This window comes from Mycobacterium sp. ELW1, from assembly GCF_008329905.1.
Taxonomy (GTDB): Bacteria; Actinomycetota; Actinomycetes; order Mycobacteriales; family Mycobacteriaceae; genus Mycobacterium.
Genome location: NZ_CP032155.1, coordinates 171,919 through 229,090 on the forward strand (window position 1 = coordinate 171,919; position 57,172 = coordinate 229,090).

The 57,172-nt window shown below is 67.3% G+C and carries 53 protein-coding genes and 1 pseudogene (2 of these 54 running past the window's edge); 27 read left to right on the top strand and 27 right to left on the bottom strand.

The features are described 5' to 3' along the window. Positions 1-113: the final stretch of a multicopper oxidase family protein gene (locus D3H54_RS00830; RefSeq protein WP_149377436.1), read on the top strand. Its footprint begins 1,432 nt before the window's first position; 113 of the gene's 1,545 nt are visible here — the last part of the coding sequence; its start codon lies off the left edge, out of view; the stop codon is at positions 111-113. 46 nt (positions 114-159) lie between these two features. On the opposite strand, the gene upp is transcribed toward D3H54_RS00830, so the two are convergent. The 5 genes from upp to D3H54_RS00855 form a co-directional block, all read right to left on the bottom strand. After that, positions 160-789 carry a uracil phosphoribosyltransferase gene (upp, locus tag D3H54_RS00835; protein WP_149377437.1) on the bottom strand — a complete coding sequence of 210 codons (630 nt, stop codon included), beginning with the start codon at positions 787-789 and terminating at the stop codon, positions 160-162. After that, positions 789-2,006 (bottom strand): URC4/urg3 family protein, encoded by a 1,218-nt coding sequence (locus D3H54_RS00840; RefSeq protein ID WP_149377438.1) that lies wholly within the window; start codon positions 2,004-2,006, stop codon positions 789-791. The genes upp and D3H54_RS00840 overlap by 1 nt, the downstream gene beginning before the upstream one ends. Then, entirely contained in the window at positions 2,006-3,280 is a 1,275-nt protein-coding gene (locus D3H54_RS00845; RefSeq protein WP_149377439.1) for a GTP cyclohydrolase II, read from the bottom strand. The genes D3H54_RS00840 and D3H54_RS00845 overlap by 1 nt, the downstream gene beginning before the upstream one ends. 85 nt (positions 3,281-3,365) lie before the next feature. Beyond that, a complete protein-coding gene (locus tag D3H54_RS00850; protein WP_149377440.1) occupies positions 3,366-4,013 on the bottom strand; it encodes a TIGR03085 family metal-binding protein in 648 nt (215 codons plus the stop codon). A gap of 39 nt (positions 4,014-4,052) precedes the next feature. Then, positions 4,053-5,096, bottom strand: coding sequence for a zinc-binding dehydrogenase (locus D3H54_RS00855; RefSeq protein WP_149383270.1), 1,044 nt, complete (start codon positions 5,094-5,096; stop codon positions 4,053-4,055). A 66-nt stretch (positions 5,097-5,162) separates the two neighbouring features. On the opposite strand from D3H54_RS00855, the gene D3H54_RS00860 reads away from it, so the two are divergent. Further along, entirely contained in the window at positions 5,163-5,618 is a 456-nt protein-coding gene (locus tag D3H54_RS00860) for a PPOX class F420-dependent oxidoreductase (RefSeq protein WP_149377441.1), read from the top strand. On the opposite strand, the gene D3H54_RS00865 is transcribed toward D3H54_RS00860, so the two are convergent. The 3 genes and pseudogenes from D3H54_RS00865 to D3H54_RS00875 all read right to left on the bottom strand — a co-directional run. After that, positions 5,566-6,489 (bottom strand): ferredoxin family protein, encoded by a 924-nt coding sequence (locus tag D3H54_RS00865; RefSeq protein WP_149377442.1) that lies wholly within the window; start codon positions 6,487-6,489, stop codon positions 5,566-5,568. The genes D3H54_RS00860 and D3H54_RS00865 overlap by 53 nt on opposite strands. Further along, a complete protein-coding gene (locus tag D3H54_RS00870) occupies positions 6,486-7,691 on the bottom strand; it encodes a cupin domain-containing protein (protein ID WP_149377443.1) in 1,206 nt (401 codons plus the stop codon). Before D3H54_RS00870 ends, D3H54_RS00865 begins: the two co-directional genes overlap by 4 nt. Positions 7,692-7,703: 12 nt before the next feature. Then, positions 7,704-7,886, bottom strand: a pseudogene (locus D3H54_RS00875) (BatC protein); the annotation flags it as partial. Positions 7,887-8,049: 163 nt separating this feature from the next. Here D3H54_RS00875 and D3H54_RS00880 point away from each other — a divergent pair. After that, on the top strand, positions 8,050-8,505 hold the full coding sequence (locus D3H54_RS00880) for a hypothetical protein (protein ID WP_432246565.1): 456 nt from the start codon (positions 8,050-8,052) through the stop codon (positions 8,503-8,505). A gap of 53 nt (positions 8,506-8,558) precedes the next feature. Further along, positions 8,559-9,737, top strand: a complete 1,179-nt coding sequence (locus tag D3H54_RS00885) for a zinc-dependent alcohol dehydrogenase (RefSeq protein ID WP_149377445.1) — start codon at positions 8,559-8,561, stop codon at positions 9,735-9,737. On the opposite strand, the gene D3H54_RS00890 is transcribed toward D3H54_RS00885, so the two are convergent. Continuing rightward, positions 9,734-10,354, bottom strand: a complete 621-nt coding sequence (locus D3H54_RS00890) for a TetR/AcrR family transcriptional regulator (protein ID WP_149377446.1) — start codon at positions 10,352-10,354, stop codon at positions 9,734-9,736. The two genes, D3H54_RS00885 and D3H54_RS00890, sit on opposite strands and share 4 nt — an antisense overlap. Positions 10,355-10,466: 112 nt before the next feature. Between D3H54_RS00890 and D3H54_RS00895 the strand changes: the two genes are divergently transcribed. Beyond that, positions 10,467-11,795, top strand: coding sequence for a cytochrome P450 (locus D3H54_RS00895; RefSeq protein ID WP_149377447.1), 1,329 nt, complete (start codon positions 10,467-10,469; stop codon positions 11,793-11,795). 74 nt (positions 11,796-11,869) lie between these two features. On the opposite strand, the gene msrA is transcribed toward D3H54_RS00895, so the two are convergent. Beyond that, a complete protein-coding gene (gene msrA / locus D3H54_RS00900; protein WP_149377448.1) occupies positions 11,870-12,379 on the bottom strand; it encodes a peptide-methionine (S)-S-oxide reductase MsrA in 510 nt (169 codons plus the stop codon). Beyond that, on the bottom strand, positions 12,376-12,837 hold the full coding sequence (gene msrB, locus D3H54_RS00905) for a peptide-methionine (R)-S-oxide reductase MsrB (protein ID WP_149377449.1): 462 nt from the start codon (positions 12,835-12,837) through the stop codon (positions 12,376-12,378). Before msrB ends, msrA begins: the two co-directional genes overlap by 4 nt. Positions 12,838-12,954: 117 nt before the next feature. On the opposite strand from msrB, the gene D3H54_RS00910 reads away from it, so the two are divergent. From D3H54_RS00910 to D3H54_RS00940, 7 genes are all read left to right on the top strand, one after another. Further along, on the top strand, positions 12,955-13,455 hold the full coding sequence (locus D3H54_RS00910) for a nuclear transport factor 2 family protein (RefSeq protein WP_149377450.1): 501 nt from the start codon (positions 12,955-12,957) through the stop codon (positions 13,453-13,455). Next, a complete protein-coding gene (locus D3H54_RS00915) occupies positions 13,452-14,471 on the top strand; it encodes an NAD-dependent epimerase/dehydratase family protein (RefSeq protein ID WP_149377451.1) in 1,020 nt (339 codons plus the stop codon). Before D3H54_RS00910 ends, D3H54_RS00915 begins: the two co-directional genes overlap by 4 nt. Positions 14,472-14,513: 42 nt before the next feature. Then, entirely contained in the window at positions 14,514-14,873 is a 360-nt protein-coding gene (locus tag D3H54_RS00920) for a cupredoxin domain-containing protein (protein WP_149377452.1), read from the top strand. A 20-nt stretch (positions 14,874-14,893) separates the two neighbouring features. Further along, complete coding sequence (locus tag D3H54_RS00925) at positions 14,894-16,264, top strand: NAD(P)/FAD-dependent oxidoreductase (protein ID WP_149377453.1); 1,371 nt, start codon at positions 14,894-14,896, stop codon at positions 16,262-16,264. Positions 16,265-16,341: 77 nt separating this feature from the next. Then, positions 16,342-16,719: a DUF427 domain-containing protein gene (locus tag D3H54_RS00930; RefSeq protein ID WP_149377454.1), complete on the top strand. Its 378-nt coding sequence runs from the start codon at positions 16,342-16,344 to the stop codon at positions 16,717-16,719. Positions 16,720-16,723: 4 nt separating this feature from the next. Then, positions 16,724-17,647, top strand: coding sequence for a DNA-3-methyladenine glycosylase family protein (locus D3H54_RS00935; protein ID WP_286199068.1), 924 nt, complete (start codon positions 16,724-16,726; stop codon positions 17,645-17,647). Between the two features lie 86 nt (positions 17,648-17,733). Next, the gene (locus tag D3H54_RS00940) at positions 17,734-18,285 is read left to right on the top strand and encodes a Dps family protein (protein ID WP_149377455.1); all 552 of its coding nucleotides are present in this window, start codon (positions 17,734-17,736) and stop codon (positions 18,283-18,285) included. Here the strand turns inward: D3H54_RS00940 and aqpZ are convergent. Then, entirely contained in the window at positions 18,282-19,046 is a 765-nt protein-coding gene (gene aqpZ / locus D3H54_RS00945) for an aquaporin Z (RefSeq protein ID WP_149377456.1), read from the bottom strand. The two genes, D3H54_RS00940 and aqpZ, sit on opposite strands and share 4 nt — an antisense overlap. 114 nt (positions 19,047-19,160) lie before the next feature. Then, entirely contained in the window at positions 19,161-20,603 is a 1,443-nt protein-coding gene (locus tag D3H54_RS00950; RefSeq protein ID WP_149377457.1) for a chloride channel protein, read from the bottom strand. A gap of 178 nt (positions 20,604-20,781) precedes the next feature. On the opposite strand from D3H54_RS00950, the gene D3H54_RS00955 reads away from it, so the two are divergent. From D3H54_RS00955 to D3H54_RS00965, 3 genes are read left to right on the top strand one after another with little or no spacing between them, the layout of a single operon-like run. After that, positions 20,782-21,657, top strand: coding sequence for a sulfite exporter TauE/SafE family protein (locus D3H54_RS00955; RefSeq protein ID WP_149377458.1), 876 nt, complete (start codon positions 20,782-20,784; stop codon positions 21,655-21,657). Positions 21,658-21,680: 23 nt separating this feature from the next. Then, positions 21,681-23,060, top strand: coding sequence for an MBL fold metallo-hydrolase (locus D3H54_RS00960; protein ID WP_149377459.1), 1,380 nt, complete (start codon positions 21,681-21,683; stop codon positions 23,058-23,060). Between the two features lie 48 nt (positions 23,061-23,108). Next, entirely contained in the window at positions 23,109-24,311 is a 1,203-nt protein-coding gene (locus D3H54_RS00965) for an NAD(P)/FAD-dependent oxidoreductase (protein WP_149377460.1), read from the top strand. Between the two features lie 11 nt (positions 24,312-24,322). Here D3H54_RS00965 and D3H54_RS00970 read toward each other — a convergent pair whose 3' ends face one another. Genes D3H54_RS00970 through D3H54_RS00985 form a run of 4 tightly spaced genes read right to left on the bottom strand, consistent with a single transcriptional unit; the run spans position 24,323 to position 28,382 of the window. Then, positions 24,323-24,580 (bottom strand): HPr family phosphocarrier protein, encoded by a 258-nt coding sequence (locus D3H54_RS00970; RefSeq protein ID WP_149377461.1) that lies wholly within the window; start codon positions 24,578-24,580, stop codon positions 24,323-24,325. A 37-nt stretch (positions 24,581-24,617) separates the two neighbouring features. Beyond that, positions 24,618-26,612 carry a PTS fructose transporter subunit IIABC gene (locus tag D3H54_RS00975; protein ID WP_149377462.1) on the bottom strand — a complete coding sequence of 665 codons (1,995 nt, stop codon included), beginning with the start codon at positions 26,610-26,612 and terminating at the stop codon, positions 24,618-24,620. Between the two features lie 16 nt (positions 26,613-26,628). Next, positions 26,629-27,606 (bottom strand): 1-phosphofructokinase, encoded by a 978-nt coding sequence (gene pfkB / locus D3H54_RS00980; RefSeq protein ID WP_149377463.1) that lies wholly within the window; start codon positions 27,604-27,606, stop codon positions 26,629-26,631. After that, complete coding sequence (locus tag D3H54_RS00985) at positions 27,603-28,382, bottom strand: DeoR/GlpR family DNA-binding transcription regulator (RefSeq protein WP_149377464.1); 780 nt, start codon at positions 28,380-28,382, stop codon at positions 27,603-27,605. Before D3H54_RS00985 ends, pfkB begins: the two co-directional genes overlap by 4 nt. 103 nt (positions 28,383-28,485) lie before the next feature. Here D3H54_RS00985 and ptsP point away from each other — a divergent pair, with 103 nt between their 5' ends. Both ptsP and D3H54_RS00995 read left to right on the top strand, forming a co-directional pair. After that, the gene (ptsP, locus tag D3H54_RS00990) at positions 28,486-30,183 is read left to right on the top strand and encodes a phosphoenolpyruvate--protein phosphotransferase (RefSeq protein ID WP_149377465.1); all 1,698 of its coding nucleotides are present in this window, start codon (positions 28,486-28,488) and stop codon (positions 30,181-30,183) included. A gap of 35 nt (positions 30,184-30,218) precedes the next feature. Further along, positions 30,219-31,190 carry a pirin family protein gene (locus D3H54_RS00995; protein ID WP_149377466.1) on the top strand — a complete coding sequence of 324 codons (972 nt, stop codon included), beginning with the start codon at positions 30,219-30,221 and terminating at the stop codon, positions 31,188-31,190. A 6-nt stretch (positions 31,191-31,196) separates the two neighbouring features. On the opposite strand, the gene D3H54_RS01000 is transcribed toward D3H54_RS00995, so the two are convergent. Continuing rightward, positions 31,197-33,350: an FUSC family protein gene (locus D3H54_RS01000; RefSeq protein WP_149377467.1), complete on the bottom strand. Its 2,154-nt coding sequence runs from the start codon at positions 33,348-33,350 to the stop codon at positions 31,197-31,199. A 21-nt stretch (positions 33,351-33,371) separates the two neighbouring features. After that, on the bottom strand, positions 33,372-33,932 hold the full coding sequence (locus tag D3H54_RS01005; RefSeq protein WP_149377468.1) for a TetR/AcrR family transcriptional regulator: 561 nt from the start codon (positions 33,930-33,932) through the stop codon (positions 33,372-33,374). 136 nt (positions 33,933-34,068) lie between these two features. Here D3H54_RS01005 and D3H54_RS01010 point away from each other — a divergent pair, with 136 nt between their 5' ends. From D3H54_RS01010 to D3H54_RS01030, 5 genes are all read left to right on the top strand, one after another. Next, positions 34,069-35,469 carry an aldehyde dehydrogenase family protein gene (locus D3H54_RS01010; protein WP_149377469.1) on the top strand — a complete coding sequence of 467 codons (1,401 nt, stop codon included), beginning with the start codon at positions 34,069-34,071 and terminating at the stop codon, positions 35,467-35,469. A gap of 309 nt (positions 35,470-35,778) precedes the next feature. Next, positions 35,779-36,414: a TetR/AcrR family transcriptional regulator gene (locus D3H54_RS01015; RefSeq protein WP_149377470.1), complete on the top strand. Its 636-nt coding sequence runs from the start codon at positions 35,779-35,781 to the stop codon at positions 36,412-36,414. A 151-nt stretch (positions 36,415-36,565) separates the two neighbouring features. Then, positions 36,566-37,501, top strand: coding sequence for an SAM-dependent methyltransferase (locus D3H54_RS01020; protein WP_149377471.1), 936 nt, complete (start codon positions 36,566-36,568; stop codon positions 37,499-37,501). A 79-nt stretch (positions 37,502-37,580) separates the two neighbouring features. Further along, positions 37,581-38,444 carry an SDR family oxidoreductase gene (locus D3H54_RS01025; protein ID WP_149377472.1) on the top strand — a complete coding sequence of 288 codons (864 nt, stop codon included), beginning with the start codon at positions 37,581-37,583 and terminating at the stop codon, positions 38,442-38,444. A 37-nt stretch (positions 38,445-38,481) separates the two neighbouring features. Continuing rightward, positions 38,482-39,177 (top strand): haloacid dehalogenase type II, encoded by a 696-nt coding sequence (locus D3H54_RS01030; protein ID WP_149377473.1) that lies wholly within the window; start codon positions 38,482-38,484, stop codon positions 39,175-39,177. 1 nt (position 39,178) lies between these two features. Here the strand turns inward: D3H54_RS01030 and pntB are convergent, their stop codons facing one another. Continuing rightward, positions 39,179-40,600, bottom strand: coding sequence for a Re/Si-specific NAD(P)(+) transhydrogenase subunit beta (pntB, locus tag D3H54_RS01035; RefSeq protein WP_149377474.1), 1,422 nt, complete (start codon positions 40,598-40,600; stop codon positions 39,179-39,181). A 1-nt stretch (position 40,601) separates the two neighbouring features. Further along, positions 40,602-42,134, bottom strand: coding sequence for a Re/Si-specific NAD(P)(+) transhydrogenase subunit alpha (locus D3H54_RS01040; RefSeq protein ID WP_149377475.1), 1,533 nt, complete (start codon positions 42,132-42,134; stop codon positions 40,602-40,604). A gap of 290 nt (positions 42,135-42,424) precedes the next feature. On the opposite strand from D3H54_RS01040, the gene D3H54_RS01045 reads away from it, so the two are divergent. Beyond that, entirely contained in the window at positions 42,425-42,910 is a 486-nt protein-coding gene (locus D3H54_RS01045; RefSeq protein ID WP_149377476.1) for a DUF456 domain-containing protein, read from the top strand. Here the strand turns inward: D3H54_RS01045 and D3H54_RS01050 are convergent. The 3 genes from D3H54_RS01050 to D3H54_RS31055 form a co-directional block, all read right to left on the bottom strand. Beyond that, a complete protein-coding gene (locus D3H54_RS01050; RefSeq protein WP_149377477.1) occupies positions 42,899-43,693 on the bottom strand; it encodes a tyrosine-protein phosphatase in 795 nt (264 codons plus the stop codon). The two genes, D3H54_RS01045 and D3H54_RS01050, sit on opposite strands and share 12 nt — an antisense overlap. Further along, positions 43,690-44,907 carry an acyl-CoA dehydrogenase family protein gene (locus D3H54_RS01055; RefSeq protein WP_168215014.1) on the bottom strand — a complete coding sequence of 406 codons (1,218 nt, stop codon included), beginning with the start codon at positions 44,905-44,907 and terminating at the stop codon, positions 43,690-43,692. Before D3H54_RS01055 ends, D3H54_RS01050 begins: the two co-directional genes overlap by 4 nt. Before the next feature lie 200 nt (positions 44,908-45,107). After that, positions 45,108-45,275 (bottom strand): hypothetical protein, encoded by a 168-nt coding sequence (locus tag D3H54_RS31055; RefSeq protein ID WP_168214740.1) that lies wholly within the window; start codon positions 45,273-45,275, stop codon positions 45,108-45,110. Positions 45,276-45,423: 148 nt separating this feature from the next. Here D3H54_RS31055 and D3H54_RS01060 point away from each other — a divergent pair, with 148 nt between their 5' ends. The 3 genes from D3H54_RS01060 to D3H54_RS01070 are packed head-to-tail and all read left to right on the top strand — an operon-like array spanning position 45,424 to position 47,631. Then, positions 45,424-46,068: a response regulator gene (locus D3H54_RS01060; protein WP_149377479.1), complete on the top strand. Its 645-nt coding sequence runs from the start codon at positions 45,424-45,426 to the stop codon at positions 46,066-46,068. Then, entirely contained in the window at positions 46,061-47,266 is a 1,206-nt protein-coding gene (locus D3H54_RS01065) for a sensor histidine kinase (RefSeq protein WP_149377480.1), read from the top strand. The genes D3H54_RS01060 and D3H54_RS01065 overlap by 8 nt, the downstream gene beginning before the upstream one ends. Positions 47,267-47,325: 59 nt before the next feature. After that, positions 47,326-47,631 (top strand): hypothetical protein, encoded by a 306-nt coding sequence (locus tag D3H54_RS01070; RefSeq protein ID WP_149377481.1) that lies wholly within the window; start codon positions 47,326-47,328, stop codon positions 47,629-47,631. Here D3H54_RS01070 and D3H54_RS01075 read toward each other — a convergent pair. After that, on the bottom strand, positions 47,601-50,387 hold the full coding sequence (locus D3H54_RS01075) for a helix-turn-helix transcriptional regulator (protein WP_149377482.1): 2,787 nt from the start codon (positions 50,385-50,387) through the stop codon (positions 47,601-47,603). The two genes, D3H54_RS01070 and D3H54_RS01075, sit on opposite strands and share 31 nt — an antisense overlap. 266 nt (positions 50,388-50,653) lie before the next feature. Here D3H54_RS01075 and D3H54_RS01080 point away from each other — a divergent pair, with 266 nt between their 5' ends. Beyond that, positions 50,654-55,876 carry a cadherin-like domain-containing protein gene (locus tag D3H54_RS01080; protein WP_149377483.1) on the top strand — a complete coding sequence of 1,741 codons (5,223 nt, stop codon included), beginning with the start codon at positions 50,654-50,656 and terminating at the stop codon, positions 55,874-55,876. A 215-nt stretch (positions 55,877-56,091) separates the two neighbouring features. Here D3H54_RS01080 and D3H54_RS01085 read toward each other — a convergent pair whose 3' ends face one another. Further along, positions 56,092-56,649 (bottom strand): hypothetical protein, encoded by a 558-nt coding sequence (locus D3H54_RS01085; RefSeq protein WP_149377484.1) that lies wholly within the window; start codon positions 56,647-56,649, stop codon positions 56,092-56,094. Continuing rightward, positions 56,646-57,172 carry the 3' portion of a DUF6286 domain-containing protein gene (locus D3H54_RS01090; protein ID WP_149377485.1) on the bottom strand. 79 nt of this gene lie beyond the right edge of the window, so only the last 527 of its 606 coding nucleotides appear in the window; its start codon lies off the right edge, out of view; the stop codon is at positions 56,646-56,648. Before D3H54_RS01090 ends, D3H54_RS01085 begins: the two co-directional genes overlap by 4 nt.

Here is a 57,172-nt window from a genome sequence, read left to right on the forward strand (position 1 = left end):
AGACGGTGGTGGTGAGGATGGTCGCGGACAACCCTGGCGTCTGGATGCTGCACTGTCACAACGCTTACCACATGGAAGCCGGCATGATGACCACCCTGAACTATGCCGGCTAGCGGGCGAGGAACGGCGATCTTGATCGGAGACGCGCTGCCGCGGAAGCTATTTCGTGCCGAACAGCCGATCCCCGGCATCGCCCAGACCCGGCACGATGTAGCCCTGCTCGTCGAGTCCCCTGTCGACCGCCGCGGTGTAGATCGGCACCTCCGGATGGGCGTCGTGCACGACGGCGATCCCTTCGGGGCAGGTGAGCAGACAGACGAACTTGATGGACCGGGGCCGGAACTCCTTGAGGCGGTCCACCGCCGCCACCGCCGAGTTGCCGGTGGCCAGCATCGGGTCGACCACGACCACCTCACGCTCGTGCAGGTCGCTGGGCATCTTGAAGTAATACTCCACGGCGACACGGGTTTTCGGATCGCGGTACAACCCGATGTGTCCGATCCGGGCGCCCGGCACGACGGTCAGCATTCCATCCAGAATGCCGGTGCCGGCCCGCATGATGGCGACGAACACCAGTTTCTTGCCATCGATGACGGTGCCGGTGGTGGTCTCCAGCGGGGTTTCCACCGCGATCTCCTGGGTCGGGGTGTCGCGCAGCACCTCGTAGGCCAGCAGCGTGGCCATCTCGTTGGCCAGCCTGCGGAACGTGTTGGTGGACGTGACCTTGCGCCGCATCAGTGTCAGCTTGTGCTGCACCAGCGGGTGGTCGATGACGTGGACGTCGCGCATCAGAACACTGTGCCATCGCTGATGATGGACAGCGGCGGGAGGCCACCGCGCAGCCGCTGGGCCAGCTCCCTGCCCGCCGCCCACGTACCGCCTTCCAACACTCGGGCCAGCGGCATCTGGTCGGCGTCGGCACCGAGTCGCCGCCGTACCAGGGGAGCCAGCTCGTCGAGCAGCGCCACGGTCAAGGCCCGCCACTCGACCACCAATTCGTCTGAGACGCTGACACTTCGGGTGGCGTCCGTACTATCGCGAAGCTGGAGCACGCCGGTGTCGAGCAGCAGGCCACCGTTGCGGTATTCGGGCAGTCCGGTCAGCTCGTCAAGATCGGTCACCGTCACCCCGGCCCAGTCGAACGGCTCGAGCAACGAGTATGTGAGCCACTGCGAGAGTTTGTGAAACGGCATCCAGCCCGCCGTCAGACCCGGACCCTGGAGCGCGGAATGCCGCCAGCAGTCCCCGAGCGGCTGGTCACCGATCATGCTGCTGCCCGGCCAGATCGGCGCCAAGGAGTTCAGGACCGTGGACAGCAGGTCGGCCGCCGGTACCGATCTCCCGCCCACGGCGCCGAGTAATCCGCCGGGGCGGCCCTCGGCGCCGAATACCTCCGGGTCCGCGGCGGTGACCGCACCCAGGCGATGCAGGATCGCCACCCGGCCGCCGAGCCCGACGAGCGGATTCGTGCCGTCGACCTGAAACGCCTCGGCCAGCCGCTGCTCGGTGAGCCCGGCCAGCCCGGCGGCGTCGACCCGCAGCGGGTCGCGCGGGTCGGAGGAGAACAGTCCCGCGGTGAAAGCGTGAAAGCTCGCCACCCCCAGGCCTTCTGAGCGGCTCAGCCGCAGTCCGGTCCCCGGTTCGACATACGACCAGGACGGGCCGGCGCCGGCGTCGAGCAGCACGCTGACCACGGTGAGGTCGACCAGCGCCGTGGCGTCGGCGCCGCTGAGTAGCTCGGCCCGGCGATCAACACCGCCGGCCCCGAAATGGCGCCACCGGCTGTGGAACGGCACCTGCAGATCCGGATAGTTCCGCCGGGTGACCTCGGCGACCAGTTCGGCGGCCGCGTCCAGTGCATCGTCGTGCACGCTGAACCACCGCGAGTCACCGGCGCGGGCCCGTTCGGTCAACAATTCGGCCCGCTCACGGACGGCGCGAGTGCTGCGCAGTGCCGCGGCCGCCCCCGCCGGGCTATCGACGTCGGCCTCGATGGCGGCGGCCATCAGTGCTCCAGCCCGCGGCCCTTGGCCTTCTTCAATTCGGCGGCATCGGGGACCGGGCCGGGTGTGAAGTAGCCTGCGGCCATCTTGGCGTCGATCTCGACTCGGGCGTCGGCCGGAATCAGCTCGTCGGGGATGTTGACCCGCTCGCCGACCTCGATCCCCGAGCCGACGATGGCGTCGTACTTCATGTTGCTCATCGAGACCAGGCGGTGGATCCTCTGGATGCCCAGCCAGTGCAGCACGTCGGGCATCAACTCCTGGAACCGCATATCCTGCACTCCCGCAACGCATTCGGTGCGGGCGAAGTATGCCTCGGCGGTGTCGCCGCCCTCCTGGCGCTTGCGGGCGTTGTAGACCAGGAACTTGGTGACCTCGCCGAGTGCACGACCTTCCTTGCGGGAGTAGGCGACCAGCCCGACCCCGCCGCGCTGGGCGCCGAGGATGCACTCCTCGATCGCATGCGTCAGATATGGCCGACAAGTGCAGATGTCGGAGCCGAATACGTCGGATCCGTTGCATTCGTCGTGAACCCGGGCCGTCAATTCCACCGAGGGGTCGGCGAGATCGTGGGGGTTGCCGAAGATGTAGAGAGTCTGCCCGCCGATGGGGGGAAGGAAGACCTCGAGATCGCTGCGCGTCACCAGTTCGGGATACATGCCGCCGGTCTCTTCGAACAGGACCCGGCGAAGATGAGCCTCGCTGCACCCGAAACGATCGGCGACGCCGGGCAGATACCAGACCGGCTCGATCGCAGCCTTGGTCACCAGCGCCGCACCGCCGGGCAGCAGGAACCGGCCGTCCGGGACCAGCCGCCCTTTGTCGATGGCGTCGGCGATCTCCGGAAGTATCACGTGAGCTTTGGTCACCGCGATGGTCGGGCGGATGTCGTGGCCCGCGGCCAGTTCGGCGGCGAAAGCGTCGGCCACCATCGCACCCCACGGGTCAAGGCTGACAATCGCTTCCGGACGGCTCCACTGCGGATACGGGCCGATGCTGTCGGTGGGTGCGGTGTTGGTCAGATCCGCCCGATGCTCTCGCGAGAGCGCACCGGCCGCGACTGCCAGCGCGCGATACACGCTGTAGGAACCGCTATGCGTACCAACGACATTACGGTGACTGCGGGTGCTGGTGGTGCCGATCAGCGGACCGCGCTCGCCGGGGGTGGCCGCGCCCCAGCTGATCGGCGGGGCGTCGTCGGCGCCGCGATGCGATGTCAGCCGGATATGCCCGGGCTGGCCCTTCGGCGCGGCCGGTGACGGCGCTTCGGCGGACATGTGCGCTCCTTCCGCAAGACGCCAGCCTAGCCACCATCGTCACTTTCTGCCGAACGTCACGCTCGCGCCCAGAGGCGGACGCCGATCACATCCCGAAACGCGTGTTCTGCACTGCCGCGACGGCCTCCGGTGGCCCCAGGACGTCGACGCGCGCCGCGGTCTGACGGCCGAACAGGTACAGCAGTAGCTCACCGGGTGCGCCGCTGAGCTCGGCGACGGGATCACCTGGGCGGGCCCGACACCGTTGCGTGCCCCACACGATGTCCACCCCGATGCCCCGCACCCGGCGGCTCAGATAGTGGCTGCCGCGCTCGACATTTCGCCAGAGCGCCACTTGCAGGTCGGCCGGCAGGTCCTCCCGGGAACCCAGGCCGTTCGCGCGCCGGACGTCCTCGTGATGGACGAAGAACTCGTTGAGGCTCGGGAAGTCGCGCACCCAGCCCAGCCGAAAGAAGCCGAAGGGTGGACCGGACCGCAGCCGGTCCACAATCCAGCCGAACTCCCGGTGTTCGACGATTGCCGCGGTACGCCGCTCGGCCAACCGCGCGGGAGGGCCGGGAAGAACCAGGCCGGGCGCGGCAAGCGGATCGCGCTCGCGCAGCAGCAGATGGGCGGCAAGGCGTTTGGTGGTGAACCCGTCGAGCAGGGTGGGCGCGTCCGGGCCGAGGTGGTCGAAGAGGTTGCACAGCGTCGCCCGCTCCCGAGCGTCGAACGGCGGATCAGTGCTCGGCATGAACCCTCGCACGCTCGGCGATACGATCTGCCCCGTCGTTCACGGTTGGACGAGCACGCGGATCGGATTGCCTTCGCCAGTATCGAGAATGCGGATCCCGTCGGCGATGTCCTCGAGCGGGATGATCTGACTGATCGAGCGCGACAGATCCAACCGGCCACGGGACACCAGCTGAGCCAGCGTCTCGATGTCCTTGTTGTGGTAGCCGAGATGTCCGAGCACCTGACGTCGGGTCAGACCGAACATCGACGTCGGCCCCACGGTCGGGGATTCGGCGCTCATGCCCACCCCCACCAGCCGGCCACCGCCGGTCAGCGAGTTCAACGCCTGCTCGAAAGTGACCTTCAATCCGACGGCGTCGAAAGCGACATCGAGTCCGCGCCCGCCGGTGACCTCGGCGAGCTTGTCGGCGAAATCCTGGTCGCGCGAGTCGAATGCGTAATCGGCGCCGAGCTCCAGCGCGCGGTCGCGGACCGCGGGGTTGAGGTCGACCGCGATGATCGGAACCGCTCCGACCAGCCGCGCCAGTTGCACGATGTGGGTGCCGACGCCACCGACGCCCCAGACCCCGACCGATTCCCCGATGACCACCTTGCCGGTGTTGACCACGGCGCCGAACGGGGTGGATACCGCGTCGGCCAGGATCGCGGCCTGCTCCAGTGGCACGTTGTCCGGTACGCGGGTCAGCCCCGCGGCCTGCGCGACGGTGTATTCCGCCCAGGCGCCGTCGTAGGCGAAGGCCATCAGTTGCAACCGCAGGCAGGTGGCCATGTCTCCGCGCCGGCAGTTGACGCACTGCCCGCAGGGCCGGCCCGCGGCGACGACCACCCGGTCACCCTCGGACCAGCCGGTCACGCCGGGACCGAGTTTCGCGATGGTTCCGGACGCCTCGTGGCCCTGGGTCACCACCGGACGCTGGGCGGGGAAAGTGCCGTTGATCAGGCTGAGGTCGGAGTGGCAGATGCCGCAGAACGCCACCTTGACCAGGACCTCACCCTCGCCTGGCTCGGGGATCGGGACATCTTCCAGCACAACCGTTTTGGTGTCTGCGTAGAAGCGTTCCGCCCGCATGGTGCCCATGATGTCCTCCTGAGGTCGAAAGACAAACGTACGCCCGGTGCCGCCCGGATCAGGCCTAGAGTGGGGAATATGTCGCCCAAGATCGCCACCGCCGACTCCGTGGACCTCGATCAGCTGCTGGAGTTCGTCCGACCCCGCCATCGCATGGTGCTGACCACGTTCCGCGCGGACGGCTCTCTGCAGAGTTCCCCGGTGACCGGCGGCGTCGACGAGCAGGGCCGACTGGTGATCGCCAGCTATCCGCGTCGCGCCAAGTCGGTGAACATCCGCCGCACCAGGCGAGCGAGCGTGGTGGTGCTCTCCGACGAGTTCAACGACGCCTATGTGCAGATCGACGGGCCCGCCGAGGTGATCGATCTGCCCGACGCCGTCGAACCGCTGGTCGACTACTTCCGCGCCGTCGCCGGTGAGCACTCGGACTGGGACGAGTACCGGGAGGCGATGGTCAAACAGGGCAAGTGCCTGATCCGGGTCACCCCGCAGCGCTGGGGTCCCGTGGCGACGGGCGGCTTCCCTCCGTCGTAAGCGAGGCCAGGGTGTAGATCCGCACCCGCCCCGGCGCGGTGGCGCTGCATTGCGACAGCAGTGGCTCCGAGAGCTCCTCGTTGAGCACCACCTCGACCGGGTCGGGATCGGCGCCGAGCACCACCCGGATGGTGCCGTCACCCGACTCGACCTCCAACGGGGGGAAGGCGGCTATGCGATCGTCGCCGAAGGCCTCGCGGGCGAAATGTTGTGCGGCCTGGACGGCGTGGGGAAGCGATGTGCGCCCGCGCAGAAATCGGTTGTCCAGCCGGCCGTCCAAATACCGGCTGACCAGCTCGGCCGCGTCGGTTTGGTCCACCCGCCCGTAGCACAACCCCACCGGCAGCACGAGCATCGTCGCCGCGAATCTGTCACCACCCAGATGTGAGCATTCCCAGGCGAATTCGGGGTACGCGGTCGAGATCGCCGCGGCAGCCGACCGGCCGCGCACGGCGCAGCACATGTCGTGGCGGCCATGGGCGCAGACCGCGACGAGCGGGTCGGTCGAGGCGGTGCCGTCAGAGCCGTCCAACGCAACGTCGAGGTAGTCACGCGGGTCGGTGACCTCGCCGCCGTACAACGCTTCGCTGCCAACGGCGCACTGCGCGACGAACCAGCGCCATCGTGGCGTGGTCTCCCGGCGGCCGTGCTTGCGGATCGCCGCGATCCGCATGCCGGCTGATTCGGCGCGCCGGACGACGGCCAGCCCCAGCTTCGGGTCGATACACGACGGTGAGCCCAGGAACGCCGAATGTCCCCAGCCGCCGGCCAATTCGAGCAGCAGCCACGACGTACCGGCCGAGGCCGTCCCGTACATCGGGTCGTTGCGGGCCAGCGACTGGTCGCTGCAGCCCTGCCCGGCTCTGCTCATGGCGCAGGGGCGGGGACGACGACTGCTTCCTTGAGCAGGCGCCGGATCAGAACCGCACCGTCAGCGGGGTCGAGCCCCGGCAGCGCGGCGGACCGCACCACCTCGCCGCGGTGCAGCGCGCGCAGCGCCTCGGCGCAGGACGCGGGGAACGTGATGGTCCGGTCGGGAAGCCGAAGAACAACCCGGCCGTCGGAACTGTCCAGGCCGGCCACCAGGCCACGGCGCCACCACACCTCGACGTCGGCGTCGGCGGCTGCGCGCAGGGTGGCCAACGGACGGACCGCGACGGGTCGGGTCAGCCCGCCGTACCGGTCGGACAGCCGCGCGGCGGCGCCGGTGCTGAGGCTTGCCGCGTTGTCGCGCAACGCCGCCACCATCTCGGCCATCACCTTGGTGACCGTGGCGGCCGTCTCGTCCTGATCGGCTGCGATACCCATGGGCAGGGATCGGCGGAAGGCCTCGACACGGGACAGCTCGTCGAGCACGGCGCGCGCCACGTCGAGCCCGGTGGTGGCCGAGACACCGATGGTGAGGTGAATCGACGTGGTGTCGAGCGCCTGAGCCGCATGGAGCCAGCCTCGGGGCAGGTACAGCGCGTCGCCGGCGTTCAGCACGGCGTCGATCACCGGCTCGCCGCACACTCGTTCGTCGATCGCCGCCCGATGCTGGGTCCACGGCTGGTCGGGTAGGGGATGGTGGTGGACCGGTTCGTGCACCACCCAGCGCTTCTGCCCGGATACCTGTAGTACGAAGACGTCGTGGACGTCGTAGTGCGGGTCGAAGCCGCGGTTGCCCGGGGGTGTGATGTAGGCATTGGCCTGCACGGGATGGCCGAGATCGTCGACGGCGTCGCGAACGAAGTCGATCACCGGCGGCCATAGCCGGTGTAAACCCTGTAGGACAACCGTTGCGCCCCTGGCCAATTCGGCGAGGACCTTCGCCGAGTCGACCTGGTCGGCAATCTCCGCGCCGAATCCGGCCGGGCCGAGATAGCAGTCTTTGGCGAGGATCTCGCCGTCGCGGGCCAGCCTGATGAATGGTGCCCGGACACCGCGCTCGGCTATCAGCTCGTCGACCGCCCCGGGAGACAGCAGATCGCTGAAGTCCCGGGGCAGGTCGGCGGCCGAGCTGAGGAGCGGCTTACGGCCCCAGTACTGGTCGGCGAACGTCTGCGCGTCGACCGCACTGCAGCGGCTCAGCATGGAACCGGGTCAGGCGGTGCCGTCGGCGCCGCCGTCGTGGCCTTCGGGGTTCGAACCACCGTCGGCGGGTCCTTCACCGCCGCCGTCAGCCGTGCCGTCGGCACCGCCATCGTGGCCTTCGGGATTGGAGCCGCCGTCAGCGGTGCCCTCGCCGCCGGGGGTGGAAGTCGTGATGTCGTCGTCGTTGAGCGCCATGAAAGATCCTTTCGCGAACCGCAAGAGAACGGCACAGTGTGCAGGGATAGGTGCGAACGGAGTTACCGCGCCGACAGCGACTGAAACCGTCGGAAGCGAGATGGATGTGTCCGGGTGGCCCCGCCAGCGCGACGGCGTCAGCTGCGGGCCCAGTGTGGCGGTGATGGCCGGGGCACTCATCGATGCCGAGTACGGCTCCCCGCTGCGGGCCGAGCACCCGCAGCGGTGGTTCGACGCCGAGCAGGCCCGGGTGCACCGCACGGTCAACATCGTGTGGCCACACGCGCTGGGCGCCACCCCGGCCGGTGTGGCACGGGCGATGACCGAGCACAGCCTCGCTCGCGGTGTGCGGTACCGCTGGCGCCCGGCCCGCTGCGACGACCGGCTGGCCGACGTGTGCGATGCGGTGGCCGCGGGTTGGCCGGTGGCGATGCTGATCGGTGCGGTGCTGCCGCGGCACTGGGTGCTGCTGGTCGAGATCGAGGGCGCCGCGCTGCGTTGTTACGAACCGTCCGCCGGTGCACTGCTGGACATCGATATCGATGACATCCGTCGCAGTCGGCTGGCACGGATGGGATTTCCGCGACCGTTCGCGTTCGTCACTCCGCGCTGTGTTTGAGGCCGTGCCGAACGGGCATGCCGCCAGTTGACCCCAAGTGTGAGGAGCACCCCATGCGCGCAGTGACCTGGCACGGCCGGCGCAACGTCTCGGTGGACACCGTCCCCGATCCGCAGATCAAGGAACCGACCGACGCGATCATCCGCGTCACGAGTACCAATATCTGCGGGTCGGACCTGCATCTCTACGAAGTACTCGGTGCCTTCATGTCGCCGGGCGACATCCTCGGACACGAGGCCATGGGTGTGGTCGAAGAGGTTGGCGACCAGGTTTCCGAGCTCAAAGTCGGTGACCGCGTGGTGATTCCGTTCAACATCTCCTGCGGCCACTGCTTCATGTGCGGTGAGGGTCTGCAGAGCCAGTGTGAGACAACGCAAAACCGCGACCAGGGGACCGGCGCGGCCTTGTTCGGTTACTCCAAGCTCTACGGCGAAGTCGCCGGCGGGCAGGCCGAGTATCTGCGCGTGCCGCAAGCCAATTACACCCACATCAAGGTCCCGGTCGGCGGGTCCGATGATCGCTACGTGTACCTGTCCGACGTGCTGCCCACCGCGTGGCAAGGCTTGGAGTACGCGGACGTGCCGGACGGCGGCACCCTGGTGGTGCTCGGACTGGGGCCGATCGGGTCGATGGCATGCCGGATGGCCACACACCGCAACCGGTACCGGGTGATCGGCATCGACCTGGTGGCCGACCGGCTTGAGCGGGCCCGCCCCTACTGCGACGAAGTCATCGACCTCCGGGAGGGCGATGTGGTGGAGCGCGTTCAGTCTCTGACCGACGGCCGGGGCGCCGATTCCGTCATCGATGCCGTCGGCATGGAGGCACACGGGTCTCCCGTCGCCGAATTCGCCCAGACCGCAGCGGGATTCCTGCCATCGCCGTTGGGACGAGCTGTCATGCGCAACGCCGGAGTGGATCGGCTGGCTGCACTGCACACCGCGATCGCGGTGGTCCGCCGTGGCGGGACGATCTCCCTGTCGGGTGTCTACGGCGGGTCCGCGGATCCGATCAACATGATGGTGATGTTCGACAAGCAGATTCAGCTCCGCATGGGGCAGGCCAACGTCAAGCGTTGGATCCCCGACATCATGCCGCTACTGACCGACGACGACCCGCTCGGCGTGGACACGTTCGCCACCCATCGGCTTCCGCTTGCGGACGCCCCGAAGGCCTACGAAACGTTCCAGAAGAAGGCCGACGGCATGTTCAAAGTGGTTCTGAAACCTTAGGATTGGGCCGGTTTCGGCCCCAACAGTGCCAGCGAGACCGCCAGCGCGGGTTCGATGATGTCGGTGGCGGGGTCGCCGTCCTCCATGGTTTGCGCGGTGAGCTCTCGCAGGCCACCCACCAGGATGACCGCCATCGCATGCGAGATCGGCGGTAAGCCGGCGGTACGGAAGCCGTCGTTGTTGGACAGCTCGACGATCATCGTGGCGAGTCGGGCGAACCCCCGGCGCAGGGTGGGCCGGGCGTACTCGCCCAAGGCGGGCAGTTCGCGGATCCAGCTCAAGGTGATCGCGCGCCGCTCGTCGATGTGCTGGACGTAGGTGACGACAGCCTGGCGGATCTGCTCATGCCAGGGCGCGTGCGGATCGACGGCCGCGCTGATGGTCTCGACGAGTTCGTCGTTGTTGGTGGTGAGCAGCTCGGCGAAACAGTCTTCCTTGGTGGCGAACTCGCTGTAGAAGGTGCGCTTGGAGGTGCGGGCGTAGCGGACGATGTCGGCGACCGTGGTGTCGCGGTAGCCGCGTTCTTCGATGGATGCGGCGAGCCCGTCGAGCAGTCGGCGCCGAAAGTCGTCGTTGCGGCCGACGGCAGGAGCTTCGGGAACGACTGTCGTGGTCATCCGAGCTCCTTTCCGCGCGGCTGCCCTTGTCAGGGCTGGTACCGAAGGGTACCGTACCCCACAAGCCAGTGGTACAACGCAGTACCACGCTATGTCTGGGAGGGCTTCACCGATGAGCCAAGCGCCAACCGTCGCCGCGCCGGTCCGTGCCGAAGCGAAGTTGCCGCCGTCGCCGGGAGTGCCGAATGCACTGGTCAGCCTCGCGTTCATGGCGGCCCGCCGGCCCACGACCAACTGGCTGACCCGGCGCTACGGCCGCTGTGTCACGGTGCGGATCCCGGTCTTCGGCAACACTGTCGTCGTCTCGGATCCCGCACTGACCAAGCAGATCTTCACCACCAGTCCCGACATTCTCTACAACATCCAGCCGAACCTGAGCCGGCTGCTGGGACCGGGATCGGTATTCGCTCTCGACGGGGTCGAGCACCGCGCGCGCCGCAAGCTGCTCACCCCGCCGTTTCACGGCAAGAGCATCCGGGCCTACGAGCAGATCGTGGTCGAGGAGACCCTGCGCGAGACCGAATCCTGGCCGCAGGGAACCGAATTCGCAACGCTCGAGCCGATGATGCGCATCACCCTCAACATCATCTTGCGCGCGATCTTCGGCGCCGACGGTGTCGAGCTGCAGCGCCTGCGTGAGCTCATCCCGAAGTGGGTGACCCTGGGATCGCGGCTGGCCGTGCTGCCCTCGCCGAAACGCGAACTTCCGTGGACGCCATGGGGGCGGCTCGTTCAATATCGCCGGGAGTACGAGGGCTTGGTCGACACGCTGATCAGCCGGGCGCAGAGCGATCCCAATCTCGAAGACCGCACCGACGTGTTGTCGCTGTTCCTGCGGAGCTCCTATGACGACGGCTCGGCGATGACGCGCGGGGAGATCGGCGACGAACTGCTGACTCTGCTCGCCGCCGGTCACGAGACCACCGCATCCACGCTGGCGTGGGCGTTCGAGCGGATCTCGCGGCATCCCGAAGTGCTGACCCGCCTGGTCGAAGAGGCCGGCACCGAGGACAACGCCTACCGTCAGGCCACGATCCTCGAGGTCCAGCGCAACCGGACGGTGATCGACTTCTCCGGCCGTCATGTTCAGGTGCCGGGCTACGAACTCGGTGAATGGACTGTGCCGCAGGGTTATTCAGTGATTGTCAGCCTGAACCAGCTGCACGAGAACCCGGAGATGTTCCCCGACCCGGAGCGCTTCGACCCGCTGCGCTTTCTCGACACCAAGCCCAACACCTTCGCCTGGGTTCCGTTCGGCGGGGGCACCCGGCGCTGCATCGGCGCGGCATTCGCCAACATGGAGATGGACGTCGTCCTCCGTACGGTGTTGCGGCACGTCACGATTGCGACCACCACGGCGCCGGGGGAGAAGTGGCACTCCCGGGGCGTGGCGTTCACCCCGAAAAAGGGCGGACGGGTCGTGGTGCACCGCCGGGGCTAGAACCGCGACGAGTGTGCGTCCTCATCCGCGAACAGCGGTGTGTCGCGTACGAATCCGCACACTCGGCGCGATCCCTAGACCTGAGCCCGCTTCGGTAGCTTCCACCCCGCCCGCGGGAAGTGGCAGGTGTAGCCGTTCGGGTAGTGCAGCAGGTAGTCCTGATGCTCGGGCTCGGCATCCCAGAAGTCGCCGGCCGGCGTCACCTCGGTGACCACCTTGCCCGGCCACAGCCCGGAGGCGTCGACGTCGGCGATGGTGTCCAACGCGACCTGCTTCTGCTCGTCGTCGAGGTAGAAGATCGCCGACCGGTAGCTGGTGCCGACGTCATTGCCCTGCCGGTTCTTGGTGCTCGGATCGTGGATCTGGAAGAAGAACTCCAGCAGCGCCCGGAAATCGGTCTGCGCCGGGTCGTACTCGATCTCGATCGCCTCGGCGTGGCCGGGATGGTTGCGGTAGGTCGGGTGATCGTTCTGGCCGCCGGTGTATCCCACCCGGGTGGAGACCACGCCGGGCTGCTTGCGGATCAGATCCTGCATGCCCCAGAAGCAGCCGCCGGCCAGGATCGCCCTCTTGGTGTCAGTCACGCGTCCTCCTTGGAAGTCTCGAACAAATGCTTGTACTCGCCGTAGCCCTGCGCCTCGAGATCGTCGAGTCCGATGAATCTCAGCGAAGCGGAGTTGATGCAGTAGCGCAACCCTCCCTGCGCACGGGGGCCGTCTTTGAAGACGTGCCCCAGATGGCTGTCGCCACCCGCCGAGCGGACCTCGGTGCGAACCATCAGGTGGCTGAAGTCCCGCTTGGTGACGACGTTGGATGCGTCGATCGGTTTGGTGAAACTGGGCCAGCCGGATCCACTTTCGAACTTGTCGAGCGAGGCGAACAGCGGTTCCCCCGAGACGACGTCGACGTAGATGCCCGGCTCGTGGTTGTCCCAGTACTCGCCGGTGAAGGGCCGCTCGGTGCCGTTCTCCTGGGTTACCCGGTATTGCTCCGGGGACAGCGCGGAAACTGCGGCGGGATTGCGGTGATAGTCATGCGACATGCCTGTTTAACGATGGAAGGGTCTTCAGAGATTCCCCCGTCACGGTTCCGTCAGAAATGCCTCCTGCCTGCGGTCAAAACCTCGACAAAGGCAGGTAGAACGTGTTCTAGTTTGTGGGTGCCGCACTTCTCCCGTCAGGAATTGACCGACGCATTCGCCGTCTTCGAGAACACCGTCGCCGAGGCCGCCAGAACCCAGGATTGGGACGCCTGGGTGAGTCACTACACCCCCGACGTCGACTACATCGAGCACGCGATGGGCACGATGAAGGGCCGCGACGAGGTGCGGGCCTGGATCACCAAGACGATGGGCAGCTTCCCCGGCAGCTATATGACCGAGTTCCCGTCGCTGTGGGCGGTGTTCGACGAGGAGACCGGCCGGGTCATCTGCGAGCTGGACAACCCGATGCGCGACCCCGGTGACGGCACGATCATCAGCGCCACCAACATCTCGATCGTCACCTACGCCGGCGACGGCCTGTGGTCGCGCCAGGAGGACATCTACAACCCGCTGAAGTTCCTGCAGGCCAGCATGAGGTGGTGCAAGAAGGCCGAGAAGCTCGGCACCCTCGACGAGGAGGCGGCCGCCTGGATGCGCGCCAATGGAGGCGGCAAGTGAGCGCCCCGAAACTCGTCATCGGAGCCAACGGTTTCCTCGGCTCACACGTCACCCGGCAGTTGGTCGCCGACGGGCACCAGGTCCGAGTCATGGTGCGGCCGAACGCTTCCACCATCTCCATCGACGACCTCGACGTGCAACGCTTCATCGGCGACATCTGGGACAACGACGTGCTGCGCGAGGCGATGGCCGGCGTCGACGACGTCTACTACTGCGTGGTGGACGCCCGCGGTTGGCTCAGTGACCCGGCACCGCTGTTTCACACCAACGTCGAGGGCACCCGCAACGTCCTGGAGGTGGCCAGAACCGCTGGCCTGCACCGCTTCATCTTCACCAGCAGCTACGTCACCGTCGGACGCCGTCGCGGCCGGACGGTCAGTGAAGCCGACATCATCACCGACCGCGGACTCACCCCCTATGTCCGGTCCCGGGTGCAGGCCGAAGAACTGGTGCTGCGCTACGCCCGCGAGCACGGCCTGCCCGCCATCGCGATGTGCGTGTCCACGACCTACGGCGGCGGCGACTGGGGGCGAACCCCGCACGGCGCCATCATCGCCGGGGCCGCCTTCGGCAAGCTGCCGTTCGTGATGGGCGGTATCGAACTCGAAGCCGTCGGCGTCGACGACGCCGCCCGCGCGATGATCCTGGCCGCCGAGCGTGGCCGGGTCGGCGAGCGTTACCTGATCTCGGAAAAAATGATCAGCAACGCCGAAGTGGCCCGCATCGCCGCGCTGGAGGCGAACATGCCGCCGCCGGCGAAGACGATCCCGCTGCCGGTCGCCTACGCGTTGGCCGCGCTGGGCACCGCCAAAGCCCGGCTGCAGAAGACCGACGAAAAGCTGTCGCTGGGCTCGCTGCGGCTGATGCGCGCCGAGGGACCGCTGGACTGCAGCAAAGCCGTCCAGGAACTGGGCTGGCAGCCCCGGCCGGTCGAGGAGTCGATCCGGGAGGCCGCGCGCTTCTGGGTTGGGCTGCGCGAGGCGAAACGGCAGGCCAAGGCGGCCCGCTCGGAGTGAGCAGGCACTGAACCCGCCCGCGGGCGAATACGTGTCCCGCGTATGACGCCACGCATCTTGACCCTGTCCGTCGCCATCGCATTCGCTGCTGTTCTTCTGGTGGCGGCATGCTCGGCGGGAACCACAGCCGCACCGTCGTCCGCACCTCCCGCGGCCGGCTCGACGATCAGCATCGCCGACATGAAATTCAGTTCGCCCGGGCCGGTTTCGCCCGGCGCCACCGTCACCGTCGCGAATGCGGACGGGGTCGAGCACACCGTCACCGCCGACTCCGGCGCCGCGTTCAACGTCGAGGTCGGCGAGAAGGGCACGGCTACGTTCACCGCGCCGAGCAAGCCGGGAACGTACCCCTACCACTGCACCTACCACCCGGCTATGCACGGACAGCTCGTCGTCCAGTAGTTCGGTCTAGCCTGTCGTGCGTGGCCACAATTAACGGCGCCGTCTCGCACTGGTTCACCGAGCTTCCCGCCCCGCGTCCCGCCCTGCCGGGTGACCGCGACGCCGACGTCTGCATCGTCGGCGCGGGCTACACCGGCTTGTGGACGGCCTACTACCTGAAGAAAGCCGATCCCTCGCTGCGGATCGTGGTGCTGGAAGCACGGTTCGCCGGATTCGGCGCATCCGGACGCAACGGCGGCTGGCTGTCCGGCCTGGCGCCGGGCCACCGCGGGCTGCTGGCCAAGAAGTACGGCCGCGCCAACGTCGTCGCCTGGCAGCAGACCCTCAACGCTGCCGTCGACGAGGTGATCGCGGTGGCCGCGCAGGAAGGGATCGACGCCGACATCGTCAAGGGCGGCAACCTCGAAGTGGCCCGCAACCCCTCGCAAGCCCGCCGGCTGCGTGCCGAAGCCGATGAGGATCGCGAGTGGGGCACCGACGGCATCGAACTGCTGACCGCCGCCGAAGCAGCCGAGCGGATCCGGGTGGACGGCCTGGTGCTCGGGATGTTCAATCCGCACTGTGCGCGCATCCAGCCCGCCAAGCTGGCCCGCGGCCTCGCCGACGTCGTGGAGCGCCTCGGCGTCACCATCTACGAACAGACCCCGGTCACCACGATCAGCCCCGGCCGGGCGGAAACCCCGCGGGGCGTGGTGCGCGCGCCGATCGTGCTGCGGGCCACCGAGGGCTTCACCGCCCGGATGCATGGGTTGCGGCGGCGCTGGCTGCCGATGAACAGCGCGATGATCGCGACAGAGCCGATGTCCGACGACGTCTGGGCGTCCATCGGTTGGGCGGGCCGCGAAACGCTGGGCGATCTGGCCCACGGGTTCTTCTACGCCCAGCGGACCGCCGACAATCGCATCGCGATCGGCGGCCGGGCGGTGCCCTATCGCTATGCCTCGCGCATCGACAACGACGGCGCGGTCGGCGCCGACACCATCACCTACCTGACCGGGGTGCTCAACGCCGCGTTGCCGCAGACCCGCGGGGTGCCGATCGCCCACGGCTGGTGTGGCGTGCTGGGCGTCCCCCGAGACTGGTCGGCCGGTGTCAGCCTCGATCCGGTCACCGGACTCGGCGAGGCGGGCGGTTACGTCGGCCACGGTGTGACGGCGACCAACCTGGCCGGCCGGACGCTGACCGACCTGGTGCTCAAACGGTCCACCCCGTTGACCGCGCTGCCCTGGGTCGGTCACCACTCGGCCACCTGGGAACCCGAGCCGCTGCGCTGGCTCGGTGTACGCGGCATGTACACCGCCTACAAGCTGGCCGACCGGCACGAATCGGGCGGGCGGGCGACGACCTCGCCGATCGCCGTGATCGCGGACGCGATCGCCCGGCGTCCCTGACCCTGCGCGATCTACCGTGGGAATCGTGAGTGCACAGCGGTGTTGCACCACCTACGCAGAATTCGGAGGAGACACCGATGAGCACACGTGAGATCAAGCAGCCGACCGCCGATCACCCGATCACGATCACCCCGACCTCCGGACGGGTTCAGGTCCGGATCAACGGCGAACTCGTCGCCGACACCCGCGCCGCGCTCGGCTTGGCCGAATCCACCTATCCCGTGGTTCAGTACATCCCGCTGGGCGACGTCGACCCGGCGGTACTGGCCTGCACCGACACCCACAGCTACTGCCCGTACAAGGGCGAGGCCAGCTACTACAGCGTCACCGCAGGCGACGTGACGGTCGAAGACGTGATCTGGACCTACGAGAAGCCCTACCCGGCGGTCGCCGCGATCGCGGGACACGTCGCGTTCTATCCGAACATGGCCGACATCAGCGTCGCACCGGACTGACCAGGTGCCCCCGGACGCGGTGCGGGAGCGCATCCTGACCTTTCCCGGGCCTGCCAGCCCGGGGCTGACGCTGGCGCCGCAACGCCGCGGGCCGGGCGATCCGTGCTACCAGCTCGACGCCGAGCGCGCGATCTGGCGCACCAGCCTTCAACCCAGCGGGCCGGTGACAGCCCGGATCTACCGCACTGCTCCCGACACCGTGGGGTGCCAGGCGTGGGGCGACGGCGCCGATGAGTTCGTCGAGGCGCTGCCCGCACTGCTGGGCGTCGACGACGACGCCGGCAGCTACCGCCCGCAGCACCCGGTCATCCAGGCCGCGCTCACGCGGGTGCCGCATCTGCGGATCGGGCGCACCGCACGGGTGCTCGAGGCGCTGATCCCCGCGGTGATCGAGCAACGCGTGCCGGGTGCTGACGCGTTTCGGGCCTGGCGGCTGCTGGTCACCAAGTTCGGCACCCCGGCGCCCGGTCCTGCTCCCGCGCGGATGCGGGTGCCGCCGCCGGCCGACGTCTGGCGGCGCATCCCGTCGTGGGAGTTCCACCGTGCCAACGTCGATCCCGGTCGGGCCCGCACGATCATCGGGTGCGCGCAGCGCGCGGACGCGTTGGAACGCCTGTCGGGCCGGTCCGCGACCGAGGCCCGCGACGCGCTGACCACACTGCCGGGCGTCGGCGTCTGGACGGCGGCCGAAACGGCGCAGCGCGCCTTCGGCGACACCGACGCGCTGTCGATCGGGGACTACCACGTCTCGAAGATGATCGGTTGGACGCTGATCGGCACCCCCGTCGACGACGCCGGCATGGTGGAGCTGCTGGAGCCGGAGCGTCCGCATCGGTACCGCGCGGTGCGCCTTCTGGAGGCCAGCGGGCTGGTGTACAAGCCCCGTTTCGGTGCGCGGCTGCCGGTGCAGCAGATCAGCAATTTGTGACGCTGCTCTTACATCTGGTTACCGGTGCAACAACCCGGGTATCAGGCGGTCGAGAAGCAACAGCGTGAAACGCAAAGGAGCGATCAATGGGTGCCAAGTTCACCGTCCCCGGATTGACCGAAGCGAAGGCCCGTAAGGTCACCGATCTCCTGCAGAAGCAGTTGAGCACGTACAACGACCTGCACCTCACTTTGAAGCATGTGCACTGGAATGTGGTCGGCCCCAACTTCATCGGCGTGCACGAGATGATCGACCCGCAGGTCGACCTGGTGCGCGGATACGCCGACGAGGTCGCCGAGCGAATCGCCACCCTCGGCGCGTCGCCGCAGGGCACGCCGGGTGCGATCCTCAAGGACCGCACGTGGGACGACTACAGCGTCGGCCGCGACACCGTGCAGGCCCACCTCGCCGCAGTCGACCTGGTCTATGACGGCGTCATCGAGGACCTGCGCAACAACATCGAGGCGACCGAGGACCTCGACCCGGTGACCCAGGACATCCTCATCGGGCATGCCGCCGAGCTGGAGAAGTTCCAGTGGTTCGTGCGTGCCCACCTCGAAAATGCCGGTGGGACTCTGGCTCACGAGGGCAAGTCGACGGAGAAGGGCGCAGCCAAGGCGGCGAAGTCGAAGAGCTAAGCCTTCGACTCCAGCGCACCGTCGCGGACCGGACGGTCCGCGAGCTCCTCGGCGCGGCCGAACAGCAGCGGGTAGAGAGCACCCGCCACGGCCGCGCCGGCGAGCGGTGCCAGCCAGAACACCCACAGCTGGGCAGGTGCGCCGTCGCCGTTGAAGAACGCGACACCCATCGAACGGGCCGGGTTCACCGACGTATTCGAGATCGGGATCGAGATCAGGTGGATCAGCGTCAGCATCAAGCCGATTGCCAAGCCCGCGAAGCCCTTTGGTGCTCGGTCGTCGGTGGCGCCCAGGATCACCAGCAAGAACAGGAAGGTCAGAAGCGCCTCGGCGATCACCACCGCCGCCAGTGAGTAATGGAACGGTGAATGCTCACCGAAACCGTTGGCGGCCATGTGACCGGTCGGGGCGAACCCGTCTCTGCCTTTGGCTATCGAGTAGATCGCCGCACCGGCAGCCAGGCCGCCGACGACCTGCACCACCCAGTACGCCGGTAGCGCCTTCCATTCGACGCGCCGCGCGATGGCCGCACCGAAGGTGACCGCCGGGTTGAAGTGGCCACCCGAGATCGTGCCGAACGCATAGACGCCGGCGAGCACCGTGAGTCCGAAAGCCAATGCGACGCCGAGGAATCCGATACCGACGGAACTGTCCTCAGCAGGGTTGGCAGCGAATACCGCCGCGCCGCAACCTCCAAAAACAAGCAGGAATGTGCCGATGAATTCTGCGGCCAGTCGGTGCGCCATCGTTGGAGCTCTCACTGGGTAACCCTTCTCGTCGGTCGGGTCGATCTCCGCTGATGATCGCAGCACGGCACCCATGAAAGCACCGAACTTTGCTGAATCGTGTTGAGACGGTGACCTGGAGGCGGGTGCTCACTTCCGGGGGTCGTCGGCATCGTCGTCGACCGCGAGGATCTCCGGGGCGGGAACGGTGACCCGCTCTGCCGCCGCGGTTTCGCGGTTGAGCCGCTGCGCCTGGTAGATCGACACCGGGGTACGGCTGATGATCAGGTACGCCACACCGACGGCGATCATCGCACCCGGGATCACCGCAAAGGACCCGGTCATCTCGGCGACCATGATCATCACCGCGAGCGGTGCGTGCGCGACGCTGCCGAAGCAGGCCATCATCCCAGCGATCACGAACACGGCCGGGCCACCCGGGACCGCCGGCGCGCCGGCCAGGTCCGCCAGTCGCCACAACGCCGCACCGGTGAACCCGCCGATCACGATGCCGGGCCCGAAAATGCCGCCGGACCCGCCACTTCCTATTGACAGCGAGGTTGCGACGATCTTCGCGATCGGCAGGACGAGGATGATCCACAACGGGATCGTCAGCAGTCCCTCGCGCGTGGTGGCCAGCTGCACCCACCCGTAACCGCTGGACAGAATCTGCGGGATCGCCAGGGCCAGCAGACCCACGAGCAGGCCGCCGACCGCGGGTTTGATGATCTTGTTGCCGGGCAGCCGACGGGTCAGCGCGACCGAACCGTAGAAGATCCGCGCGTAGGCGTATCCGACTGCTGCCGAGACGATTCCGATCAAGGCGAACCACCCCAGCTGTGCCGGGTCGAATTGGTAGTCGCGGGCGACGAAGCCGAACATCGGGTCGAAGCCCAGGATCGAGCCGTAGATGGCGTAGGCCGTGCCCGAGGTGACGAAACCAGGCACCAGTGCCTTGTAGTCGAAGTCTTCGCGGTAGACGATCGAGGCGGCCAGCACCGCGCCGCCGAGGGGGGCGCCGAAGATCGCGCCGATGCCCGATCCGATTCCCAGGGAGACGGCGACGCGGCCGTCGGCGTCGGACAGGTCGAAGGTCCGGGTCAGCAGCGACCCGAACCCCGCCGATATCTGGGCAGTGGGACCTTCACGGCCCGCTGAGCCACCCGATCCGATGGTCAGCGCACTGGAGACCAGCTTCACCAACACTGCGCGGACGCGGATCGAGCGGGGATCGGTGTGGACGGCCTCGATCGCGCTGTCGGTGCCGTGCCCCTCGGCCTCCGGGGCCAGTTTGGCCACCAACGTCGCCGAGACCAGTGCGCCGCCGAACACGATGAGCGGGATCGCCCAGGGGCGGACGAAGCCGGCCGACCCGCTGCCGCCACCGTCGGCGTACGCCTGCGGCGGGTGATAGCCGCCGAGGTACCCGAGCAAGAAGCGCCCTGTGTAGTCCAGCGCGAGATAGAAGACGACCGCGCCGAGGCCGGCGATGATGCCGATCGCGATCCCGAGGATCAACCATTTGCGCAGATAACCGGAGTCGCGGAGGAACTCACCCAGCCGTCCGCCCGCCTTGCTGCGCGCCTCGGCCATCACCGGATGCTAGCAGCGCGGCAGGTGTGCCGATACCCGTCCGCACCCCGTCGCAGGGACCAAAGTCCTCAGTTCGGCTCTCCGTCGGGGCCGCACGTTGCACATACCCCCATAGGTATCTACAGTGGAACGTACAGATACCCCATGGGGTATCAGGAAGAACGTAGGGAGGACCTGCATGATCGCGCTGACAATCGGATTGGCCGTGCTCGTCGGAGTCTCCCTGGGCCTGCTCGGAGGCGGTGGTTCGATCCTCACGGTGCCGCTGCTGGCCTACGTGGCCGGCATGGACGCCAAACACGCCATCGCGACGTCGCTGTTGGTGGTCGGCGTGACCAGTGCCGTGGGAGCCGTCTCACACGCACGCGCCGGGCGGGTGCAGTGGCGGACCGCCCTGCTGTTCGGCACGACGTCCATGGTGGGTGCCTACAGCGGCGGCCAGCTGACCCGATTCATCCCCGGCGACGCGCTGCTCGTGGCGTTCGCGGTGATCATGGTGGTCACCGCGATCGCGATGCTGCGCGGTCGCCGAACGCCGACCGCTGCTGCGCACACCGGCGTAGCGCTGCTCGCCAAGACCGCTGCCCTGGGCCTCGCGCTGGGACTGGTCACCGGAACTGTCGGTGCCGGTGGCGGATTCCTGGTGGTCCCGGCGCTCGTGCTGCTGGGCGGGCTGACGATGCCTGCCGCCGTCGGGACGTCGCTGGCGGTCATCGCGATGAATTCGTTCGCGGGCCTGGCGGGCTATCTGTCGGTGGTGCAGATCGACTGGACCCTGGCGCTCATGGTGACCGCGGCAGCCGTGGCCGGCGCACTGGTCGGATCGAGGTTCGCCGCCAAGGTCAACCCCGAGGTGCTCCGCAAAGCCTTCGGGTGGTTCGTCCTGATCATGGCGTCGGTCATCCTCGGCGAGCAACTCGATCCGATCGTCGGCTACGTCGGCGTCGCGTTGACCGGCCTCGTACCCGCATTCATGTTCGCGTGCAACCACATTGCCGCATGCCCCCTGCACGGACTGCTGGCCCGGCCCACCGCCGCGGCCGGGACAACCTGATCATCCCGGTGAAAGGAACCGAAATGAAATTCATCCAGTACTACCTGGACTGCCTGTCACACGCGTCCTACCTGATCGGTGACGAATCCAGCGGCCGTGCCGTCGTCGTCGATCCGCAACGCGACGTGTCCGAATATCTCTCGGACGCAGACGAACTCGGCATGCGAATAGAACTCGTCATCGAGACCCACTTCCACGCCGACTTCCTGTCCGGTCACCTGGAACTGGCCAAGGCCACCGGCGCCAAGATCGTCTACTCCTCGGTCGCCGAAGCGGAATTCGACTTCATGGGCGTCGCCGACGGCGAGCGGTACTCCCTGGGCGAAGTGCAGTTGGAGTTTCGGCACACCCCGGGGCACACCCCCGAGTCGTTGAGCATCGTGCTCTACGAGCATTCCGGTGACACCGAGCCGTACGGAGTGCTGACCGGCGACACCTTGTTCATCGGCGATGTCGGTCGTCCCGACCTGCTGGCGTCCATCGGCTTCAGCCGCGAGGAACTGGCCGACAAGCTGTACGACTCGCTGCACGACAAGTTGATGACGCTGCCCGATGCCACCCGGGTCTACCCGGCCCACGGCGCGGGATCGGCCTGCGGCAAGAACCTTTCGACCGATCTCTGGTCGACCATGGGGGAGCAGCGGATGACCAACTACGCGCTGCGGGCGCCCGACAAGGCGACCTTCATGGACCTCGTCACCGCGAATCAACCGCCCGCACCGGGGTACTTCGTCTACGACGCCATCCTCAACCGCAAGGACCGCGGCCTGCTGGACGAGACGAAGCCGCCGCGCTCGATGACCTACGCCGAGGTGCGTGCGGCGGTGGCGGGCGGAGCGGCTCTGGTCGACGGACGTGCGCCCGAGGAGTTCGCGTTGGGCCACCTCCGCGGCGCCGTCAACATCGGTCTGGGCGGCCGCTACGCGGAATTCGCCGGCTCAGTGGTCAAACCAGACACCGACATCGTGCTGATGACCGAGCCGGGTCAGGAGCTGGAGGGCAAAAACCGGTTGGCCCGAATCGGCTTCGACCGTGTCATCGGCTACCTCGCCGAGCCGTACGAGGTGATGTTCACCCATCGCGACGATGTCGAGGTCGCCTCCCGGCTGACCGCCAGTGGCCTCCGTGAACGGCTGGCCGAGGTGCCGGAGCTGCAACTGGTCGACGTTCGCAATCCGGGCGAAGCGGCGACCGGCATGGTGAGTGGCGCGGTCAACATCCCGGTGGGCCAGCTGCCCGACCGGGTGGGCGAGCTCGATCCGCACAAGCCCACCGTCGTGTACTGCGCCGGCGGCTATCGGTCCTCGGTCGCGGCCAGCCTGCTCCGCAATCGCGGATTCGACGACGTCAGCGATCTGCTCGGCGGCTACGCCGCGTGGGACGACGTCGTTCAGAAAGCCTGACGTCCAGAACGCCTGACGTCCAGAACGCCTGAAGCGAAAGGGAATTCAATGGCCATCACGGCTAAGCATCAGATCGTCATCGTCGGTGGCGGTACCGCGGGCATCACCGTCGCTGCGCGGCTGCGCCGAGCGGGCTACACCGACGTCGCGGTGATCGAACCCTCCGAGGACCACTACTACCAGCCCCTGTGGACTCTGGTGGGAGGCGGGCGTGCCGACGTCGCGTCGACCGTGCGCCCCGAGTACTCGGTGATGCCCAAGGGCGTCACCTGGATCCGCAACGCCGTCAGCGCGTTCGATCCCGCGGCCAACACCGTGACGTGCGCCGACGGCGACACCTACGAGTACGACGCACTTGTGGTGTCGCCGGGCATCCAACTCGACTGGAACCGCACCGACGGACTCGAGGAGGCGGTCGGCCGGAACGGGGTGTCGTCGAATTATCGGTTCGATCTGGCGGCGCGCACGTGGGAGTTCATTCAGAACACCCGGTCGGGTTCGGCGGTCTTCATGATGCCGTCGGGTCCGATCAAATGCGGTGGCGCACCGCAGAAGATCGCGTATCTGGCCAGTGACTACTGGCGCGAGCAAGGCGTCCTGGACAAGATCGACGTCCATCTGGTGCTGCCGACACCGCGGGCATTCGGCATTCCGGAGATCGCCGACAATCTGGACAAGGTGATCGCCAAGTACGGAATTCAGCTGCACACCTTGTCGGAGGTCACCGCGGTGGACGGCGAGGCCAAGAAGGTGACGGTCACCGCGGTCGGCGAAGGCGGGACAGACACCACGCTCGCGTTCGACATGTTGCATGCGGTGCCGAAGCAGTCGGCGCCGGACTGGGTCAAAACCAGTCCGCTGTCCACCGGTGACAGCAACGGCTACGTCGAGGTCGACAAGTTCACCCTGCAGCACAATCGTTTTCCGAACGTGTTCAGCCTCGGGGACGTGGCGGCGACACCCAACTCCAAGACGGGTGCGGCGGTCCGCAAGCAGGCTCCGGTCGTGGTGGCGAACATTGCCGCCTACCTCGAGGGCCGACCCTTGCCGGCGCACTACGACGGATACTCGTCGTGCCCGATCGTCACCTCATCCCACGACATGCTGCTCGCGGAATTCGACTACGACATGAGTCTCACGCCGTCGTTCCCGCTCCTCGACCCCACCAAGCCGCACCGGCCGTACTGGTATGTCAAGAAGTACGGACTGCCATGGCTCTACTGGAACCTGATGCTGAAAGGCCTTGTCTGACAGCGGCCGGATCAGGCGTCGAGGTCTTGCTGCACCAGCTCGGCGATGGCCTTACAGGCGGCTTCGTCCTCGGAGGCGACGGTCACCTGCGCGCCGTTGCCTGCGCCCAGGGTCATGATCATCAGTGCGGAACCGGCGTCCACCGGCTCGCCGCCGTCCACCGACAAGGTCACCGGAACTCCGGCGTTGACAGCCGCCTCCGAGATGATCGCGGCGGGGCGGGCGTGCAATCCGATCGCCGAGCCGACGATGACGGTCTTGGTGTGCATGAGACTCCTTCGTGTTTCGTTTCTCGAACTTCGTTGACTAGGCGGTCGCCGGAACGGCGGCCGTCTTACGGATGAACTGCTTGGCGGCGACGACGGCGAACCCGCCGACGGCGGTGCCCGCGGCCAGCGCCACCAGGAACCAGACCAGGTTGCCGATGGCGAAGAACACGAAGATACCTCCGTGCGGTGCCTTCAGCGTCACGTCGAAAGCCATGATCAGCGCACCGGTGACGGCACCGCCGGCCATCATCGACGGGATGACCCGCAGGGGATCGGCGGCGGCGAACGGGATGGCGCCCTCGGAGATGAACGATGCACCCAACAGCCAAGCAGCACGGCCATTTTCGCGCTCCGGCTCACTGAACAGGCCGGGCCGGATGGTGGTGGCCAGCGCCATCGCCAGCGGCGGCACCATGCCGGCGGCCATCACCGCGGCCATGATGCGCAGCGACGCCGGATCGGCGACGTTGAGCCCGGCGGTGGCGAAGGCGTACGCCGCCTTGTTGACCGGGCCGCCGAGGTCGAAGCACATCATCAGGCCGAGGATCACGCCGAGCAGAATCACCGAGGCTCCGGTGAGGCCGTTGAGCCAGTTGGTCAGGCCCGAGGTGATCGCGGCCAACGGGCGGCCCAGCAGCAGGAACATCAGCAGGCCGACCACCAACGACGCGCCCAACGGGATGATCACCACCGGCATCAGTCCGCGTGCCCACTGCGGCACGTTCACCTTGCTGATCCACAGTGCCGCGAAGCCGGCGATCAGGCCGCCGACGATACCGCCGATGAAGCCGCCGCCCACGAACACCGCGACCGCGCCTGCGGTGAATCCCGGTGCGATACCCGGCCGGTCGGCGATGGCGAACGAGATGTAGCCGGCCAGTGCGGGAACCAGGAAGCTGAACGCCAGCCCGCCGAGGGTGAACAACACCGCACCGAGGTACTGGGTGAAGCCACCGCTGGGCAGGTTGGTCAGCGAGTTGGTGGTGGCGATCAGATTGCCCAGCGATTTGGTGGCCCCGTCGGGGGTGTTGGCGATGTCGTAACCGGCGAACAGGAAGCCCAGCGCGATCAGGAGACCGCCCGCGGCGACGAACGGGATCATGTAGCTGACGCCGGTCAGCAGGATCTGCCGGATCCGGGTGCCCCAGCCGACTCCGCCGGCGGGTGCATCCCCGGCCGCGGCGGCTGCGCTGCCCTCGACGCGTGCGGCCTTCGGATTATCGGCGGCGGCAACAGCTTCCGCGATCATGGTGTCGGGCTCGTTGATGGCCCGTTTGACACCGGACGCGATCACCGGCTTGCCGGCGAAGCGTTGCCGATCCTTGACGCCGACGTCGGTGGCGAAGATGACGGCGTCAGCGTCGCTGATGGTCTGGGCACTCACCGGGGTGCTGCCCGAGGAACCCTGGGTCTCCACCGTCAGGTTCACCCCCGCGCGTTCGGCGGCCAGCTTGAGCGCATCGGCGGCCATGTAGGTGTGGGCGATTCCGGTCGGGCATGCGGTGATGGCGATGATCGACTTGGCTTGCGCGGCAGGTGCTGTGGCGGCCGGCGCGGCAGCAGGCTTGGCGCTGTCGGGGTTGACCACGCCGTCGACCAGGCCCACGACGTCCTCGGCCGACTTCGCGTCGCGCAGCGACTGCACGAAGTCGGGTCGCACCAGCGCACGTGCCAGGCTGGACAGCAGCTTCATGTGCTCGGCGCCGGCACCGTCTGGCGCGGCGATCAGGAACACCAGGTCCGCGGGACCGTCGGGTGCGCCGAAGTCGACTTTCGGTGCCAGCCTGGCGAATCCGATCGACGGTGAGGTCACCGCGGTGGACCGGCAGTGCGGGATCGCGATACCGCCGGGGAGACCGGTGGCCGACTGCGCCTCGCGCGCCATGGCGGCGGCCTGAAGTGCCGCGCCGTCATTGACGCGGCCACTCTCGGCGAGCCGGGTCGCAAGCCGACCGATCACCGACTCCTTGTCCGAGCCGGCATCGACGTCGAGCAACACCAATTCGGTGCTGATGATCGTGGAGTTCGTCATGGTGGCCTTTCGGTGTCTAGGGACGCGCGGGGTAGGGCGAGATCGAGGTGACGGCCACCTCGTCGAGGTAGATCTGGGCCGGCGACGGCAGTGCCGAACCGGGAAGTGCCGCAGCGGCGCTGCCGTAGGCGACGGCCATCTGAAGCCGCTGGGGTGCCTCGGCACCACCGACGTCGGCGCGCACGTAACCCGCGAGGGAGGAGTCGCCGGCGCCGACGGTGCTCCTGGGTGTGATCGGGGGCGGGGTCGCCAGCCAGCTGCCGGTGTCGTTCACCAGCAGTGCACCCGCGGCGCCCAGCGTGGCGAGCACGGTCTTGGCGCCGCGGTCGATCAACTGCTGGGCAGCGGCCACGACGGGGTCTGGATCACCCTGCGCCAGAGCATCTTCCAGGGCCTGGGCATCGACACCGGTCAGGCTGGCCAGCTCTTCGGAGTTCGGTTTGATCACGTCGGGGGCGGCGGTGCCGAATGCGGCGGCCAGCGCGGCCAGCGGCGCGTCGGAGGTGTCCACCGCCACTTTGCAGTCGTAGGGCTGCAATTGGGCCACCACGTCGGCGTACCAGTCGTCGGGGACACCGGGCGGCAGCGACCCCGACAGCACCACCCACCGTGCCCCGGCGGCGTGATCGAGAATCGCCTGGGTCAGCGCCGCGAGCGTGATCTCGTCGATCACCGCGCCGGGCTCGTTGATTTTGGTTGTGGTGCCATCTGATTCGGTGATCGCGAGGTTGGTGCGGACCGCACCGTCGATCGGCACCGCGTAGAACGGCACACCGCCCGACAGCAGCGCCGTGACGAGGGGGTCGTGCCGTGCGGCGGGCAGCACGGCGAGGGTGTCCAGCCCGGCCAGTGTCAGTGCCCGCGCGACGTTGACGCCCTTACCGCCGGGTTCGGTCGTCACCGACTGCACCCGGTGCACGGCACCGCGGACCAGGGGCGTCGACAGCGTCACGGTCCGGTCGATGCTCGGGTTGGGCGTGACGGTGACGATCATGATTCCCCTCCTGCCAGGACGACTTCGACGCCCCGCTCGGTCAGTGCGGCCCGGTCGGCGGCGGTGATCTCCGGATCGGTGATCAGCGCGTCGACGTTGTCGATCGAGGCGAAGCTGACGAATTCCTCCCGGCCGATCTTGGACGAATCGGCGAGCACCACGACGTAGTTGGCGCAGCGCACCATCGCCCGTTTGACCGCGGCCTCCTCGCTGTCGGGGGTGGACAGGCCGTGACGCACGGTGACGCCGTTGGCGCCGATGAACGCGATGTCCACCCGCAGCGTGTCGAGGGCGCGCAGGACCGGTTCGCCGACGGCGGCCTGGGTGAGGCCCCGGACCCGCCCGCCCAGCAGCTGCAGGGTGACCGACGGCATGCCGGCCAGTCGCGCGGCGATCGGCACGGAGTTGGTCACCACCAGCAGGTCCCGGTCGGCCGGCAGCATCGCCGCGACCCGGGCGGTGGTGGTGCCCGCGTCGAGCAGCACGGTGGCGCCCGACAGCGGGAGGAAATCGGCGGCGGCCCTGGCGATGGCTTCTTTGTGGTCGGCGCGGGTGGTCTCCCGTTCGTCGACCCCGGGCTCGACCACATGCAGTGCCCGTACCGGGACCGCGCCGCCGTGCACGCGTCGCAGCACCCCGGCCCGGTCGAGCGCGGCCAGATCCCGCCGGACGGTCTCGGTGGTGACGTCGTAGGCCTGTGCGAGTTCGGCCACCGACACGCGGCCCTGGGACAGGACTCGGTCCGCGATCGCCTGCTGACGTTCCTCCGGGTACACGATTCTCCGTTTGTGTGGGTTAAGCGCGGTATTGAATGTTGATATATGTTGTTTTACTCCCGATCGTGTTGACTTGTCAATGGATTGTTGTAACGTAGTTCACATGACCGTCTCCTCCACGCCTACCTCACTCGGTGCCGGACAGGTGCTGCGCGGCGTTCCGGTTGTCCCCGGTGTTCGCTATGCACCGGTCATCCGGCCCGGCCGCGCGCCCTCGGTCGAGGACCTCGACGCCGGCGAACAGATCGCTGACGAACAGCGAGATTCCGAGGCCGCTCGGTTCACTGCTGCCGCGTCCGCCGTCGCCGACCGGTTGCGCGCACGCGCCGCCCTCGCGACAGGGGCTGCCTCCGAGGTGCTGGCCGCCACCGCGATGCTGGCCCAGGACCGGGCCTGGCTGGGTGCGGCGGAAAAACGCATCAAGGAGGGCACGCCCGCGGTGCGCGCCACCGCCGAGGCCGTGGCACAGTTCGTCGACCTGTTCACCAAGATGGGCGGGCTGATGGCCGAACGCGTCACCGACCTGCGCGACATCCGGGACCGGGTGATCGCCGAACTGAGCGGCCTGCCCGAACCCGGCGTGCCGGTGCCGGACCACCCCGCCATCCTCTGCGCGGAAGACCTGGCCCCGGCCGATACCGCGGGACTGGATCCCGCGCTCGTCGTCGGCCTGGCCACCACGCTGGGCGGGCCGACCAGCCACACCGCGATCATCGCCCGCCAGCTCGGCATCCCGTGCGTGGTCGCCGTGCACGGCCTCGATGATCTGGCTGCGGGCACCGATGTCCTGATCGACGGGACCCGCGGCACCGTCGCGGTATCCCCGGACCCGGCCGAGGCGGCCGCCGCCGTCGAGGCCGCCGACGCCGCGAACGCCGCGATGGCCGGCTGGAGCGGTCCCGGTGCCACCGCCGACGGTCACCAGGTGTCGATCCTGGCCAACGTGCAGGACGGTTCGGCCGCGCGCGCCGCCCGCGACACCCCGGCGGAGGGCATCGGTCTGTTCCGCACCGAACTGTGCTTCCTCAACACCGACACCGAGCCGACCGTCGAGGAGCAGGCCTCCATCTATGGGGAAGTGCTCGACGCGTTCGCCGGACGCAAGGTCGTCATCCGCACCCTGGACGCCGGATCCGACAAGCCGCTGAAGTTCGTCGGCCATCCCGACGAGGCCAACCCCGCGCTGGGAGTGCGGGGTATCCGGATCGAGGCCCTCCATCCCGAGGTCCTCGAGCGCCAGCTCGACGCGATTGCGCTGGCCGCCGAGCAGACCGGCAGTGCCCCGTGGGTGATGGCGCCGATGATCGCGACCCCGGACGAGGCCAAGCGATTCGCCGACCGGGCTCGCGGTCGAGGCCTGGTGCCCGGCGTGATGATCGAGGTGCCGGCCGCCGCGCTGCTGGCCGAGCACATCCTGGACCACGTCGAGTTCCTGTCGATCGGCACCAATGACCTGGCCCAGTACACGATGGCGGCCGATCGGATGTCGGCCGAGCTGGCCACGCTGACCGATCCGTGGCAGCCGGGCGTGCTGGCCCTGGTCGCCCAGACCGCCCGCGCCGGGGCCAACCGTGGCAAGCCGGTGGGGGTCTGCGGCGAGGCGGCCGCCGACCCGCTGCTGGCGTGTGTCCTGGTCGGGCTCGGCATCACGTCGCTGTCCGCGGCGGCCGCGGCGGTGACCGGTGTCGGGGCCAAGCTCGCCTCGGTCACGCTGCAGCAATGCCGTGACGCCGCCACCGCGGTGCTGACCACGGCGAGCGCGGCTGACGCCCGGGCGGCGGCCCTGGGCGTGCTCGACTGAGGAATTAATCGGACCGCGGTCCGGTTGTGTCCATCATGCCAGCAGTTACCGCAGACACGTTGTCGCTACCGCGCCTGAGCGCGGCCGCTCCGTCCGACACCGAACGTCCCGTCCGGTCCGTCACCACCGGGCCGCGCGGGTATGAAGGCGAAGGCTTTCCCGTCGTGCGCGCGTTCGCCGGAGTCAGTGCCGCCGACCTCGACCCGTTCATTCACATGGACCAGATGGGTGAGGTCGAGTACTCACCCGGCGAGCCCAAAGGCACCGACTGGCACCCGCACCGCGGCTTCGAGACGGTCACCTACATGATCGACGGCCGCTTTGCCCACCAGGACTCGCACGGTGGCGGTGGCCTGATCGCCGACGGCGCCACCCAATGGATGACCGCGGGTGCCGGCATCCTGCACATCGAGACACCGCCGGCCGAGCTCGTCGAGAGCGGCGGGCTGTTCCATGGCGTCCAGCTGTGGGTCAACCTGCCGCGCGCGGACAAGTTCGCCGAGCCGCGCTACCAGTCGATCGAGGGTCAGGCCGTTCGCCTGCTGTCGTCCGAGGACGGCGGGGCGCTGGTGCGCGTCATCGCCGGTGAGGTCGACGGCTGGGCCGGACCGGGGATGACGCACACCCCGATCACGTTGGCCCACACCACCATCGAGGCCGGCGCGCAGCTGAATCTGCCTTGGCCGCGCAACTACAACGCACTGGTTTACGTGCTCTCCGGTCGCGGCACCGTCGGTCCCATCGGCCATCCCGTCGAGCAGGGCCAGCTTGCGGTGCTCGGCCCGGGTGACCGCATCACGGTGGCTGCCGCGGCGGCTCAGGACTCCAACCGGCCGGCCATGGAGGTTCTGCTGTTGGGCGGCAAGCCGATTCGTGAGCCGGTGTTCCACTACGGGCCCTTCGTGATGAACTCCAAGTCGGAGGTCATCCAGGCGCTCGAGGACTTCAACGCCGGCCGGTTCGGCACCGTGCCGCCCGGTGCGCTGATGCCGCACCGAGCCGGGTAGGCCGATTCAGCCGCGCAGTGGTTCGGCGGCAACGGCCGGCGGGTAGGTCAGTTCCAGCTCGCCGAGATTGGCCGCCGCGGTCACCAGCGGCAGAGCCGCCGAGACGGCCAACCCGTTGTCGCCGGCCTCGGCTCGCAGCGCGGGCACCAGGTCGTCGCTGATCGGTGCGGTCAGGCCGGTGCCGCCGCTGCCGTCGAAGCGGGAGCAGATCGCCGCGGCGTGCGCCTCGAGCACCGCCCGGGCCCGCGGGTAGACCCCCAGCGGGGGCGGGACGATGTCGGCGATCAGGTCGGCGGCCGCGCGCAACCGAACCGCCCGGCTGGACGCCCGCACGACCGGGGCGCGGGAATCAGTCGGGCCACCGTTCTCCGAAAGATATTGCCGCACAGCATCATCCAGTGTTCGGGACACCGTAAGCGCGTCGTGGCTGAGCGCGTTCACCTGATTCTCGGCCTGCTCGAAGGCGCCGCGGGTGACCCGCAGGACCGCGGCGCGCAGATAGCGGGAGCCCACCTCGCGGGCCGCGTCGATGGCCTGCTGCACGGCTGTCTTGACCCCACGCGGCCACAACAGCAGCGACACCACGACGCCCACCGACGCGCCAACGACGACGTCTTCGATCCGGATCAGGCCGACGGCCCACCCGCTCGGCACGATCAGGTTGAACACGATCAGCACCATCATCGTGAACGCGGCCTGGGTGGCGGTGAACGAACCGATCTCGGGCACATACGCCGAACCAAAGGCGACCAGCGGCAACAACACCCACAGCACGATCGGGTCGACACCGAGCAGTTCGATGACGACGGCGCCGATGAGAAAGCCGATGACCGTACCGATCACCGCACGCACGACCGTGGTGCCGGTGGTCAGCGCGCTGCTGCGCAGCACCGACAACGCGCCGAGCACCACCCAGAAACCGTGCTGGACCGGGAACACGAACGTGACGAGTACGGCCAGCGCCAGGCCGAGCCCGGTGCGCAGGCTGTTGCGGGCGGTCACCGAGCGGGTGGCCAGGTGACCACTGGTCAGGGCGGTGACGGCCTCGGTTTCGGAGTACACCCGGTCGGCGATCCCGGTCTCCGGCAGCCGGCGGCCCAGCACCCGCGCCCACACCGGCCGCGAGTCGGCGGCCGCGGCGCTGGCGATGAGCCGCCCGGTGACGCCGGTGGCCGCGCCGACGGTGCGGCGGTTGAGCAGGGTGCGGCCCAGCTCCACGGCGGCCTCGTCATCCGGTTCGGCGAGGATGTCGACGATGTCCTGGCGGTACGTGCCGACCGCGATGGTCCGCAGGTCGATCAGCGCGGCGGCCAGCAGCGCGCGCTCGTCGGCTCGCGCGGCCGCCCGGGTGATCAGCAGGACCTGAGCGCAGTCGCGCAGCACCCGCACCACCGGCTCACCGATCGGCCCGAGCAGTTCGCCGGTGTCGCCGGTGACGCGATCGCACAACCACTGCAGGTCGTCGACCACCCGGACCAAGGCCCGGCTGCCCGCGGTCAGGGCCACCGGCCGGTAGGCGGCGCCGAGGAAGTTGGCGCGCAGCGCGTCCATCGCGGTGGTGACGTCGGCTGCCGACGCGGTTCCCTCGATGCGGTCGGCCAGGACCGCGCAGACGGCAGCGGCGTGACGGCGCAGCTCGCCGTGATGGCGCGGCGGAAAGAGGAACAGTGCGGCCGGGACGCAGATCGCCAGCGCGATCAGCCAGCCGAGCAGCCGCTCACCGAGCGGGCCTGCCGGTGTGCACACCGGCAGCACGAAGGTCAGCAGCGTGGCCCGCTGGCCGGCCGCGATGATTTCGCTGAGCACCCCGGAGAACGTGACGGCCACCCCGATGACGAACGTCAGCAGGATCGCCAGCCACGGGATCGGCGCGGCCAGCGTGCCCAGGCTGATCAGCACCGCGCCGTTGAAGCCCAACCCGCCGTAGGCCAGCGCCCGGGCGTTCATGTTGCCCGGGAAGTCGACCACGATCAGCAGCGCGATCGACCCGAAGATCGTGAACAGCGGCGTCTGGGACCCGCCGCCGACTGCGAAGCTGACCGCTGCGGCGATCGGGATGACGATCGCGGCCCGCGCCGCGCGTCGTGCGCCGTCGTTCTCGGGGTCGCGCGTCCGGATCCGATCGGCCGCCCGACGCCACAGGACGGCCGGGGTCAACACCCTGTCACTGGGGCACGCTGGTCACTGGGGCACGCTGGCGAAACTGCCCGAATCCAGCGCGTCGAGCATGTAGCGGGCGATCCACCCGAATGTGTCCGGCTCGCGAGGCAGGATCGCCTGCTCATAGCCGATGAAGACGTAGACCGCCCAGGAGGCGTACACCTCGGCCTGCCGCACATCGTCGACGATCTCGATCGCCGAGTCGTAGAGGATCTTGTACCGCGCTCGGTCGACCTCGCTCTGGACGGCCAGCACGTGGGGGTCGACGGAACTCCATGACCGGATCGCCGCCTCGGCGCGGTGCGGCAGGGATAACCCGACCTGGATGATCGCCTCGATGCGGCTGCGCGGGTCGGAGACCTCGCGGATGGCGTCGATCAGCCGGACGGTCCGGTCCTGCACCCAGTAGGAGACCAGGTCGCGGGTGAAGGCCGGCCAGCTGGCGAAATAGTGATAGAACGACCCGGTTGTGACGCCGAGTCGGTTGCACACCTCGGCCAGTTTGAGTCCGCCGTAACCGACGTCGGCGAGTACTTCGAGACCGGTCTCGAAGTACGCCTCTCGGTTGGCAACGGTTGCCATGGGTCAAACGATAATGCGCGGGCCCCGACAAGACAGAGCTGACGGGCGGGATCGTGACCAAGTTGCGCAGGCGGCTTGTGACCGCGGATCGATCTTGGGGCAAGCTGGAAACACGCGATCGAATCGAGGAGTTGGCATGACCGTTCAGATCACAAGTGACCACGCGACCGAAGGCGGCGCCGCCGGTGTGCTGGCTGACGTGCGCCGGGTATTCAACAGCGGTCGCACCCGCTCGCTGGCGTGGCGGTCCGAGCAGCTGCTCGCGGTGGAGCGGATGTGCGACGAACGCGAGCCGGAGATCGCCGAGGCGCTGGCCCGCGACCTGGGCCGATCCTCCTTCGAAGCCTGGCTCGCCGATATCGGCTCGACCAAGGCGGAAGCCGCCTTCGCCCGCAAGCAGCTGAAGAAGTGGGTCAAGCCGCAGAAGTCCAGGCTTCCCCTGGCGCAGCAGCCCGGCCGGGCGTGGGTGCAGTACGACCCGCTCGGCGCGATCCTGGTGATCGGACCGTGGAACTACCCCTTCTACCTGTGCATGGCGCCGCTGGTCGCCGCGATCGCCGCCGGTAACGGCGTGGTGATCAAGCCGTCGGAACTCGCGCCGGCCACCTCTGCTCTCATCGCTCGGCTGGTTCCGGAGTACCTCGACTCCGAGGCCGTCCGGGTGGTCGAGGGTGATGCGGCGGTCACCCAGGACCTGTTGGCGCAGGGCTTCGACCATGCACTGTTCACCGGTGGCACCGAGATCGGTCGCAAGATCATGGCGGCCGCCGCGCCGACCCTGACGCCGGTGACCCTCGAGCTGGGCGGCAAGAGCCCGGTGGTGGTGCTCCCGGACGCCGACCTGGATGTGGCGGCCCGCCGGATCGCCTGGATCAAGCTGATGAATTCCGGACAGACCTGCATCGCCCCGGACTACGTCCTGGCCGACCGCACGATCGTCGGAAAGCTGACCGACAAGATCGTGGCGACGATCGCGGAGTTCCGGGCCGAGGAGAAGGACCCGTCGCTGCGCATCGTCAATGAGCGGCAGTTCGACCGGCTGGCGTCGCTGATCAGCGCGACCAGCGGCACCGTCGTCACCGGCGGAGGGTCGGACCGCACGGCCCTGCGGATCGAGCCGACGGTGATCGTCGACCCGCCCGCGGACGACCCGGTGATGTCGGACGAGATCTTCGGCCCGATCCTGTCGATCATCTCGGTGGATTCGGCGGATGCCGCCGTCGCCTTCGTCAATGCCCGGCCCAAGCCGCTGGCACTGTACGTCTTCACAGAGTCGCGGTCGGCGGCACGGGACCTCGTCGACCGGATGCCGTCCGGCGGTGCGGTGATCAACCACGTGGCGGTGCACTGCCTGGTTCCGCAACTTCCGTTCGGCGGGGTCGGCGCCAGCGGTATGGGTGCTTACCACGGCAAGTGGGGCTTCGAGACACTCAGCCACCGACGCGCCGTGCTCGCCAAACCGACGAAATTTGACCTGAAACTGATGTATCCGCCCTATACTGATCGTGCGATCAGGCTAATGCGCAGGGTCCTTTGATGCCCTGAAAACGGCCATAGCAAAGTCCGTACAAAAGCTCAGCAATCTCTCGACGGCGAACTTCCGCGTGTTGGTACAGATTGAGCGAATAGTCGTGCGAATTGCTCCGTCGGAATTCATGACGCATCTGTCATTGTCCGATAACCGAACCGGAAACCGCATGTCAGACTCGGATTGCAGGTCAAACGGCCGTTCTGGCAACGGATTCCGAAGGTAGGTCAAAACATGAACACATTTCTAATTTTGTTGACCTGAGCAAATGTCGTTCGCCGTCAAAAATATGCGCAAAGGTGTGGCACAATTTTGACTGTGCCGCATACAGCCAGTCGGGGCCCGGGTCGCCCCCCAGCAGCTAAGGCAGCGGAAACGCGCGAGCGCATCATGCGCGCTGCCCGTGAGGTGTTCAGCGAATTGGGGTATGACGCTGCCACCTTCCAGGCAATCGCCATCCGGGCCGACTTGACCCGACCTGCGATTAATCATTACTTCGCCAGCAAACGGCTGCTCTATCAAGAGGTCGTCGACCAGACGAACGCCTCGGTGATCGAGTCCGCCGTGCATCAGTCGCAACGGGAGAGCACCCTGGCGGGGCGGATCCGCGTCTTCATCGAGGCCGCCGTTCATGCCCAGGGTCAGGACCGCTCAGTGGCGGCCTTCCTGGTTACGTCGGTGCTCGAGTCCGAGCGACATCCGGAGTTGGCCGAGTCCAACCACGACTCGCGGGAGTTCACCCGCGGGTACGTGAAGGCGGCCATCAAGGATGCCGTCGACTCGGGCGAGGTTCGCGCGGACATCGACGTCGAGGCGGCTGCCGAGATGCTGATGGCTGTGATGTGGGGACTGGGCTTTTACGCCGGGTTCGTCGGCGATCAGGATCGTCTGACCGCGATCACCGACCAGTTCCTTGCGCTCCTCGACGGTCAGGCCTGGCGCACCGTCTCCTGAGGCGGTGACCTCCGCCACAGTCGCATAGTCTGGCTAAGTTTCTCGGTACCCTTGGTGTATCAATCTGGCTGACCTGGGTTGATATCCGGCCCTAGTGGGGCCTCACCCAGTGTCCAGCCGTCAAGCGACACCGAATGGGATACCGCTGCCGATGAGCACTACGCGTACTGACGACGACACCTGGGACATCGCGACAAGCGTGGGATCGACCGCTGTACTGGTGGCCGCCGCGCGTGCCCGTGAGACCGAGCAGCCCGACCCCCTGATCCGGGATCCGTACGCACGGATCCTGGTCGAGGGCGCCGGGACCGGGATGTGGGAGCACTTCCTCGACGACTCGTTGGCCGGCAAGCTGGACAACGCAGAGCCCGAGGCCGCCGCGATGTTCGGTCACATGCTCAACTACCAGGCGGTCCGCACCCACTTCTTCGACGCGTTCTTTGCCGATGCGGTGGCCGCGGGCGTACGTCAGATCGTGATTCTGGCGTCGGGCCTGGATTCCCGCGCCTACCGGCTGGACTGGCCGGCAGGCACCCGGGTCTACGAAATCGACCAGCCGCTGGTTCTCGAATACAAGGCCGAAAAGCTGGCCGCCCACGATGTGCAGCCCGTCGCCGAGCGCCGCGAGGTTCCCGTCGACCTGCGCCAGGACTGGCCGGCCGCGCTCACGGCGCAGGGCTTCGATCCGTCGCGGCCGACCGCCTGGCTGGCCGAGGGACTACTGATGTATCTGCCCGCCGACGCCCAGGACCGGTTGTTCGAATTGGTCACCGAGTTGAGCGCGCCCGGCAGCCGGGTGTCCGCCGAGGCGGTCGGACATCACTCCGAGGAGCGTCGCGAAGAGATGCGGGAACGCTTCGACAAGTTCGCCGACCAATTGGGCATCGAGCGCACCATCGACATGCAGAACCTGACCTACAACGATCCCGACCGCGCCGACCTCACCGAATGGCTGAATGCGCACGGCTGGCGGGCCACAGGGCAGCGCGCTGTCGACGAGATGCGCAGGCTCGGCCGCTGGATCGACATCCCGATGGCCGACGACCCGGATGCGTTCGCGACCTTCGTCGTCGCACAGAAGGTCTGACGCCAACCCGGGTGCCTGTGGCTCCGGCGGCCCACGTATACAAGAGTTACGTTCCGTCAGTCGCAGGAGAGGAAGGCCCATGCCCGGAGTTGTTGATCGAGTCATCGTCGTCACCGGAGCCGGTGGCGGCCTGGGTCGTGAGTACGCGCTGACACTGGCCCGCGAGGGCGCCAGCGTCGTGGTGAACGACCTCGGCGGCGCACGTGACGGAACCGGCGCCGGCCACAACATGGCCGACCAGGTTGTCCAGGAGATCAAGGACGCCGGCGGTCGCGCGGTCGCCAACTACGACTCCGTCGCCGAGCCCGAGGGCGGCGAGAACATCGTCAAGACCGCGATCGAGGAGTTCGGCAAGATCGACGGCATCGTCAGCAACGCGGGCATCCTGCGCGACGGCACCTTCCACAAGATGCCGTTCGAGAACTGGGATTCCGTGCTCAAGGTCCACCTCTACGGCGGCTACAACGTGATCCGCGCCGCCTGGCCGCACTTCCGCGAGCAGAGCTACGGCCGCATCGTCGTCGCCACCTCGACCAGCGGCCTGTTCGGCAATTTCGGGCAGGCCAACTACAGCGCCGCCAAGCTCGGCCTGGTCGGCCTGATCAACACGCTGGCCCAGGAAGGCGCCAAGTACAACATCAAGGCCAATGCGCTGGCGCCCATCGCCGCGACCCGCATGACCGAGGACATCCTGCCGCCCGAGGTCTTCAAGAAGCTCACCCCGGAGTACGTCGCCCCGGTGGTCGGCTACCTGTGCACCGAAGAGGTGCCGGACTCCGCGTCGGTGTTCATCGTCGGCGGTGGCAAGGTGCAGCGCGCGGCGCTGTTCCAGAACGAGGGCGTCACCTTCGACCATGTCCCGAGCGTCGACGACGTCGCCGCCCAGTGGTCGACGATCGACGACCTGTCGGCCGCCGAGCACGCGTCCTTCAAGCTCGGCTGAACGTGACCGCGTCGTCGGCCGGCACGCAGGGGCATCCATGATCCGCGTGCTGGCCTTCGACGTGTTCGGCACGGTCGTCGATTGGCGTTCCAGCATCATCGGCGAGCTTGAACAGTTCGGGAAATCGCAAGGTCTGCAACGGGATTGGGGCGCGTTCGCCGACAGCTGGCGGGGCGGCTACGTGCCGGCGATGAATCTTGTTCGGCGCGGCGAGCTGCCGTGGACCCGGCTGGACGATCTGCACCGCAGGATCCTCGACGAGTTGCTCCGCGACGCCGGCATCCAGGCGAGCGAGGACGACGTCGACCACCTCAACCGCGCATGGCATCGGTTGGCTCCCTGGCCGGACGCCGTGGACGGCCTGTACCGGCTCAAGGAACGATTCACCATCACCACGCTGTCGAACGGCAACGTATCGCTGCTGACCGAGATGGCCAAACATGCTGGCCTGCCGTGGGATTGCGTGCTGTCGGCCGAGATCTTCGGGCACTACAAGCCCGACCGCGAGGCCTACCTGGGCTGCGCGCAGATCCTGGACGTGGCACCCGAGGAGACCATGCTGGTGGCCGCCCATCCCAGTGATCTGCGAGCCGCCCGCGATGCCGGATTGCGCACCGCCTACGTCGACCGGCTGCTGGAATGGGGACAACCGGGGCGCTATCGGGTGCCGTTCGAACCCGACGAATTCGACGTCACCGCAACGGACTTCCTGGAGCTGGCCGAGAAGCTCTAGGTCACAGCGCGGCGTTGATGTCGTCGACCCTGTCGCGCGCATCGCCGAACAGCATCTGGGTGTTCTCGCGGAAGAACAGTGGATTCTGCACGCCGGCGTAGCCGGAGGCCATGGATCGTTTGAACACGATGACGTGCTCGGCATTCCAGACCGTCAGCACCGGCATGCCGGCGATCGGGCTGGACGGATCTTCCGACGCCGCCGGATTCACTGTGTCGTTGGCGCCGATCACCAACACCACCGAGGTGCCGTCGAAATCGTCGTTGATCTCGTCCATTTCGAGCACGATGTCGTAGGGCACCTTGGCCTCTGCCAGCAGCACGTTCATATGTCCGGGCAGCCGGCCTGCGACGGGGTGGATACCGAATCGCACGGTGACACCACGCTCGCGCAGCTTGCGGGTCAGTTCGGCCACGCCGTACTGGGCCTGGGCCACGGCCATCCCGTAGCCGGGGGTGATGATCACCGAACTGGCCGACGACAAGAGTTCGGCGGCTCCCTCGGCGGTGATCTCGCGGTGTTCGCCGTAATCCTTGTCCTCGGCCGGTCCTGCTTCGATGCCGAAGCCGCCAGCGATGACCGAGATGAACGAGCGGTTCATGGCTTTGCACATGATGTAGGACAGGTAGGCACCCGATGACCCGACCAGGGCGCCGGTGACGATCAACAGATCGTTGGACAACAGGAAGCCCGAAGCTGCTGCAGCCCAACCGGAATAGCTGTTGAGCATCGACACCACGACGGGCATGTCGCCACCGCCGATGGAGGCGACCAGGTGCCAGCCCAGCAGCAGCGCCAACACCGTGACGACGATGAGCAGCCACAGCTGGGGTTCGATGACGAACCAGACGGTGAACGCAACGAACAACACCAGGGCGCCGACATTGAGAAAGTTCTTGCCGGGCAACATCAGTGGGGCGGATTTGATGCGCGCCGACAGTTTCAGGTTGGCGACGATCGATCCGGTGAAGGTGACGGCACCGATGAACACGCCGATGAACACCTCGGCGGAGTGGATACCGAGCATGCCCTGGCTATCGAGTAGTGCCGCTTCACCACCGGCGAGGTCGTGCTCGACATGCAGGTAGCCGTTCCAGCCGACCAGGACCGCGGCCAGACCGACGAAACTGTGCAGTAGCGCGATCAGCTCGGGCATCCCGGTCATCTCGACGACGCGGGCACGCCACAATCCGATCGCGGCACCGATGGCCATGGCGCCGATCAGCAGGCCCAGACCGAGTGGCTCGATATGGCGGGCCAGGGCCAGCGCGTTGGTGGCGACCAGCGCCACCACCATGCCGGCCATGCCGAACGTGTTTCCGGCCCGCGATGTTTCGTGCTTGGACAGCCCGGCCAGCGCCAGGATGAACAGCAGGGCCGCGACGATGTAGGCCGCAGTGGCGGCCGTTTCCAATGTGAACAACTCAGCTCCTCGAGAACATCGCGAGCATGCGACGCGTCACCGCGAAGCCACCGAAGATGTTGATGCTGGCAAGCAGGATGGCGACAGCGGCCAGGGTCGTGACGATGACGTCACCGTGGCCGATTTGGAGCAGCGCGCCGACGACGATGATGCCGGAGATGGCGTTGGTCACCGACATCAGCGGCGTGTGCAGTGCGTGGTGCACATGGCCGATCACGTAGTAACCGATGACGATCGCGAGCGCGAACACCGTCAGGTGCACCTGAAGTGCGGCCGGGGACAACGCGATGAGTCCGAACAGCAGGGCGGCGGCGCCGAACGTGATGCCGAGCCGGCGGCCCATCGTCATCGGTTCTTTGGTCTGCTGCACTGCCGGGGTGGCCGTCGCCGCGGGCGCCGGGGCGGCGGATACCTGTACCGGTGGTGGTGGCCACGTGGTCTCGCCGTCGCGGACCACGGTGACCGACCGCTGCACGACGTCGTCGAAATTGAGTACGAGCGTGCCGTCTTTTTCCGGGGTCAGCAGTTTGAGGAGGTTGACCAGGTTGGTGCCGTAGAGCTGCGATGCCTGGGTGGGCAGCCGGCCCGCCAGGTCGGTGTAGCCGATGATGGTGACACCGTTCTCGGTGAGCACGGCCTGGTCTTTGACGGTGCCCTCGACGTTGCCGCCGTTGGCCGCAGCCATATCGACGATGACACTGCCCGATTTCATGGAGGCCACCATCTCGGCGGTGATGATGCGCGGCGCGGGCCGGCCGGGAATCAGTGCCGTCGTGACGATGATGTCGACATCCTCGGACTGCTCGGCGTACAGCTGCGCCTCGCGGGCCTTGTAGTCGTCACCCATCTCCTTGGCGTACCCGGTAGCCGATACCTCGGTCTCCGGTGATTCGATCGAAAGATACTCACCACCAAGGGATTTGACCTGATCGGCGACCTCGGGGCGGGGGTCGGTGGCGCGCACGATGGCACCGAGGCTGCCCGCGGCGCCGATCGCTGCCAGCCCGGCCACACCCGCGCCGACCACCAGCACTTTGGCCGGCGGGACCTTGCCCGCCGCGGTCACCTGGCCGGTGAAGAACCGGCCGAACGCATGCGCTGCCTCGATGACCGCGCGGTACCCGGCGATATTGGCCATCGACGACAGGACGTCCAGAGACTGGGCTCGCGAGATACGCGGGACCGCGTCCATGGCCAGCACTGTGATGGGCCGCGTGGACAGTTCTTCGACGAGTTCGGGTTTCAGTGCGGGGGAAATCAGGCTGATCAGTGTCGCCCCGTCGCGCAGTGCGGCGATCTCGGCACTGGTGGGCGCGTTGACCTTGAGGACGATGTCGGTGGCCAGCGCTTCCGCGGTGGTCCCGATACCTGCACCGGCCTCGACGAATGCCTCGTCGGAGAAGCTCGCCGCGACACCCGCACCGGACTCCACCAGTACCTCGTAACCGAGCTTGATGAGCTGTCCGACCGTCTGCGGTGTGGCGGCGACACGTGTTTCCCCAGGCAGAGACTCACGTGGAATCCCGATGATCATCAGTGCGGTCCGATCTGGTTGGTCATGGGCGAGGCGGGGTCGAAGATGCAAGTGTATGGAATGGCGGGGTTCACCTGCGAACCCCGACCCCGAGCGCGGTTGCCGGTGGCCGGAGGTCCTGAATCGGTAATGCGCAGGGGTGGACGTCAATTAATGGACACCTGTCCATTCTAGGCAATCACCGTTATGGTGCAGCTTCCACGCTTCGTTATGGCGCGATCGGCCCCAATCTGTTCGATTGCAGGACAGGTGTCCAATTGAGTGGCGGGGGATGGTCCTAGGCTCAACAGATGAGCACCGGTGGGATCGTCCTGGTGGGGCTGGCCATCGCCATCGGGCTGGTCGGCGTCATCGTGCCGCTGTTGCCGGGCACCCTGCTGATTTACGCGGCCATCGCGGTCTGGGCGGTCGTCGAGGGCAGCCTGGTGTCCTGGGTGGTGCTCGGAGTGGTCACGGCTGTGCTCGGTGCGAGCCTGTTGGTCAAGTACCTGTGGCCCGCCCGGCGGATGCGCGCCGGCGAAGTGGGCACATGGACGCTGGCCGCGGGTGCGGTGCTGGGCATCATCGGTTTCTTCGTGGTGCCGGTGATCGGCCTGCTGTTCGGTTTCGTGCTCGGCGTGTACCTCGCCGAGCTGGCGGTACGGCGAGATCAACGGCGTGCATGGGCGGCGACGGTGCTCGCGCTGAAGGCCGCTGCGCTCTCGGTCGGTGTCGAACTGACCGGAGGGCTCATCGCCACCGTGGTGTGGGTGGCCGGTCTGCTGCTAACCCAGTAGTTCTTTGCGCGTGCGCGCGACGTCCTCTTCGGACACCCCGGCGGTGCGCAGGAAACCGTCCAGGTCGCCGTAATTCTCGGCGATCACCCGGTGCGCGGTGGCCAGGTAGCCCTCTCGCACACCGAGGACCCCGTTGGTCAGGCGCGCCTCGGCGAACGTGGCGATCTCCGGCGTCTCGCCGGCCCGGCTGACGATGGACTCCATGATCCGCTCACGCAGCGATTCGACGGCGTCGTTGCTGCGCAGGAAGTCGGCGAGGACCGCGTCACGCGGCACCCCGATGGACTCCAGCACGACCGCGACGGTGAAGCCGGTGCGGTCCTTGCCTGCGAAGCAGTGCGTGATCACCGGGCGTCCCGCGCTCAACAGCGAAAACACTTGGCGCACTGCGCGTTGCGCTCCGGCGAGGACCGGGAACTTCTCGTACTCGCCGGTCATGAACCGTTCGGCAGCGTCTTCGACATCCTCGTCGTCGACCTTCTCGGTCATCATCTTCTGCCAGCTGGTCTCGTGCGGTGCCTCGGCCGTCGTGTTGGACAGGTCCGGGAACGGCAGCAGATGGATGGCGACGCCGTCCGGCACCGCACCGGAGCCCCGGCGCTCCAGCTCCTGCGGTGACCGCAGGTCGGCGACGTCGGTGATACCCAAGCGGCGGAAGGCCTCCCGGCCGTCGTCGTCGAGGCGGCTGAGCTCACTGGACCGGAAGAACTTACCGGGGCGGATCCCGGTGGTCTCGGCGATGTCGCGGAAGTTCCACGCGCCGGAAAGCTGTCCGTTGCTCACGCGCCGGTCACCGCTGCCGCGAAAGCGCTTGGCTCTGCGCCGATTTCGGCCCTGGCGATGCTGCGCATGTGAACCTCGTCGGGTCCGTCGAAGATCCGCATGGCCCGCTGCCAGCCGTACATCCGGGCCAGCGGGAAGTCATCGCTGACCCCGCCGCCGCCGTGTACCTGGATTGCCCGGTCGATGACGTTGCAGGCCATCTGCGGTGCGACGGCCTTGATCTGGGCGACCAGATTGCGGGCCTCTTTGTTGCCGTGCTGATCGATGGTCCACGCGGCCTTCTGGCAGAGCAGCCGGGCTTGGTCGATCTCGTTGCGGGACAAGGCAATCTGCTGCTGCACCACACCCTGGTCGGCCAGCGGCTTGCCGAACGCGATGCGGGTGCGGGCGCGATGAGTCATCAGCGCCAGCGCACGCTCGGCGACCCCGATCGCGCGCATACAGTGATGAATCCGGCCCGGGCCCAACCGCGCCTGCGCGATCGCGAAGCCCATGCCTTCCTCGGCCAGCAGATTGGAGGCGGGCACCCGCACGTTGTCGTAGATCACCTCGGCGTGGCCGTGCTGGTCCTGCCAGCCGAACACCGACGTCGAGCGCAGGATCTGCACGCCGGGGGTATCGGTGGGCACCAGGATCATCGACTGCTGCTGATGTGAGGCGGCGTCAGGATTGGTGCGCCCCATGACGATCAGGATCTTGCAGCGTGGGTCGTTGGCGCCCGAGGTCCACCACTTGCGCCCGTTGATGATGTAGTCGTCCCCGTCGCGGACGATCGCAGTCTGGATGTTGCGGGCGTCGCTGGAGGCGACCGCGGGTTCGGTCATCGAAAACGCGCTGCGGATCTCGCCGGCCAGCAGAGGTTCCAGCCACTGCTTGCGCTGTTCCTCGGTGGCGAACAGGTGCAGGGTCTCCATGTTGCCGGTGTCGGGAGCGGCGCAGTTGATCGCCTCGGGGGCGATCTCGGTGCTCCAGCCGGTCAACTCGGCCAGCGGTGCGTACTCCAGGTTGGTCAGGCCTGACTCGGCGGGCAGGAACAGGTTCCACAGGCCCTGCTTTTTGGCCAGTACCTTCAGGTCCTCGACCACCGGCGGCACGGTGAAATCGTTGGGGCCGGCCGCGGCGCGGTACTCCTCGTAAGACTTCTCGGCCGGGAAGACATGTTCGACCATGAACTCGGTGAGGCGTTTGTGGTAGTCAGCACCCTTGGCAGACATGGCGAAATCCATGACCGCCACGATATGACACCCGTCTAAACAACAACGAGGCCCTCCCTTATGACCATAGGGAGGGCCTCGTTGTCATGTGGAGTAAGAGGGTTAGCGACCAATAAACCTCCGGGATCTCGCGGACGGGTGACGGGTAGTGCTCATCTGGCCTCCTCGCGTTCGGGCAGTTTCGCGGCTGCTGAGTGGAGTTACAGGTGGATGTCGACCAGGCCGGCGGAGGAGGCCGAGGCCAGGCTCAGGCCCATGGTGTCGCTCGCTGCGGGAGTGTCGACGATCAAGGTGCCGGCCAGGACGCCCACCGCGAGCGTGGGACCCGCCAGGGCGGTGGTGAAGCGACGAGTGAATGTGTGGTCCATGTCCGTCTCCTTGCTTCCGCTGCCGATGGTTTTCGGCGATGAATCGACTATCCCGCGCAGGTCGGGCACTGTCTGTCCGCTGATAGGCCCTTGCCAGGGATGAAGTGTTTGTCCCCCGATCGGTGGACCCCTGTGGGAAGCTCCTGGCATGTCCGATAACCGAAAGGTGCGCGTCGTCGTCGGCGACGACCACCCGCTGTTCCGCGACGGACTGGTTCGGGCGCTGTCCGGCAGCGGCGAGGTCGAGGTGGTCGCCGAAGCCGAGGACGGAACGTCGGCGCTGGCGGCGATCAAGGAACACAAGCCCGACGTGGCGCTGCTGGACTACCGGATGCCGGGAATGGACGGCGCCGAGGTGGCCGCCGCTGTGCGCCGCGACGAACTGCCGACCCGGGTGCTGCTGGTCTCCGCGCACGACGACGCCGAAATCGTCTACCACGCGCTGCAGCAGGGTGCGGCCGGCTATCTGCCGAAAGACTCCAGCCGGTCCGAGATCGTCAACGCGGTGCTGGACTGCGCGAAGGGCCGAGACGTTCTGGCGCCGCGCCTGGCATCCGGGCTGGCCGTCGAAATCCGGCGCCGCGCCGAGCCGTCCGGGCCGTCGCTGAGCTCGCGGGAACGTGAGGTGCTCGGCATGATCGCCGGGGGACGCAGCATCCCGGCGATCGCCGAGGCGTTGTTCCTGGCGCCCTCGACGGTCAAGACCCACGTGCAGCGGCTGTACGAGAAGTTGGGAGTGGGGGACCGGGCAGCGGCGGTCGCCGAGGCGATGCGGCGAGGACTGCTTGAGTAATCTTCCGGCCCCGCTGAGCCGCGCGGCCGATTTCCTGGGCACCGAGCCGGTCCGGGTCGCGGCCGTCCTGCGACTGCCGCTGATCGTGCTGATCGGGCTGCTGGTGTGGATCGAAGGCGTCGACCACTGGCTGCCCGCCGTGTACTGGTCGGTGCTGATCGTCTACACCGCCACCGCCGCGATATGGCTGACCGTTGTGCTCCGCAGGCCGCTGCAGTGGTGGTTCGGCTGGGCGTCGACGGCCATCGACGTGGTCGCGGTGCTGGCGATGTGCGTCGCCTCCGGGGGCGCGACGAGTTGGCTGCTGCCGATCTTCTTCCTGATCCCGATCACCGTCGCCTTCCTGGACCGCCCGGAGATCACCGCGCTGATCGGTGCCAGTACGGCGGTCGGTTACCTGGTCGCCTGGATCATCTATTCCAAGCGCGACGACACCATGGGCCTGCCCAACGTCGTCTACGTCCAGGTGGGCTGCCTGGCCTGGCTGGCGCTGGCCACCACCGCGCTGTGCTTGGTGCTGGCCCGGCGCCGGGCTCGGGTGCGTTCGCTTCTCGAGGTGCGGCGCCGGCTGGTCTCGGAGTCGATGCAGGCCGACGAGCGCAACAACCGGCAGCTGTCCGAACAGCTCCACGACGGCCCGCTGCAGAATCTGCTGGCCGCCCGGCTGGACCTGGAGGACCTGCGCGAACAGCCCTCCACGATCGGGTTCGAGCGGGTCGACACCGCCCTGCAGGAAGCCATCAACATGCTGCGCAGTGCCGTGTCCACGCTGCATCCCCAGGTGCTGGCGCAGGTCGGCCTGGGCGCGGCCCTGCGTGAACTGGTCGGCCAGTACGAGCGGCGCTGGAACGTCACCATCGACTGCGCGGTCGAGGAAGTCGGCAAGCCGGCGGCCCAAGCCCTGCTCTACCGCGCGGCTCGTGAGCTGTTGGCCAACGCGCACAAGCACTCTCGGGCCACCCGACTGCGGGTGGAGCTGGACCACGAGGCCGATTCGCTGGTGCTGCGGGTGGTCGACAACGGCGTCGGGTTCGACCCGGCCGTTCTGAACGAGAAGGTCGCCGAGGGTCACATCGGGCTGTCGTCACTGGTGGTGGGAGTCGAAGCGATGGGCGGGTCGGTGCACCTGATCGACACTCCGGGCGGCGGTACGACGGTGGTGGTGACCGTCCCCGACACCGATGTCGTCGATAAATGAGCGGAACTACCAGGGAAATCCCTGATTGAGCCGACTGGACGGCGCGTTAGCGTAGCGAGGTGAGGGTTGCACAGAACCCGGGCCAACGGTTCTTGGCGGAGTGGTATCAGACGGCGCTGTTCGATGCGTCGATGGGTGATGTCGCCGGCAGGCTCATCGACCAAGCCGCGGCAGCCCGGTTACGGGGGACCGAGGTGTCGGTGGTGTTGACGGTGACCTCCCCGCTTGACGAGATGGTCTTCGGGCTGTTTCGCGCCGAGACCGCCGAAGCGGTGTGGCGGGTCTGTCGAGACGCAGGCTACATACCGGATCGGGTCACCGGCGGTGTGAGCGCTTATATCGCCGCGGACGGCCCCGTGGTCTGAATAGGTGCAGTACCCGTCACGTCGAGATGGGCGGCGAGCTGGGCACGAGAGCGGATGCCGAGCTTGCGGTAGGCGTTGGATAGGTACATCTCCACCGTCTTCGGTGACAAGTACAGGGCTGTGGCGATCTGTTTGTTCGACATGCCGGCGGCGGCGTTCTCGGCGACCTGGCGTTCCGCGCCGGTCAGCACTCCGCCAACCGAGCGCGCGGCAAGCCGATCCAGCTCGCTTTGTGCGCGGGCCATCCACAACGGACTGCCGATCTCGGCGAACACGTCAGCAGCCTGGCGCAACGCGTCGTGGGCGGCCTGCGGGCGTCGTCGGCGGCGCAGTAGCTGGCCGACCAGTAGCAGTGTGCGTGCGCGTTCGAAGGGCATGGGTAGCCGTTCGTGATGGGTCACGGCTTTTTCGGCATGTCGATAGGCGCCCTCCAGGTCGCCGCGGGCCGCCGCCATCTGAGCCCGCCCCCGCGCCCCCGCCGCCAACATCCAGGGCCGATCCTGCAGAGCGCCATTGGCTTCCAGAGCCGCGACCAACCGCTCAGCTTCGTCAGCCCGGCCGAGAGCGGTCAGCGCTTCCACTGCATCGGGTAGGTAGGCACCGGCGATGATCTCGGTGTCGTGGACGGGATCGAAGGTATCGAGCAGCGGCTGAAGCGTCTGCAATGCCGTCACATAGTCGCCGGCGGAAACCTCGACGAACGCACGGCTCATCAGGGCCGGACGAATCAAATAGGTAAGTTGCGCGGCACTGGCCAACTCGATGGCCCGTCGCGATGCGGTGCGAGTGAGTTCCCGGTCGCCCCGGTGGGCGGCGACGCTGGCCACCGAAATGTGGGCGCTGATCAGTGGAAGCTGGGCGTCGACCTGACTGGCCCGTTCGAGTGCCTCGGCTGCGGATTGTTGCGCATCGTGATACCGCCCCAAGCCGAGGTCGATCGCGGTGAGTTGTTCTGCAGCCCAAACCAGGTCGACTTCGCTGCCGCGTTCGGCGCAACGGCGTGCCACTTCGCTCATGGCGGTGCGAGCGTCGTCGAATCGACCGGTCCAGGCGCAGTTGAGTGCGTACACCGCTGTCGGCTGAAGAGTTGCAGGGACCGCGGTGTCGGGGTCTTCGATTTCGAGGGCGGTCTGCAAAGCCTCGGTGTCGGTGCCCAGCCCGTACATGAAGCTGACTTGCACCCACAACGCCAGGGCCTGACTACGCAATGCTGCGATCCCGGTCTCGTCAGCGTCGTGACGCGCCTGCCGGGCGTAGGCCACGCACGTGGCCATGTCGCCGCCCATGCCTGTGGCGAGCGCCAACAGCAGTAGCGCCTGGGTTCGCAGTGCAGGGATCTCGGCGGCTTCGGCGACGGCGCGCTGAAGTACTCCAACGGCTTTGACCATGCCGTCGCGATAGCCGCGGACACTGCCCAGAATGATGAAACCCAGCGCTCGGAACAGGCCTGCGGGCAGCGCGTCCACGGCGGGCGCGATCAATTCCTCCGCCTCATCGAGGGCACCGGCGCGGAAGTGGAACTCGGCACCGCGCAGCCGGCGTGATCCGGTGTCGCCGCCGAGACCGATTGCCAGCCCGACCAATTCGGCGGCGACACTATATGCGCCGCGCGCTGCGGCGGACTCGGCAGCGCTGTCCAGGGCGGCCAGCGTTTCCGGATCCCCATAGGGCGTGGCGAGGGCGAGGTGGCGCGCGTGAAGCTCGGGGTTGTCGATCACGTTCGCCAGGCGGCGGTGGGCCTGACGCTGGGCAGTCGGGTCGGCCTCGGCGATGATGGCCGAGGCGATCAAGGGATGAGAAAAACGGATCCGGTGCCCGTCGAAGGCGAGCAACCCCCGGCTTTCCAAGGGTTGCAGGATCTCGATGAGTTCGGTCGGACGACGGCCGATGGCCGTCGCGATCAATTCCACAGTCGGCTCGGCCGCGGCAGCCGCGGTCACGGCGGCCTGCGCAGTGAGCGGGTCGAGATCGCCGATCCGCTCACCCAACAGCCGAGCCAGAGTAGGCGGCAGCACGGCAAGGTCGGCGCCCGCGTGTTCACGAAGCCCGCGGGCCAATTCCAATGCGTAAAAAGGGTTTCCGCCGGAAAGGGCATGGATGCGGACCATGGTGGGTCGGGGTGGCGTGACCCCGTGGCGCGTCGCGACCACTGCGTGTAGGGCACCCAGGCTCATCGGGCCGATGGTCACACGGGACAAGGCTTCCGGGTCACGAGGCGCTACCCAGGCCTGGTCGAGGGCGCCGGGCTGACCGCTGCGGTAGGCGGCCACGACTCCCACAGGTCCGGAGAGTCGGCGCACTGCGAAGCCCAGCGCCAGCCGGGTTGCTTCATCGAGCCAGTGGGCGTCGTCGACCGCTATCAACACTGGCCGCTGGCGAGAGGACGCATCGATGGCGGCTCGAAAGGCGGTTGCCACCAGTCGTTCATCTCCACCCGGGACTGACTCGCCGGTGCTCACCGCGCACAGCGCGTGTTGGTGTAGAGCCGGCAATTCGGCCAGCATCGCGTCGTCGATATCGGCGAGCAGGTCAGCGAGCCCGGCCCATGCCAGTCCTACCTCGGCGGCTGCACCGGTAGTGGTCAACACCATGAACCCAGCGGCCCTTGCCGATTCGATGGCGGCCCGCCATACGGTGCTTTTCCCGATGCCCGCCTGGCCGTCGAGGATCATTGCCGTTGGTGCATGGCGGGCCCGTTCGAGTACTTCTTCCACCCGTTGCAGCTCGTGGCTGCGACCGACGATTTGTACCCCCACGGACAGGATCCTGACAGAGACCTGGCAGGTGTTTAGAGTGAATCGCTACTCGTTTATGGCGCGGCGGTACTCATCTTTACGACGCCGTCGATATCTGGTTTCGACAGGAAACGCGGACCGGTCGATGTAGACGGTGGCGTACTGCCCGTGTCGTTCGCTGTTATCGGCCTGGCAAGTACCAGGGAAATCCCTGTATCGGTGCCCTGACCCGTCTCCATAGCATTCCGCCGGGACCGGATATTCCGGCTGGACGGGGAGGCCGCATCATGCATTCAATCTTTGTCGGCAAGACGCTGCGTATCGAGAAGTCGATCGGGCGGATCGGCGCGTTGGCCGTCGCCCTCGGGGTCGGGGTGGGGCTGGGCACCTCGCTGACATGCGGTATCGCCCATGCGGACGGATCGGACTCCACATCGGCCGGCGCCGATCAAACCAGTAAGGCCTCGTCGCGAGGCCACGGCGCGGGGGGCGCATCAGTCGGGGCGGGCCGACGGTCGTCAACTCATGGGGGGCGTCGCCCCGCGGACGGTACCTCCGGTGGCAGCGCGGCTCAGACGGGTGACACCGTCGATACGAAACGGCGTCACGGTCGCAGTATCAGCGCGGCACAACCAGATGAGTCCACGATGCCGGCGCCCACAGCGGAACGCCAACAGACCGACATCGAGGCTGGTGGCGGCGAGACCGTCCCTGCGGAAGCCGGGCGCCAGCGCGTCGTGCGCAGTAGGACCGATCAGCCGGCGCAGCCTCGGATCGACATGGTTGTCAACGTGGGTGATGCCTCGCCGGCTCCGGTAGCCACCGCCTCGGTGGCGGCGCCTTCAGCAGACCAGGCGATCGGCAGCACTCTCGGATCGCTCTCGGGCACCGGATTGCCGGGGCTCGGGACCGGATTGCGGCGGGGGGGTGATCCCGTCGGCGCGCCAACTACGTTGGTGTTGTTGGCGGGTGCGGGCCGCGAGTTCGGTGGGCGCAGCCGCGTACGACAGGCCGTCGCCAGCTCCGTGTTGTCGTCACAGACCGGACCCGACGGACCCACGCCGTCGGTCGACTCCGTCGCGGCAAAGAGGCTGTCGGCCTTGGTGACTCCTCGCGCTGCGGCCAGCCCGTTGGAATCCTTCATCGGCACGGTCGGTTCGTTGATCAACACCGCGCTGACTGCGATCAATAACGCGGTGAGCACCGCCCTCACCGCCATCAACACCGCAGTCACCACCGCCGTCACCGCGATCAGCAACACCATTACGAATCTGCTGACGGCAATAGGCGTGATCTCCAAGCCCAATGATGCCCCGTCGGCAGTCAACGACACGGTGACGACTGCCGAGGACTCTGCGGTGTCGGTCACGGCGGGGACGTTGTTGGGCAATGATTCTGATCCCGACGGTGACACGTTGACGGTGACGGGTGTGTCGTCGGGGGCGCACGGCACTGCGGTGTTGAACGGTACGACGGTGACGTATACGCCGACGGCGAATTTCAGTGGTGCAGATAGTTTTACGTACACGGTGTCGGATGGTCGTGGGGGCACGGCGACGGCGACGGTGGCGGTGACGGTCACGGCGGTCAATGATGGCCCGGTTGCCGGGAACAACACGGTGACGACTGCTGAGGACTCTGCGGTGTCGGTCACGGCGGGGACGTTGTTGGGCAATGATTCTGATCCCGACGGTGACACGTTGTCGGTGACGGGTGTGTCGTCGGGGGCGCACGGCACTGCGGTGTTGAACGGTACGACGGTGACGTATACGCCGACGGCGAATTTCAGTGGTGTGGATAGTTTTACGTACACGGTGTCGGATGGTCATGGGGGCACGGCGACGGCGACGGTGGCGGTGACGGTCACGGCGGTCAATGATGGCCCGGTTGCCGGGAACAACACGGTGACGACTGCTGAGGACTCTGCGGTGTCGGTCACGGCGGGGACGTTGTTGGGCAATGATTCTGATCCCGATGGGGATGCGTTGGCGGTCACTGGTGTGTCGTCGGGGGCGCACGGTTCGGCGGTGCTGAACGGTACGACGGTGACGTATACGCCGACGGCGAATTTCAATGGTGCAGATAGCTTTACGTACACGGTGTCGGATGGTCATGGGGGCACGGCGACGGCCACGGTGGCAGTGACGGTCACGGCGGTCAACGACGCGCCGGTGGCGGGTTCCAACTCCGTGAGTACCGTCGAGGGCACGCCGGTCTCGGTCTCTACAACCACCCTGTTGGGCAACGACTCCGACGTGGATGGGGACACGCTGAGCGTCACCGGGATCAGTCAGCCCGGGCATGGTTCGGCGGTGCTCGATGGCGGCACACTCACCTACACCCCGGATGCCGATTTCCATGGCGTCGACTCGCTGACCTACACGGTTTCCGACGGCCACGGTGGTACTGCGACCGGCACCGTGTCGGTGACGGTTACGTCGGTCAACGACGCTCCCATCGCGGGCGGAGACGCTGTGACCACCGCCGAGGACACTGCGGTCTCGATCAGTACGGTGACATTGTTGGGCAACGACTCTGACAAGGATGGGGACACGCTGAGCGTCACCGGGATCAGTCAGCCCGGGCATGGTTCGGCGGTGCTCGATGGCGGCACACTCACCTACACCCCGGATGCCGATTTCCATGGCGTCGACTCGCTGACCTACACGGTTTCCGACGGCCACGGCGGCACTGTCACAGGCACCGTGTCGGTGACCATCACCCCCGTCAATGACGCACCCACAGCTGTCAACGATTCGGCCAGTACCGCCCCGAACACGGCGGTGACCATCGATGTGTTGGGCAACGACACTGATGTGGACGGCGACCCGTTGAGCGTGACTGTTGCGGGGACAGCCGCGCACGGCACCGTAGCAGTCAACGAAGACGGCACCATCACTTACACGCCGAACGAAAACTACACCGGGACTGACAGTTTCACCTACACCATCTCCGATGGAACCACCGGCAACAGCGCCGCCGTTACCGTCAAGGTCGCCGTACCCACCCAGTCGTCGCTGACCCTGGCGAGTTTCGACCAACCCCAGATCCAGATCACCGCCTCCGGTGGTGTGTACGTCGTGGGAAAGGCATTCGTTGAAATAGGCGACACTGGAATGGGATACGACCGATTTGTTGTCGGCCGACTCGGTGAGGACGGCATGATCACCCCCGTCATCGACCTGGACAACATCGGGTGGCCGTACCTCGCCGACGTGACGGTCGGCCCGGACGGTCGGGTATATGTCCTCGACAACGGCTGGTCGGGTGCAGACGGCACATTGACGGTGTATGACACCTATGGCACCCCACACGTGATCTTGGACGACGGCGAGCTCGGCTCGGTCGACATCGGCACGGACTTGAGCGGAGACGCGGTCCATATGGCTGTCGGCAACGACGGGAAGATCTATCTCACCGCATGGGCCGGCTTCGGAGAGGACGCGATCCCCTCCGCGTTGACAGTGCTCAACCCCGACGGTTCGGTGGCGGTCGCGCCGGTCGATCTCGGCTTCCGATTCTCCGATGCGAAAGACCTGGTCGTCGGTGCAGACGGGCACGCTTACATTCTCGGTGTCGATCCCAACAGCTCCACGTACACCGTGGTGGTCGTGGGCTCAAGCGGTTCGGTCGACAAGCGGATTTCGTTGGCCAACTTGCCGGGGTCGAGCATTGCGGTCGGGGCGGACGGCACCGTATATGTTGCGTCCAACGATGGGGTCTTCACCGTCAACGCATCGGGACCCTTCGGCGTGCTGAACGGAATACCCAGCGACGGAACAGATATCGAAGCAATCGCGATGGGTACTCAGGGCCTCTACGTCCTGAAGGACAACGCCTTGTCAGTGGTGGATCCGGGCAGCATCAAGGTGCAGACGGTCCTCGACAGCGTTGATGACTTCAAATACATTGTCGGCCTGACAGTAGGACCCGACGGTGCCAGGTATGTCGCCGGCGTCGTCGACACCTTCTTGGGAGTCACAAGAATTGCCAAGGTCGACGTCGACGGGACGGTGTCAGATCTGGGCCCAGTCGCGTTGAACGGTTTCGGATCCTTCGACGCCGGCTCGGATGGACTTATCTATACCGCCGGACCCGGCGGGATCACCGTGATCAACACTGTCACCGGTTCGCGGGCGATCATTACGGTCCGTTCCGGTGGAGCGTCCCACGTGGCCGTCAGCCAGGACGGCGCGGTCTACTTCACCGGCTACCACTATGACCCGGACAGCGGCACCGTCGTCGGCTATCTGTCGGCCATAGATTCCGACGGCAACGTCGTTCTCCCTCCGGTAAATCTCGGCGACCAGACTTCCCACGAAGTCACCGGGTTGGCGGTTGGTTCAGACGGGCGGATCTACCTGACCAGCTATGTCAGCGACACGAGAAGCGCCGAAATGACGATCCTGCAGTCCAACGGAACTGTCGAATCGACTGTGCCGCTGGGTAGCGGCGGCTCCACGGGGTTGGCGGTCGGTGCCGATGGCACTGCCTATGTGATCAATAACGGACGAGTGATCGCGGTCGATTCGAGCGGTCCCATTGGCACCGTACGGTTTGGTTCGGGTCTCGCGTCCGTGCCCACCATGATCACGGTCGGCAACGACGGGTTGCTCTACGTCGCCGTCAACGACTACACACAGGCAACCGTGACCAGTTCGATCTCGGTCCTCGACCCGACCGATCTGGTCGAGGACGGGACGAGCAACGGTCTCAGCGAGTTCGTCGGCTTGTACGGAATCGCCGTCGATAGTGGCGGTCAGAAGTACGTCCTGGGCTACAACTACGACTCTTCTGGCAGCACCCATTCCAAACTTGTGGTGGTCAGTGCCGACGGCACATCGGTCACCCAATTGGCCGACCTCGGTCCCGGCAGTGGTGCGGTCGACGTCGAGATCGGGGCGGACGGTCGCCTCATGGTCACTGATGTCGCTCTCGGCACGGTTACGGCGTACGACCCGGTCAACGGCTATGCACCGCAGTTGATCCGGTCGATCGCCGGGGCTGCCGGGCTCGCCCTCGGCAACGGCCGCATCTATGTGAGCAGCGTCATCACCAACACCGATGCACCGCAGAGCGGCAAGTTGACCATCCTCAATGGCGACGGTTCGCTGATGACGACCGTCGATCTCGGTGGTGCGGCACTGGGCGCCAGCGTGGGCCCGGACGGCCGCGTCTACGTGGTCACGGCGTCGAGTGACAGCGGTACGAGCATCGATGGCGCGTTGCTGATCTTCAGCTCCGGCGGCGTGCTTCAGAAGACCATCGCGCTACCGAATAGGGCGAGCTACAACGTGACGGTGGGCCCGAACGGCACCGCCTACATTGCGGACGTCACCGGCCACGTGGTCGCCGTCGGCCAGGACGGCAGAGTCAGTGACCTCGCCGCTGTTGCCTTTCCGGTCGGGCTCGATATTGGTCCCGACGGGAAGCTTTACGTGACGAGCGCCGTCGATACCACCGGCCAAGGTCCTTCCATCACGGTGATCGATACCGCGACGAACCTGTAGCCCTAGACCGATGACGCGGCGCGCCGCGGGGGACGCGCCGCGTCGTCATCGGTCCCGTCGAGCGCGACAATTCTGAACCGGCCCACCGTCTCCCCCAGATGGGGACCCGTAGCGATGCGGGCCGTTCTGGCTTGGGGAGAAGCCCACCGATGTGGTTACTCGTGTCACGAGCACGGGGGAGCGTCTTATCGACCAGCCCAAGGCGCTGTAGCCGTTCAGCTGACCCGGCGTTGACGGTGGTTGGCGTCGGTCCGCAGGACCGTGCGGATGGCAACGGTGTCGCCGAGCATCGCCCCGGCGGTGCGCATGGTGGCGTCGGCGGCCCGGATGCCGGCGTGAAGTCCGTGCCGCGCCGGGACCGTCGCGGTCAACGTCACGGTGGGGATGCCGCCGCGAACGGCGGCGCTGCCACTGGCTTTCAGAACCTGGGCATTCGATTTCAAGGCCGTGGCCGATGCCCGGGCCACCGCGTTGGCGTTCACGGTGACCGAGTGGTCGTCGTCGTAGTCGAGGGTCACTCGGGTGGCGCGTCGTGCCGGACGGTGTGCGGCCAGCCATCGCAGACCGACCAGAACCAGGATCAGCCCGCCCGCCCCGGTGGCAAACGGCCACCACCCGGCGTGCATCACCTGGTCGACCTCAGGCAGGCGAAGTTCCTTGCCGCCGTGCAGTTTTCCGATGTGCCACTGCCATGCGGCGATGGGCAATGCGATCAGGCTCAGGCCGACGACCAGTGCGATGGCACGGTCGACGCCGATGGCGAAACGGGTCATCGTCGGGACTCCTGTCGGACGCGCACGGTGATGCGGGGTGGCCGGGCCAGCGGCTGGAGTTCGTCGCGGACCGCTCGTGCGACCAGATGCCTGATCTCGGCAATTTCGGGCACAGACACCACGCACCGCAGCGAGACCTTGCGGGCGGTCGCGGTGCTGTCGACCTGCTCGACACCGGGCACGTCCCGGGCGGCGGTCGCGGCGGCCTGGGCGACGTCGCGCAGGCGGACGTAGACGGCCCCGCCGCTGTCGCCGCGGGCCGGCACCGCGGTGGCCCGGCGCGGCTTGACCGCGAGCCCGGTCAGCAGAATGCCGACGACGCCCGCCGCGATGGTCACGGCCAGCACGATGATCGACGGTTGCAGACCGTCAACGGCCTTGACCGCCAACGGAAGCCACTGCTCGCCGCCCACCAGGCCGGCCTGGACGGCGGTGTCGCGTAGGCAGACGGCGCCGACCGCGATCAGCAGAACCGCGAGAGCGGCCGCGGCATAGCTGGCCCCCGCCGGGGCGAGGGGCACCG

What these genes read in the sequence shown, in the direction of transcription:
- upp (WP_149377437.1), bottom strand. Translation starts at nt 789, where the DNA reads ATGCGCGACGTCCACGTCATCGACCACCCGCTGGTGCAGCACAAGCTG.
- D3H54_RS00840 (WP_149377438.1), bottom strand. Translation starts at nt 2,006, where the DNA reads ATGGCCGCCGCCATCGAGGCCGACGTCGATAGCCCGGCGGGGGCGGCC.
- D3H54_RS00845 (WP_149377439.1), bottom strand. Translation starts at nt 3,280, where the DNA reads ATGTCCGCCGAAGCGCCGTCACCGGCCGCGCCGAAGGGCCAGCCCGGG.
- D3H54_RS00850 (WP_149377440.1), bottom strand. Translation starts at nt 4,013, where the DNA reads ATGCCGAGCACTGATCCGCCGTTCGACGCTCGGGAGCGGGCGACGCTG.
- D3H54_RS00860 (WP_149377441.1), top strand. Translation starts at nt 5,163, where the DNA reads ATGTCGCCCAAGATCGCCACCGCCGACTCCGTGGACCTCGATCAGCTG.
- D3H54_RS00865 (WP_149377442.1), bottom strand. Translation starts at nt 6,489, where the DNA reads ATGAGCAGAGCCGGGCAGGGCTGCAGCGACCAGTCGCTGGCCCGCAAC.
- D3H54_RS00870 (WP_149377443.1), bottom strand. Translation starts at nt 7,691, where the DNA reads ATGCTGAGCCGCTGCAGTGCGGTCGACGCGCAGACGTTCGCCGACCAG.
- D3H54_RS00880 (WP_432246565.1), top strand. Translation starts at nt 8,050, where the DNA reads ATGGCCGGGGCACTCATCGATGCCGAGTACGGCTCCCCGCTGCGGGCC.
- D3H54_RS00885 (WP_149377445.1), top strand. Translation starts at nt 8,559, where the DNA reads ATGCGCGCAGTGACCTGGCACGGCCGGCGCAACGTCTCGGTGGACACC.
- D3H54_RS00890 (WP_149377446.1), bottom strand. Translation starts at nt 10,354, where the DNA reads ATGACCACGACAGTCGTTCCCGAAGCTCCTGCCGTCGGCCGCAACGAC.
- D3H54_RS00895 (WP_149377447.1), top strand. Translation starts at nt 10,467, where the DNA reads ATGAGCCAAGCGCCAACCGTCGCCGCGCCGGTCCGTGCCGAAGCGAAG.
- msrB (WP_149377449.1), bottom strand. Translation starts at nt 12,837, where the DNA reads ATGTCGCATGACTATCACCGCAATCCCGCCGCAGTTTCCGCGCTGTCC.
- D3H54_RS00920 (WP_149377452.1), top strand. Translation starts at nt 14,514, where the DNA reads ATGACGCCACGCATCTTGACCCTGTCCGTCGCCATCGCATTCGCTGCT.
- D3H54_RS00930 (WP_149377454.1), top strand. Translation starts at nt 16,342, where the DNA reads ATGAGCACACGTGAGATCAAGCAGCCGACCGCCGATCACCCGATCACG.
- D3H54_RS00940 (WP_149377455.1), top strand. Translation starts at nt 17,734, where the DNA reads ATGGGTGCCAAGTTCACCGTCCCCGGATTGACCGAAGCGAAGGCCCGT.
- D3H54_RS00950 (WP_149377457.1), bottom strand. Translation starts at nt 20,603, where the DNA reads ATGGCCGAGGCGCGCAGCAAGGCGGGCGGACGGCTGGGTGAGTTCCTC.
- D3H54_RS00955 (WP_149377458.1), top strand. Translation starts at nt 20,782, where the DNA reads ATGATCGCGCTGACAATCGGATTGGCCGTGCTCGTCGGAGTCTCCCTG.
- D3H54_RS00960 (WP_149377459.1), top strand. Translation starts at nt 21,681, where the DNA reads ATGAAATTCATCCAGTACTACCTGGACTGCCTGTCACACGCGTCCTAC.
- D3H54_RS00965 (WP_149377460.1), top strand. Translation starts at nt 23,109, where the DNA reads ATGGCCATCACGGCTAAGCATCAGATCGTCATCGTCGGTGGCGGTACC.
- D3H54_RS00970 (WP_149377461.1), bottom strand. Translation starts at nt 24,580, where the DNA reads ATGCACACCAAGACCGTCATCGTCGGCTCGGCGATCGGATTGCACGCC.
- D3H54_RS00975 (WP_149377462.1), bottom strand. Translation starts at nt 26,612, where the DNA reads ATGACGAACTCCACGATCATCAGCACCGAATTGGTGTTGCTCGACGTC.
- pfkB (WP_149377463.1), bottom strand. Translation starts at nt 27,606, where the DNA reads ATGATCGTCACCGTCACGCCCAACCCGAGCATCGACCGGACCGTGACG.
- ptsP (WP_149377465.1), top strand. Translation starts at nt 28,486, where the DNA reads ATGACCGTCTCCTCCACGCCTACCTCACTCGGTGCCGGACAGGTGCTG.
- D3H54_RS00995 (WP_149377466.1), top strand. Translation starts at nt 30,219, where the DNA reads ATGCCAGCAGTTACCGCAGACACGTTGTCGCTACCGCGCCTGAGCGCG.
- D3H54_RS01005 (WP_149377468.1), bottom strand. Translation starts at nt 33,932, where the DNA reads ATGGCAACCGTTGCCAACCGAGAGGCGTACTTCGAGACCGGTCTCGAA.
- D3H54_RS01010 (WP_149377469.1), top strand. Translation starts at nt 34,069, where the DNA reads ATGACCGTTCAGATCACAAGTGACCACGCGACCGAAGGCGGCGCCGCC.
- D3H54_RS01020 (WP_149377471.1), top strand. Translation starts at nt 36,566, where the DNA reads ATGAGCACTACGCGTACTGACGACGACACCTGGGACATCGCGACAAGC.
- D3H54_RS01025 (WP_149377472.1), top strand. Translation starts at nt 37,581, where the DNA reads ATGCCCGGAGTTGTTGATCGAGTCATCGTCGTCACCGGAGCCGGTGGC.
- D3H54_RS01030 (WP_149377473.1), top strand. Translation starts at nt 38,482, where the DNA reads ATGATCCGCGTGCTGGCCTTCGACGTGTTCGGCACGGTCGTCGATTGG.
- D3H54_RS01040 (WP_149377475.1), bottom strand. Translation starts at nt 42,134, where the DNA reads ATGATCATCGGGATTCCACGTGAGTCTCTGCCTGGGGAAACACGTGTC.
- D3H54_RS01045 (WP_149377476.1), top strand. Translation starts at nt 42,425, where the DNA reads ATGAGCACCGGTGGGATCGTCCTGGTGGGGCTGGCCATCGCCATCGGG.
- D3H54_RS01055 (WP_168215014.1), bottom strand. Translation starts at nt 44,907, where the DNA reads ATGTCTGCCAAGGGTGCTGACTACCACAAACGCCTCACCGAGTTCATG.
- D3H54_RS31055 (WP_168214740.1), bottom strand. Translation starts at nt 45,275, where the DNA reads ATGGACCACACATTCACTCGTCGCTTCACCACCGCCCTGGCGGGTCCC.
- D3H54_RS01060 (WP_149377479.1), top strand. Translation starts at nt 45,424, where the DNA reads ATGTCCGATAACCGAAAGGTGCGCGTCGTCGTCGGCGACGACCACCCG.
- D3H54_RS01080 (WP_149377483.1), top strand. Translation starts at nt 50,654, where the DNA reads ATGCATTCAATCTTTGTCGGCAAGACGCTGCGTATCGAGAAGTCGATC.
- D3H54_RS01085 (WP_149377484.1), bottom strand. Translation starts at nt 56,649, where the DNA reads ATGACCCGTTTCGCCATCGGCGTCGACCGTGCCATCGCACTGGTCGTC.